The sequence below is a fragment of the Streptomyces sp. CRCS-T-1 genome (assembly GCF_024442335.1).
Lineage (GTDB): Bacteria > Actinomycetota > Actinomycetes > Streptomycetales > Streptomycetaceae > Streptomyces > Streptomyces koelreuteriae.
The window spans coordinates 7,607,001-7,662,976 of sequence record NZ_CP101651.1 but is presented as its reverse complement, the minus strand read 5'-3'; the positions used below and the strand labels follow the sequence as shown (position 1 = coordinate 7,662,976).

At 71.7% G+C, this 55,976-nt stretch carries 53 protein-coding genes and 1 pseudogene (2 of these 54 cut by a window edge); 35 read left to right on the top strand and 19 right to left on the bottom strand.

What is annotated here, in order from left to right; genetic code table 11:
* From NNW99_RS34725 to NNW99_RS34715, 3 genes are all read left to right on the top strand, one after another.
* A protein-coding gene (locus NNW99_RS34725; RefSeq protein WP_215123126.1) for a zinc-binding dehydrogenase crosses the window boundary here: on the top strand, positions 1-807 show its 3' portion. The gene continues 174 nt to the left of window position 1, outside the view; only the last 807 of its 981 coding nucleotides appear in the window; its start codon lies off the left edge, out of view; the stop codon is at positions 805-807.
* Between the two features lie 58 nt (positions 808-865).
* Positions 866-1,831: an alpha/beta hydrolase gene (locus tag NNW99_RS34720; protein ID WP_215123125.1), complete on the top strand. Its 966-nt coding sequence runs from the start codon at positions 866-868 to the stop codon at positions 1,829-1,831.
* A 162-nt stretch (positions 1,832-1,993) separates the two neighbouring features.
* On the top strand, positions 1,994-3,652 hold the full coding sequence (locus tag NNW99_RS34715) for an alpha/beta hydrolase (protein WP_215123124.1): 1,659 nt from the start codon (positions 1,994-1,996) through the stop codon (positions 3,650-3,652).
* Between the two features lie 73 nt (positions 3,653-3,725).
* On the opposite strand, the gene NNW99_RS34710 is transcribed toward NNW99_RS34715, so the two are convergent.
* Positions 3,726-4,136, bottom strand: coding sequence for an MmpS family transport accessory protein (locus tag NNW99_RS34710; RefSeq protein ID WP_215123123.1), 411 nt, complete (start codon positions 4,134-4,136; stop codon positions 3,726-3,728).
* A 214-nt stretch (positions 4,137-4,350) separates the two neighbouring features.
* Here NNW99_RS34710 and NNW99_RS34705 point away from each other — a divergent pair, with 214 nt between their 5' ends.
* Positions 4,351-5,538 carry a spermidine/putrescine ABC transporter substrate-binding protein gene (locus tag NNW99_RS34705; protein ID WP_215123122.1) on the top strand — a complete coding sequence of 396 codons (1,188 nt, stop codon included), beginning with the start codon at positions 4,351-4,353 and terminating at the stop codon, positions 5,536-5,538.
* On the opposite strand, the gene NNW99_RS34700 is transcribed toward NNW99_RS34705, so the two are convergent.
* Together NNW99_RS34700 and NNW99_RS34695 are read right to left on the bottom strand one after the other, a co-directional pair.
* Complete coding sequence (locus NNW99_RS34700; RefSeq protein ID WP_215123121.1) at positions 5,480-6,505, bottom strand: 5'-nucleotidase; 1,026 nt, start codon at positions 6,503-6,505, stop codon at positions 5,480-5,482. The two genes, NNW99_RS34705 and NNW99_RS34700, sit on opposite strands and share 59 nt — an antisense overlap.
* An 83-nt stretch (positions 6,506-6,588) precedes the next feature.
* Positions 6,589-9,042 (bottom strand): SpoIIE family protein phosphatase, encoded by a 2,454-nt coding sequence (locus NNW99_RS34695; RefSeq protein WP_215123120.1) that lies wholly within the window; start codon positions 9,040-9,042, stop codon positions 6,589-6,591.
* 205 nt (positions 9,043-9,247) lie between these two features.
* Here NNW99_RS34695 and NNW99_RS34690 point away from each other — a divergent pair, with 205 nt between their 5' ends.
* The 6 genes from NNW99_RS34690 (at position 9,248) to NNW99_RS34665 (ending at position 16,055) form a co-directional block, all read left to right on the top strand.
* On the top strand, positions 9,248-10,597 hold the full coding sequence (locus tag NNW99_RS34690) for an MFS transporter (RefSeq protein ID WP_215123119.1): 1,350 nt from the start codon (positions 9,248-9,250) through the stop codon (positions 10,595-10,597).
* A gap of 22 nt (positions 10,598-10,619) precedes the next feature.
* Positions 10,620-11,276, top strand: coding sequence for a response regulator transcription factor (locus tag NNW99_RS34685; protein ID WP_215123118.1), 657 nt, complete (start codon positions 10,620-10,622; stop codon positions 11,274-11,276).
* A gap of 26 nt (positions 11,277-11,302) precedes the next feature.
* Complete coding sequence (locus NNW99_RS34680; RefSeq protein ID WP_215123117.1) at positions 11,303-12,694, top strand: HAMP domain-containing sensor histidine kinase; 1,392 nt, start codon at positions 11,303-11,305, stop codon at positions 12,692-12,694.
* Positions 12,691-13,695, top strand: coding sequence for a TAXI family TRAP transporter solute-binding subunit (locus NNW99_RS34675; protein WP_215123116.1), 1,005 nt, complete (start codon positions 12,691-12,693; stop codon positions 13,693-13,695). The genes NNW99_RS34680 and NNW99_RS34675 overlap by 4 nt, the downstream gene beginning before the upstream one ends.
* Positions 13,696-13,750: 55 nt before the next feature.
* On the top strand, positions 13,751-14,695 hold the full coding sequence (locus NNW99_RS34670) for an RNA polymerase sigma-70 factor (RefSeq protein WP_215123115.1): 945 nt from the start codon (positions 13,751-13,753) through the stop codon (positions 14,693-14,695).
* Between the two features lie 124 nt (positions 14,696-14,819).
* Positions 14,820-16,055: an NAD(P)/FAD-dependent oxidoreductase gene (locus tag NNW99_RS34665; RefSeq protein WP_215123114.1), complete on the top strand. Its 1,236-nt coding sequence runs from the start codon at positions 14,820-14,822 to the stop codon at positions 16,053-16,055.
* Positions 16,056-16,077: 22 nt separating this feature from the next.
* On the opposite strand, the gene NNW99_RS34660 is transcribed toward NNW99_RS34665, so the two are convergent.
* The gene (locus tag NNW99_RS34660) at positions 16,078-16,692 is read right to left on the bottom strand and encodes a TetR/AcrR family transcriptional regulator (RefSeq protein WP_215123113.1); all 615 of its coding nucleotides are present in this window, start codon (positions 16,690-16,692) and stop codon (positions 16,078-16,080) included.
* A 70-nt stretch (positions 16,693-16,762) separates the two neighbouring features.
* Between NNW99_RS34660 and NNW99_RS34655 the strand changes: the two genes are divergently transcribed.
* Positions 16,763-17,365, top strand: coding sequence for a peroxiredoxin-like family protein (locus NNW99_RS34655; protein WP_215123112.1), 603 nt, complete (start codon positions 16,763-16,765; stop codon positions 17,363-17,365).
* A 33-nt stretch (positions 17,366-17,398) separates the two neighbouring features.
* Here the strand turns inward: NNW99_RS34655 and NNW99_RS34650 are convergent, their stop codons facing one another.
* Positions 17,399-18,025, bottom strand: a complete 627-nt coding sequence (locus NNW99_RS34650; RefSeq protein ID WP_215123111.1) for a VOC family protein — start codon at positions 18,023-18,025, stop codon at positions 17,399-17,401.
* 144 nt (positions 18,026-18,169) lie between these two features.
* Here NNW99_RS34650 and NNW99_RS34645 point away from each other — a divergent pair, with 144 nt between their 5' ends.
* From NNW99_RS34645 to NNW99_RS34630, 4 genes are all read left to right on the top strand, one after another.
* Positions 18,170-19,081, top strand: a complete 912-nt coding sequence (locus NNW99_RS34645) for an SDR family oxidoreductase (RefSeq protein ID WP_215123110.1) — start codon at positions 18,170-18,172, stop codon at positions 19,079-19,081.
* 225 nt (positions 19,082-19,306) lie between these two features.
* Complete coding sequence (locus NNW99_RS34640; RefSeq protein ID WP_215124555.1) at positions 19,307-20,878, top strand: SDR family oxidoreductase; 1,572 nt, start codon at positions 19,307-19,309, stop codon at positions 20,876-20,878.
* A gap of 48 nt (positions 20,879-20,926) precedes the next feature.
* A complete protein-coding gene (locus tag NNW99_RS34635) occupies positions 20,927-22,300 on the top strand; it encodes a deoxyribodipyrimidine photo-lyase (RefSeq protein WP_215123109.1) in 1,374 nt (457 codons plus the stop codon).
* A gap of 15 nt (positions 22,301-22,315) precedes the next feature.
* Entirely contained in the window at positions 22,316-23,815 is a 1,500-nt protein-coding gene (locus NNW99_RS34630) for a cryptochrome/photolyase family protein (protein ID WP_215123108.1), read from the top strand.
* On the opposite strand, the gene NNW99_RS34625 is transcribed toward NNW99_RS34630, so the two are convergent.
* The gene (locus NNW99_RS34625; RefSeq protein ID WP_215123107.1) at positions 23,804-24,805 is read right to left on the bottom strand and encodes a MerR family transcriptional regulator; all 1,002 of its coding nucleotides are present in this window, start codon (positions 24,803-24,805) and stop codon (positions 23,804-23,806) included. The genes NNW99_RS34630 and NNW99_RS34625 overlap by 12 nt on opposite strands.
* A 113-nt stretch (positions 24,806-24,918) precedes the next feature.
* Between NNW99_RS34625 and NNW99_RS34620 the strand changes: the two genes are divergently transcribed.
* Positions 24,919-25,500, top strand: a complete 582-nt coding sequence (locus NNW99_RS34620; protein WP_215123106.1) for an RNA polymerase sigma factor — start codon at positions 24,919-24,921, stop codon at positions 25,498-25,500.
* A 117-nt stretch (positions 25,501-25,617) separates the two neighbouring features.
* Positions 25,618-26,304, top strand: coding sequence for a DUF4397 domain-containing protein (locus tag NNW99_RS34615; RefSeq protein ID WP_215123105.1), 687 nt, complete (start codon positions 25,618-25,620; stop codon positions 26,302-26,304).
* Here NNW99_RS34615 and NNW99_RS34610 read toward each other — a convergent pair.
* From NNW99_RS34610 to NNW99_RS34590, 5 genes are all read right to left on the bottom strand, one after another.
* Positions 26,288-27,250 carry a DUF6207 family protein gene (locus NNW99_RS34610; RefSeq protein ID WP_215123104.1) on the bottom strand — a complete coding sequence of 321 codons (963 nt, stop codon included), beginning with the start codon at positions 27,248-27,250 and terminating at the stop codon, positions 26,288-26,290. The two genes, NNW99_RS34615 and NNW99_RS34610, sit on opposite strands and share 17 nt — an antisense overlap.
* Positions 27,251-27,260: 10 nt before the next feature.
* On the bottom strand, positions 27,261-28,154 hold the full coding sequence (locus tag NNW99_RS34605) for a helix-turn-helix domain-containing protein (protein WP_215123103.1): 894 nt from the start codon (positions 28,152-28,154) through the stop codon (positions 27,261-27,263).
* Complete coding sequence (locus NNW99_RS34600) at positions 28,151-28,381, bottom strand: hypothetical protein (RefSeq protein ID WP_215123102.1); 231 nt, start codon at positions 28,379-28,381, stop codon at positions 28,151-28,153. The genes NNW99_RS34605 and NNW99_RS34600 overlap by 4 nt, the downstream gene beginning before the upstream one ends.
* A gap of 405 nt (positions 28,382-28,786) precedes the next feature.
* A complete protein-coding gene (locus tag NNW99_RS34595) occupies positions 28,787-29,428 on the bottom strand; it encodes a DNA alkylation repair protein (protein WP_215124554.1) in 642 nt (213 codons plus the stop codon).
* Between the two features lie 110 nt (positions 29,429-29,538).
* Positions 29,539-30,330, bottom strand: a complete 792-nt coding sequence (locus tag NNW99_RS34590) for an MBL fold metallo-hydrolase (protein WP_215123101.1) — start codon at positions 30,328-30,330, stop codon at positions 29,539-29,541.
* Positions 30,331-30,476: 146 nt separating this feature from the next.
* Between NNW99_RS34590 and NNW99_RS34585 the strand changes: the two genes are divergently transcribed.
* The 10 genes from NNW99_RS34585 to NNW99_RS34540 all read left to right on the top strand — a co-directional run bounded on the left by NNW99_RS34585 (position 30,477) and on the right by NNW99_RS34540 (position 40,964).
* Positions 30,477-31,097: an ABATE domain-containing protein gene (locus NNW99_RS34585; RefSeq protein ID WP_370869216.1), complete on the top strand. Its 621-nt coding sequence runs from the start codon at positions 30,477-30,479 to the stop codon at positions 31,095-31,097.
* 40 nt (positions 31,098-31,137) lie between these two features.
* Positions 31,138-32,049 carry a LysR family transcriptional regulator gene (locus NNW99_RS34580; protein ID WP_215123099.1) on the top strand — a complete coding sequence of 304 codons (912 nt, stop codon included), beginning with the start codon at positions 31,138-31,140 and terminating at the stop codon, positions 32,047-32,049.
* Between the two features lie 142 nt (positions 32,050-32,191).
* Positions 32,192-33,358 (top strand): CaiB/BaiF CoA-transferase family protein, encoded by a 1,167-nt coding sequence (locus NNW99_RS34575; protein ID WP_215123098.1) that lies wholly within the window; start codon positions 32,192-32,194, stop codon positions 33,356-33,358.
* An 84-nt stretch (positions 33,359-33,442) separates the two neighbouring features.
* Positions 33,443-34,219: a crotonase/enoyl-CoA hydratase family protein gene (locus NNW99_RS34570; protein WP_215123097.1), complete on the top strand. Its 777-nt coding sequence runs from the start codon at positions 33,443-33,445 to the stop codon at positions 34,217-34,219.
* 6 nt (positions 34,220-34,225) lie between these two features.
* Positions 34,226-34,972 carry an acetoacetate decarboxylase gene (locus NNW99_RS34565; protein WP_215123096.1) on the top strand — a complete coding sequence of 249 codons (747 nt, stop codon included), beginning with the start codon at positions 34,226-34,228 and terminating at the stop codon, positions 34,970-34,972.
* Positions 34,969-35,922 (top strand): 3-hydroxyacyl-CoA dehydrogenase NAD-binding domain-containing protein, encoded by a 954-nt coding sequence (locus NNW99_RS34560; protein WP_215123095.1) that lies wholly within the window; start codon positions 34,969-34,971, stop codon positions 35,920-35,922. The genes NNW99_RS34565 and NNW99_RS34560 overlap by 4 nt, the downstream gene beginning before the upstream one ends.
* Position 35,923: 1 nt before the next feature.
* Positions 35,924-37,126, top strand: coding sequence for an acyl-CoA dehydrogenase family protein (locus NNW99_RS34555; protein WP_215123094.1), 1,203 nt, complete (start codon positions 35,924-35,926; stop codon positions 37,124-37,126).
* A 78-nt stretch (positions 37,127-37,204) separates the two neighbouring features.
* A complete protein-coding gene (locus NNW99_RS34550) occupies positions 37,205-37,735 on the top strand; it encodes a toxin-antitoxin system HicB family antitoxin (protein WP_215123093.1) in 531 nt (176 codons plus the stop codon).
* Positions 37,736-37,918: 183 nt separating this feature from the next.
* Positions 37,919-38,581, top strand: coding sequence for a hydrolase (locus NNW99_RS34545; protein ID WP_215123092.1), 663 nt, complete (start codon positions 37,919-37,921; stop codon positions 38,579-38,581).
* 40 nt (positions 38,582-38,621) lie between these two features.
* Positions 38,622-40,964: a helix-turn-helix domain-containing protein gene (locus NNW99_RS34540; RefSeq protein WP_215123091.1), complete on the top strand. Its 2,343-nt coding sequence runs from the start codon at positions 38,622-38,624 to the stop codon at positions 40,962-40,964.
* 23 nt (positions 40,965-40,987) lie between these two features.
* On the opposite strand, the gene NNW99_RS34535 is transcribed toward NNW99_RS34540, so the two are convergent.
* From NNW99_RS34535 to NNW99_RS34525, 3 genes are all read right to left on the bottom strand, one after another.
* Positions 40,988-41,656, bottom strand: coding sequence for a DUF5701 family protein (locus NNW99_RS34535; RefSeq protein WP_215123090.1), 669 nt, complete (start codon positions 41,654-41,656; stop codon positions 40,988-40,990).
* A 66-nt stretch (positions 41,657-41,722) separates the two neighbouring features.
* Positions 41,723-42,691, bottom strand: coding sequence for a helix-turn-helix domain-containing protein (locus NNW99_RS34530; RefSeq protein WP_215123089.1), 969 nt, complete (start codon positions 42,689-42,691; stop codon positions 41,723-41,725).
* Between the two features lie 155 nt (positions 42,692-42,846).
* Positions 42,847-43,683, bottom strand: a complete 837-nt coding sequence (locus NNW99_RS34525) for an alpha/beta fold hydrolase (protein WP_215123088.1) — start codon at positions 43,681-43,683, stop codon at positions 42,847-42,849.
* A gap of 222 nt (positions 43,684-43,905) precedes the next feature.
* On the opposite strand from NNW99_RS34525, the gene NNW99_RS34520 reads away from it, so the two are divergent.
* Positions 43,906-44,910, top strand: a complete 1,005-nt coding sequence (locus tag NNW99_RS34520; protein WP_215123087.1) for a LacI family DNA-binding transcriptional regulator — start codon at positions 43,906-43,908, stop codon at positions 44,908-44,910.
* A gap of 45 nt (positions 44,911-44,955) precedes the next feature.
* On the opposite strand, the gene NNW99_RS34515 is transcribed toward NNW99_RS34520, so the two are convergent.
* Positions 44,956-46,287, bottom strand: a complete 1,332-nt coding sequence (locus tag NNW99_RS34515) for an ABC transporter substrate-binding protein (RefSeq protein ID WP_215123086.1) — start codon at positions 46,285-46,287, stop codon at positions 44,956-44,958.
* A gap of 229 nt (positions 46,288-46,516) precedes the next feature.
* Here NNW99_RS34515 and NNW99_RS34510 point away from each other — a divergent pair, with 229 nt between their 5' ends.
* The 5 genes from NNW99_RS34510 (at position 46,517) to NNW99_RS34490 (ending at position 51,323) form a co-directional block, all read left to right on the top strand.
* The gene (locus tag NNW99_RS34510) at positions 46,517-47,482 is read left to right on the top strand and encodes a carbohydrate ABC transporter permease (protein WP_215123085.1); all 966 of its coding nucleotides are present in this window, start codon (positions 46,517-46,519) and stop codon (positions 47,480-47,482) included.
* On the top strand, positions 47,479-48,348 hold the full coding sequence (locus NNW99_RS34505) for a carbohydrate ABC transporter permease (protein ID WP_251058006.1): 870 nt from the start codon (positions 47,479-47,481) through the stop codon (positions 48,346-48,348). Before NNW99_RS34510 ends, NNW99_RS34505 begins: the two co-directional genes overlap by 4 nt.
* Positions 48,349-48,362: 14 nt before the next feature.
* Positions 48,363-48,914 carry a hypothetical protein gene (locus NNW99_RS34500; protein ID WP_215123083.1) on the top strand — a complete coding sequence of 184 codons (552 nt, stop codon included), beginning with the start codon at positions 48,363-48,365 and terminating at the stop codon, positions 48,912-48,914.
* A 72-nt stretch (positions 48,915-48,986) separates the two neighbouring features.
* Entirely contained in the window at positions 48,987-50,321 is a 1,335-nt protein-coding gene (locus NNW99_RS34495; RefSeq protein ID WP_215123082.1) for a Gfo/Idh/MocA family protein, read from the top strand.
* A gap of 48 nt (positions 50,322-50,369) precedes the next feature.
* Positions 50,370-51,323 carry a phosphotransferase gene (locus NNW99_RS34490; RefSeq protein ID WP_215123081.1) on the top strand — a complete coding sequence of 318 codons (954 nt, stop codon included), beginning with the start codon at positions 50,370-50,372 and terminating at the stop codon, positions 51,321-51,323.
* Positions 51,324-51,335: 12 nt separating this feature from the next.
* On the opposite strand, the gene NNW99_RS34485 is transcribed toward NNW99_RS34490, so the two are convergent.
* Positions 51,336-51,788, bottom strand: a complete 453-nt coding sequence (locus NNW99_RS34485) for an Lrp/AsnC family transcriptional regulator (RefSeq protein WP_184599130.1) — start codon at positions 51,786-51,788, stop codon at positions 51,336-51,338.
* A gap of 111 nt (positions 51,789-51,899) precedes the next feature.
* Between NNW99_RS34485 and NNW99_RS34480 the strand changes: the two genes are divergently transcribed.
* Both NNW99_RS34480 and NNW99_RS39230 read left to right on the top strand, forming a co-directional pair.
* Positions 51,900-52,535, top strand: coding sequence for a LysE family translocator (locus tag NNW99_RS34480; RefSeq protein WP_215123080.1), 636 nt, complete (start codon positions 51,900-51,902; stop codon positions 52,533-52,535).
* A 166-nt stretch (positions 52,536-52,701) separates the two neighbouring features.
* Positions 52,702-52,956: pseudogene (locus tag NNW99_RS39230) on the top strand (PaaI family thioesterase); the annotation flags it as partial.
* Positions 52,957-52,972: 16 nt separating this feature from the next.
* Here NNW99_RS39230 and purU read toward each other — a convergent pair.
* The 3 genes in view from purU to NNW99_RS34460 are tightly spaced (each overlapping or abutting the next) and all read right to left on the bottom strand, a layout consistent with a single transcriptional unit that may run on beyond the window.
* Complete coding sequence (gene purU, locus NNW99_RS34470; RefSeq protein ID WP_215123079.1) at positions 52,973-53,854, bottom strand: formyltetrahydrofolate deformylase; 882 nt, start codon at positions 53,852-53,854, stop codon at positions 52,973-52,975.
* Positions 53,854-54,477: a sarcosine oxidase subunit gamma gene (locus NNW99_RS34465; RefSeq protein WP_215123078.1), complete on the bottom strand. Its 624-nt coding sequence runs from the start codon at positions 54,475-54,477 to the stop codon at positions 53,854-53,856. The genes purU and NNW99_RS34465 overlap by 1 nt, the downstream gene beginning before the upstream one ends.
* Positions 54,470-55,976: the 3' portion of a sarcosine oxidase subunit alpha family protein gene (locus NNW99_RS34460; RefSeq protein WP_215123077.1), read on the bottom strand. 1,304 nt of this gene lie beyond the right edge of the window; the window shows 1,507 of its 2,811 coding nt (coding positions 1,305-2,811); its start codon lies off the right edge, out of view; the stop codon is at positions 54,470-54,472. The genes NNW99_RS34465 and NNW99_RS34460 overlap by 8 nt, the downstream gene beginning before the upstream one ends.

Here is a 55,976-nt window from a genome sequence, read left to right as displayed (position 1 = left end):
GTCCTGGGCCTGGACGTCGTGGGCGTCGTGGACGCCGTCGGCGAGCACGTGACACACGTCCGGCCGGGGCAACGCGTCGCGTACCACGGCGACATCCGCGAACGCGGCGGCTTCGCCGAGTACAGCCTGGCCGACGCCACGGTCCTCGCCCCCGTCCCCGACGGTCTGGCCCCCGCGGCGGCGGCCGCCCTGCCCTCGGCCGGGCCGACCGCCTACCAGGCGGTGATCCGCCGTCTGGGCGTCGGCAAGGGCGACACCGTGCTGATCACCGGCGGCGCGGGCGGGGTGGGCGGCTTCGCCGTACAGCTCGCCGCCCTGGCCGGCGCCCGCGTGTTCGCCACCGAGGCCGCGCACAACGCCGAGCATGTCGAGGCCTTGGGTGCGGAAGCGGTCATCGACTTCCGCACCGAGGACATCCCCACGCGCGTACGCGAGTTGACGGACGGCCGGGGTCTGGACGCCGTGGTCGACACCATCGGCACCGACTCCGCCACCGCCAACCTCCGCCTTCTGGCGCACGGAGGCGGATTGGCAGCCATCGCGGGCCGCCCGGACCTGAGCGCCGTACCGCCGTTCGGCATGGCGCCCTCCGTGCACGAGATCGCCCTCGGCGCGGCGTACACGGTCGGAGACGAACGGTCCCGCGCGCAGCTCTCCGGCATGCTGACGGACCTCCTCGCGCTCACCGCCGAGGGCCGCCTCGACCCGATGCTGGCGCGCCGCGTCCGCCTGGACGAGGTGCCGGCGGCACTCGTCGAGCTGTCGGGCCGCGGCGTGCGCGGCAAGCTCGTCTACGTCCGCGACTGAGCGCGGCGCTGCCCCGACCGACCCGTAGACCCGCCCCGCCCCACCCCGAGGAGTCGGCGTGGCCCTGCGCCCACCTCCGTTCGATCCGGAACTCGCCGACGTGCTGATCGCCGCCGGTGAGGCCGGTTCCTTCGCGCTCACCCCCGAGGTGCTCGCCGAACAGCGCGCGTTGCTGCGTGCGACCGCGCCCACCCTCGAACAGCTCGGCCACGACGGCTTCTTCACGGTGGAGGAGCGCAGCGTGCCGGGGCCGCCGAACGCCCCCGACATCTCCCTGCTCATCTGCCGGCCCGTCGCCCGCGCGGGCCGTCGCCCCGTCCTCTACCACGTGCACGGCGGTGGCATGGTCGTCGGCACCAACCGGTCAGGGATCGACGCCTTCCTGGCCTGGGCTCGCGAACTGGACCTGGTCGTGGTGTCGGTGGAGTACCGGCTCGCGCCGGAGCACCCGCATCCGGCCCCCGTCGAGGACGTCTACGCCGGCCTGACGTGGATCGCGGAGCATGCCGAGGACATCGGAGGTGATCCCGAGCGGATCGTCGTCGCCGGACACAGCGCGGGCGGCGGACTGGCCGCGGCTCTCTCCCTGCTGTCCCGAGACCGTGAAGGGCCGCGCCCCCTGGGGCAGATGCTGTTCGCCCCGATGCTCGACGACCGCAACGACACCCCGTCCGCCCACCAGATGGAGGGCCTCGGCGTCTGGGACCGCAAGGCCAACGAGCTGGGCTGGACAGCGCTGCTGGGCGACAGGCGGGCCACCCCCGGGGTGTCGCCGTACGCCGCCCCGGCGCGGGCACAGGACCTGTCGGGCCTGCCCCCGGTCTACCTGGACGTCGGATCCGCGGAAACCTTCCGCGACGAGGTCGTCACCTACGCCTCCCGCCTCTGGCAGTCAGGGGCGGCGGCCGAACTCCACGTCTGGCCCGGCGGCTACCACACCTTCGACGGATACGCCCCCGAGGCGGCCCTCACCCGGGCCGCGACGGCAGCGCGAACCGACTGGCTGCGCAGGCTCCTGGACTGAGGGCGTCGCGGGGCCTCCGCCCCCTACAACTCCGGTATCACTAAGGCATGTTGTGTCATCCCCAGGGTGGAGGGGTGTGCAGCCCCAGCGAGTGATCCGTACGCGTCGCCGGTTCCGGAAGGATCTTTCCCGTCCGAACATGCGACCGGAAGGATCGATATCGTGCGCAGACGACGTCTCGCGCCCCTGTTGGCCGTGGGTGTCACGGCAACGCTGGCTCCCGCGCTCGCCACCCCGACGGCCACCGCCGCCCCGGCCGCCGCCACCCCGTCGACCGCCTCTTCCTCAGCCGCGTCCAAGGTCGCACTGGACCGGTATGTGAAACAGAAGCCGCGGTGGAAGCGCTGCGAAGCCGACGCTCCGGCGGAGTTCGAGTGCGCCACGATCAAAGTCCCGCTGGACTACCGGGCTCCCGGGGGCAAGCGGATCGACTTGGCGATATCCCGGATCAAGAGCACCGCGCCCGACCAACGACGCGGTGTCCTGCTTTCCAACCCCGGCGGCCCCGGGGGCCCGGGGCTCTACATGCCGCTGGGGATGCAGGAGAGACTCCCCGCGTCCGCACTGGCGAAGTACGACCTCATCGGCTTCGACCCGCGCGGAGTGGGACGGAGCAGCCCGGTCTCCTGCGGTCTGGAGCCGGAAGAGGAGAACTGGCTGCGGCCGTACAAGGCGGAGACGTTCGACAAGGACGTCGCCTGGGCACGCGATGTCGCGACCAAGTGCGAGGAGAAGGCGGGCGACACGCTCGCGCACATCACCACCCGCAACACCGCGCGCGACATGGATCTGCTCCGGGCGATCCTCGGCGAGAAGAAGATCTCGTACGTGGGTTACTCGTACGGCACCTATCTGGGCGCCGTCTACACCCAGCTCTTCCCGGGCCGGACGGACCGGTTCGTGCTGGACAGCGCGGTGGATCCGGCGCGCGCCTGGCGGGGGATGATCCAATGGTGGGCGGAGGGCGCCGAGCCCGCGTTCGACCGGTGGACCGGGTGGGCCGCCGAGCGTTCGGAGACGTACGGCCTCGGTGACACCCCGAAGAAGGTCGACCGCACCTTCTGGGACCTGGTCGCGCAGGCCGACGAGAAGCCCATCGAACTGGAGGGGCAGCCGGTCACCGGAGATGACATCCGCAGCGGTATGCGCGGGGCGGTCTTCAGCCCGCGCGAAGCCACCGAGGCGATCGTGGAGCTGAGGAAGGCCGCGTCCGGCGAACCGGCCTCCGCGAAGAAGCTCGCGGCGTTCGCCGGATCGGAGAGGCCCGGCACGGCAGGCGCCGGCGCCGCTGCCGATGCCGTCGAGACGCCGTCCGACAACATGACGGCGAGCTTCTGGGCCGTGGCGTGCGGCGACAACTCGGCCGCGTGGTCCCGCGATCCGGAGAGCTACCGGCGGGACGCCATCGAGGACAAGGGCCGTTACCCGCTCTACGGTGACTTCGCGTCCAGCATCAAGCCCTGTGCCTTCTGGGACAAGTCCGTGGAACCGGCGACCAAGGTGAACAACAAGGTGCGCTCCCTGGTCGTCCAGAACGAGTGGGACTCGCAGACCCCGCTGCCCAGCGGCCAGGCCCTGCACGCCGCCCTGAAGGGCTCGAAGATGCTCACCGTCCTCGGCGGCGAGGGCCATGGTGTCTACCCGAACGGCAACGCGTGCACGGACGGCACGGTCACCGGCTATCTGCTCACCGGCAAGCTCCCGGCGAAGGACGTGACCTGCGAGGCGACGGCCGAGTCGAACGCGGAGGCACGGAAGAACCAGCAGCGCGACGCGCTCCCCGGCTCTCCGCTCCCGGATCGCGCCCCGGACCGCTTCTGACCCCGTTCACGGAAGGCGGGACCCCTTTTCCGGGGCCCCGCTTTTCCGGGGCCCCGCCCACGGCCTCCTAGGGTCACCCGGTGACCGGGGACTCCGCGATGCAACCGCCTGCGGTCACCATGCCCTTGGCGCTCTGCTCCTCGAGCACCTTGCCCTTGTAGGTGATCTTGCAGGCGACCTGGGCGCCTTCGGGATCCGCCGCGACCGGCATGACCGCCGCCGGCATGATGCCCCGCAGCTTGACCGTCTTCTTCCAGGGCAGTTCGGGCTTCGACACCGACTCGATCTTCGGGTCCGTAGCCTTGCCGCCACCACCGTGGAACTCGATCGAGTCGACGTTCTTCCCCGTCACCTCGTAGGTGACTTCGTACGTCTCGTCCACGGCCTTGTCGACCTGGTCCACCGCCTCGGAACAGGAGCTGAGACCGAACGCGAGGCCGAGGACGGCGACAGAGCAGACGGCGGCACGGATGGTGCGGTGCATTGTGGGATCCCCCCGGATCGTGATGGTCGAGCCCGCAGCCAATCCAAAAGAGATAGTAAAGTCAAACTGTTATGTGACCCGATGGATTCGCAGGTCAGAAGGACTGCCACACCCTCCGGCGGCGCCCACCGCTCGACAGGGTGTCGGGACACCGGCCCGGCTTCCGGACGCGATGTCAATTGTTCGGCCCCGCAAGGCGCGGCATGCTGCCCGAATGCCCCTGAAGACGATCCCTCCGCTCTCCCGCCGCAGCCTGCTGCGTGCGGTCGGTTCCGGTGCGGTGCTCGGCGGACTGGCCGGGTGTGGCGTACCGGCCGCTTATGTGCGGCCCGGCGACCGTGCCGCGGCCGATCTGTCCGCCACTGATCGGCGGCTGATCTGGGCGAACTGGCCGCTGTACATCGACACCGACGACGAGAACCAGGCGAGCCGGCCGACGCTGGAGGGCTTCGAGAAGCGGACGGGCGTATCGGTGGACTACGTCGAGGAGATCAATGACAACGACGAGTTCTTCGGCAAGATCAGTCCCGCGCTGATGAACCATCAGCCCACCGGCCGCGATCTGATCGTCATCAGTGACTGGATGTGCGCGCGGTTCGTGCGGCTCGGCTGGGTGCAGGAGATGGACCGGGCGCGGCAGCCCAACGTGACCCGCTATCTGGACCCGCAGTTGCGTTCGCCGGCCTTCGACCCCGGCCGTAAGTGCACGGTGCCGTGGCAGTCCGGGATCACCGGGATCGCGTACAACCGGCGCAGGACCGGCCGGGAGATACGGCAGGTCTCCGATCTGTGGGCGAGTGACCTGAAGGGACGGGTCACGCTGCTGTCCGGTGTGGACGAGGCGTTCGCGCTGCTGATGCAGGGCAACGGCGTCGACATCACCCGGTGGACGGCCGACGACTTCCACACGGTCTGCGACCAGGTGGAGGAGCAGGTGCGGCGGGGACAGATCCGGCGCTTCACCGGCAACGACTACATCAAGGATCTGTCGAGCGGGGACGTCCTGGCCTGTCAGGCGTACTCGGGCGATGTCATCCAGCTTCAGGCGGACGACCCGGACATCGAGTTCGTCGTCCCCGACGGGGGCGCCGAGCTGTGGGCCGAGTCCCTGATGATTCCCAACCTCGCCCGCCACAAGGCGAATGCCGAGCGGCTGATCGACCACTACTACGACCCCGAGGTCGCCGCCGAACTCGCCGCCTGGGTCAACTACGTCTGCCCGGTCCCGGCCGCCCAGGAGATCCTCGCCTCCGCCAAGGACGAGGAGACGGCCACCCTCGCCGAGAACCCGCTGATCTTCCCTGACGCGGAGATGCGCAGCCGGCTCGCCGTCGCGCGTGACATCACGTCGACGGAGCGGGTGGAATTCGGGAAGCGGTGGAACGGGATCGTGGGATTGTAGGGCTCTCCCCTTGGCCGCTCACCTCTTGACCGCTCTCCCCTTGATTGACCACCCCGAAGGGAATGTGGACGCTCGGGGTTGTCCGGGAAGTCCCCTCGAGGTGCAACTTCTGGTCGTCGAAGAAGATATGAGGGCGCAGCACATCCATGATCGAGCTCTTGTCGATGCCGCCGAGGAAGAACGCGTCATTGACGGTCACTCCCCAGTTTTCCAAACTCAGTATGGCGCGCTCATGCGCCGGTGCGCTGCGGGCCGTGATGATGGATACATGGACGCGGATCTCGTAATCCTCGTCCTCCCTGCGACGTTCTTCCTCCCTTCGCTGCAGCGTGTTGATTTCACGCAGGAAGTCACGGAGCGGGCCCGCGTCGTGAGGGGTGGCGACGTTCATGGTCTCGTGAGCCCGGAACCCTTCCATACCGCCCTGCTGGAAGACCCGCTCCGATTCATCACCGGCGAGAACGCCGTCGAAGTCGAAGGCGATCCGCAGATCCCTGTCCTCCGGGTCATCGGCGACGGCGGACCCGAGAACCCGCCCGGCAGGCAGCCCGGCGGCCACCGCTTCCCGTACGTCGCCCTCGTCCGCGGACAGGAAGAGGGACATGTGCAGAGCACGCATGAACTTGTACGGCGCCCGGCCTTGCATGAATACGGCCCGGCTGATGGGCAGGCCGTGCGATTCTATGGACCGCATGACTCGAAGCCCTGTGTCAGGGTCGTTGCGGGAAAGAATGATCACCTCGACCAGGGGATCACCTTCCGGGTTCAAGTCGTTCAGCGACAGAATGCGGCGAATGAAGGGGAAGGCGACACCCGGCTGGAGCGTGTTGCCAAGATTGGCTCGCTGATATACGCGATATCCCTCCTCACCTTCCTCCCGGAACACACCATCGGACTCCGCGAGGTCGAAGAGGGCGCTTGACGCTATCCCGATGACCAACCGATTCTCGAGGCTGTAGGGCGGCATGATGGGTTCCCCCTGGTGGACATCACGGTGGTACTGGAACTGAGGCCGGCGCGCTGCACACAGTAGGAGATGGGTGGGAGGCCTCACATCGCGGCCGGGCCGGATTCGCCTGTCGACAGGGCCTGTTCCGCCCAGATCGTTTTGCCGCGGCGGGCGTGGCGGGTGCCCCATCTGCGGCTGAGTTGGGCGACCAGGAGCAGGCCGCGGCCGCCTTCGTCGTAGGTGAGGGCGCGGCGCAGGTGCGGTGCGGTGCTGCTGGTGTCGGAGACCTCGCAGATGAGGTTGCGGTCCAGGATCAGGCGCAGTTCGATGGGCGGCTCGGCGTAGCGGATGGCGTTGGTGATCAGTTCGCTGACGACGAGTTCAGTGACGAACGCGTCCTCTTCCAGGTTCCACTCCTGCAACTGCCGCGTGACGCCGCGCCGGATGCGGGCGACCTCGGACGGTTCCGGGGGGACGTCCCAGGCGGCCACATGGCGTGAGTCCAGGGCCTTGGTGCGGGCCAGCAGCAGCGCCACGTCGTCGGCCGCCCGGTCCGGGAGGAGGGCCTGCAGCACGTCGTCGCAGGTGCTCTCCAGCGAGGATCCCGCTCGGGCCAGCGTCTTGAGCAGGTCGTCGACCCCCTGGTCGATGTCGCGCCCGCGCGCCTCGACGAGACCGTCGGTGTAGAGGGCGAGCAGGCTGCCTTCGGGCAGTTCGATCTCGGTCGACTCGAAGGGCAGGCCGCCCAGCCCCAGGGGCGGTCCGGCGGGAAGGTCGAGCAGGAAGGGTTCGCTGCCGGGGATGAGCAGGGCCGGCGCCGGGTGGCCCGCGCGTGCCACGCAGCAGCGTCGGCTGACCGGGTCGTAGACGGCGTAGAGACAGGTGGCGCCTATGTCGGGGGCGCTGTCGGGTGCGTCGTCGCCCTCGGCCGACAGGCGGTCCACCAGATCGTCCAGGTGTGTCATGAGCTCGTCGGGCGGGAGGTCGACGTCCGCCAGGGTGCGCACGGTCGCGCGCAGGCGTCCCATGGCGGCCGAGGCCTGGATCCCGTGCCCCACGACGTCGCCGACGACGAGGCCCACCCGGGCGCCGGAGAGCGGGATGACGTCGAACCAGTCGCCGCCCACACCGGCCTGCGCGCTGGCGGGAAGGTAACGCGAGGCGGTCTCGACCGCGGGCTGGCGGGGATGGCCCTGCGGCAGCAGGCTGCTCTGCAGGGTCAGCGCGGTGGTGCGCTCCCGGGTGTAGCGGCGGGCGTTGTCGATGCTCAGAGCCGCCCGGGCGGTGATCTCCTGCCCCAGGAGCAGGTCGTCCTCGGTGAAGGGTTCCGGGTTCCGGTGCCGGGTGAAGGTGGCCACGCCGAGTGTGATGCCGCGGGCCCGCATCGGCACCGCCAGGACCGAGTGGAAGCCGAAGCGGCGTACCCGTTCCGCGCGCTCGGGGGCCTGGTTCTCCCACTTGGCCACCCCGGCCGGGGTCACCTCGTGGATCAGGGGCTGTCCCGAGGCGAGGACCTCGGCGGCCGGGGAGACGTTCGGGTAGACGGCGACCGTGCCCAGATCCACCACGGCCTCGGGGCAGCCCGGCAGCACCGACTGGTTGGCCACCCGGCGCAGCATGACCGGGCTGGGCAGGGTCATGGCGCGCAGCTCCTGGTCGTCCTCGATGTCGGGGAGCAGGTCCACGGTGACGAAGTCCGCGAGCTGCCCGACGGCGACGTCGGCCATTTCCTGAGCGGTCTGGGTCAGGTCGAGGGTGGTGCCGATACGGACCCCGGCCTCGGCGACCAGGGCGAGGCGCTGCCGGGCCAGGTGCTCCTCGGTCATGTTGTGGGCGGACAGCAGGACGCCCCGGACCGTGCCGTCGGGGTCGTGCACCGGCGCCAGGGTGACCGACCACAGGCTCTCCCGCGGATCGCCGGACAGGTGCAGGGCGGCTCGCATGTGCTGCCGTTCGCCGGTCGCCAGGACCCGCCGCATCAGGTCCTCGGTGCGGTCGCTCTCGGCGTCGAGGACGATCTCCGACACCCGCAGCCCGCGCATCTCGGCCTCGGTCAGGCCCATCACGCGTTCCATGTCCGCGTTGGCCCGCAGCAGCCGCAGCTCCGTGTCGTAGAGCGCGGTGGTGCACGGGGACTGGGTGAGGGACCACCCGTGCGGGCTGTCCTCGTCGAGTTCGCTGCGGGTGCCGGCGACCGGGGAGACGAGGAGCCACTCGGGGCCGCTGCCGTCGCCGGAGGGCCGCTCACGGCGGTGTGCCAGGAGGCTCACCCGGACGAGGTGGCCGTCCCGATGGCGGAGGTTCACCGAGCCGTTCCACCGGCGCAGCCCCGCGAGGGACCGCAGTGTGTCGGCGAGCGGCTCGTCGGCGAGCAGCAGGGTCGCGGAGCGGCCCGTGACCTCCGCCTCCTGGTACCCCAGCAGCCGTCGTGCACCTTCGCTCCACCCGGTCAGCCCTCCGTGTGCGTCCACGACCGCTCTGGCCGTTGCCGCCTCGCCGTCGGCCTGCACCGGCTCCGCCACCGGCTCGTCCCCGGTGGTTCCCGGTTGCGTCATCGCGCCATCCTGCCCAAAGAAGCACCGGACCCTGATCGCTATACACGGTATTGAGTGCAAACCAGGATAATTGAGTATTCATCCGTGGTCACCATGTGGCGAGGGACCTCCCTAAGGGACTGTAAGGACTTGGCTCCCGGCGTTGAGCTGCCCTGTTCGGGCCGTCGACTCTGTGTGCTTCCGGGCCGCAGACAAGGGAGTTCCGATGGCCACACAGACCACCGCCGAGCGGGCGCGCAAGCCGCGTCGCGACGAACGCAGGGTCGTCAGCAATATCGTCCGTGGATCGATCGGCAATCTGATCGAGTGGTACGACTGGTACGCGTACACCGCGTTCAGCGTCTATTTCGCGTCCGTCTTCTTCCCCTCGGGCGACCAGACCGCGCAGCTTCTGAACACCGCCGCGGTGTTCGCCGTCGGCTTCCTGATGCGGCCGATCGGCGGCTGGGTGCTGGGCCGCTACGCCGACCGCCGTGGCCGCCGAGCGGCGCTGACGCTGTCGGTGACGCTGATGGCGGCCGGATCGCTGATCGTCGCGCTGACGCCGTCGTACGGCTCGATCGGAGTGGCCGCGCCGATCCTCCTGGTCACCGCGCGGCTGCTGCAAGGGCTCTCGGTAGGAGGCGAGTACTCGACCTCCGCCACCTATATGTCCGAGGTGGCCACGCCCGGCCGCCGGGGCTATTACTCGAGTTTCCAGTACGTCACCCTCATCGCCGGCCAGCTCACGGCGCTCGGCCTGCAGATCGTGCTGCAGCAGGTGCTCAGCCCCGCGCAGATGGACTCCTGGGGCTGGAGGATCGCATTCGTCGTCGGCGCCGCGGGGGCGGTGATCGTGCTGTGGCTGCGGCGCGGCATGGACGAGTCCGAGAGCTTCGAGCGCGCCGCGTCGGAGGGCGAGAAGGAGCAGGACGGCCCGGCCCGCGGCAGCCTGCGGCTGCTGCTGTCGTACCCGCGCCAGTGCCTGGTCGTGGTGGGCCTGACCATGGGCGGCACGCTGTTCTTCTACACGTACACGACCTATCTGCAGAAGTTCATGGTCAACACCAGCGGCATCGAGAAGCCGACGGCCGCCTGGATCAACTTCTTCGCGCTGCTCGTGTTCGTCCTGCTCCAGCCGGTGATGGGGCTGCTCTCCGACCGGGTGGGGCGGCGTCCCCTGCTGATCGCGTTCGGGGTGCTGGGCACCGTGGTGGTGGTGCCCTCGCTCACGCTGCTGTCGCACACCAGCGATCCCGTGTACGCGTTCCTGCTCATGGTCGGGCCGCTGGCCGTCAGCTCCCTGTACACCTCGATCAGCGCGGTGGTGAAGGCGGAGCTGTTCCCGACCTCGATCCGGGCGCTCGGCGTCGGCCTGCCGTACGCGCTGACCGTGGCCGTGTTCGGCGGTACCGCCGAGTACATCGCCCTGTGGTTCAAGAAGGCGGGGCACGAGAACTGGTACTTCTACTACGTGACCGCCTGTGTCCTGATCTCGCTGCTCGTCTACATTCGGATGCGCGAGACCTCCGACGCGTCCCCGCTGGACGAGGACGATTCCCGGTCTCGCGACTGACGAGGCGGGAAGGGAGGCAGCCGTGCGGGTGCTGCTGGCCGAGGACGACGACGGTGTGGCGGGCGCGCTGACCGAGGCCCTGTACGACAACGGCCACGCGCCGGCCAGGGTCAAGCGCGGCGAGGACGTCCTCGCCCGCCACCGGCAGGCGGACCTGCTGCTGCTCGACCTCGGCCTGCCCGACCTGGACGGTCTTGAGGTGCTGCGCAAGCTGCGCGCGGTCAGCCCCCTGCCGGTGGTGGTGCTGACCGCGCGGGGCGACGAACGGTCGGTGGTGCGCGGCCTGCGGCTGGGCGCCGACGACTACCTGGTCAAACCGGTCCGGCTGGCCGAGCTGCTGGCCCGTATCGAGGCCGTCACCCGCCGTGCCACGCCCGCAGCCCCGGCGGCGCGCACGGTGCGCGTCGCCGATGTCGAGGTCGACCTCGACGCGCGCCGGGTGACGGTCGGCGGCGCGGAGGTGCGGCTGACCACCAAGGAGTTCGAGGTCCTCGCCGCGCTGGCGGCGCGGGCCGGCACGGCGGTCAGCCGCCAGCAGCTCATGGACGAGGTGTGGGGCGACGCGTTCCTCGCCGTGTCCCGCTCGCTCGACGTGCATCTCACCCAGGTGCGGGCCAAGCTCGGCCGCCCCGAGGTGCTGACCACCATCCGCGGCTTCGGCTACCGCTTCGGCGACTGAGCCGGTTCTCACGGCAGGCCCTGTTCATGCGCACCCGCGTCCTCACCGTGGTCCTGGCCTTCGTGGTCCTCGCCGTGGCCGGCTTCGCCGTCCCGCTGCTGGCCGTCACCGCCGCGCAGCGCACCCAGCAGCTCGTCTCGGCACGCACCGCCGACCTCGACCGGTTCGCCGGGCTGGCCGAGCAGGCCGCCGAGAGCGACGACACCGGCGCGCTCACCGCCGATGTGCGGCGCTACACCGAGCTGTACGGCGAGGCCGTCGTGGTCGTCGACGCCCGCCGCGCCCCGGTGGTACAGACGGGCGGCCTGCGCGCCGCCGACCCGGCCGTCGCCCGGCTCGTCGACGCGGCGCTGCGCAACCAGCCCGTCTCCCCCGGCGGGACGCTGCGGCCCTGGTCGCGGGCCGACCGGCTGCTCGCCCGTCCCGTGGGCACCGGCACCAGGGTGTCCGGCGCGGTGGTGCTGCGGGCCTCGGTACGGACGGCAGCGGACGACATCGCCCTGCGCTGGGCGCTCGTCCTGGCCGGTGCCGGGCTGTTCGCGGTGGCCTGTGTGCTGCTCGCCCGCCGGGCCACGCAGTGGGTCGTACGGCCGCTGCACCGTCTCGATCGCGCGGTCGGCACCCTGGCCGCCGGGCTGCCGCCCGAGCACGCGCGGGCCGGCGGGCCGCCGGAGCTGCGGCAGCTCGCCACCGGCTTCAACCGTATGGCCGACGGGGTCACCACCGCGCTGGAGCAGCAGCGACGGCTCGTCGCCGACACCTCGCACCAGCTGCGCAACCCCCTGGCCGCCCTGCGGCTGCGCATCGACTCGCTCCAGCCGCATCTGCGCACCTCCGCCACCCGCACCTACACCGGGGTGACGTCCGAACTCGAACGCATGGAGCATCTCCTCGACGATCTGCTCACCCTGGCGAACGCCGAGCACCGCGCGGGCGAACTGGCCGTCACGGACGCACGCGAGTCGTGCTGCGACGCGACGGCGGTCGCCGCGGCCCAGGCCCGGCTGTGGCAGCCGGTGGCCGAACAGGCCGGAGTCCACCTGGAGTTCGTCCCCGGCCCCGTCGTCCTCATGGCGTGTCCGGAGGGCGAGCTGGCCCAGGTGGCCGACATCCTCCTCGACAACGCGATCAAGTACGCGGGGAGCGGCGCCCGCGTGGAGGCGCGCTGCCTCACCGAGGGCCCGGACGCGGTGCTCGAGGTACGGGACGACGGCCCGGGCCTCGCGAGGGGGGAGCTTCCCCGGGCGGGCACCCGCTTCTGGCGTTCGGAACGGCACCGTGAGGTGCGCGGCAGCGGCCTCGGTCTGGCGATCGCCGAGCGACTGGTCGCCGGACACGCCGGGCACGTCGAGTTCACGGCGGCCGACCCGCACGGCCTGCGCGTGCGGATCGTGCTCCCGAAGGGCCGCATCGCATGACCGGCCCCGACGGCGCCACGACCCGCCGCACCGCGCTGCGCGCCGCACTGGGCGTTGCGGGCACCGGCCTGCTCGCGGGCTCGGTGGCCGCCGACACACGCCGCGCGGACAACGGCCCGCAGGGAAAGCTGCGGATCGCGACCGGCGAGACCGACGGCTTCTACGCCGCCTTCGGCCGACTGCTCGCCGCCCAGGTCACGGCCGTCTACCCGCGGCTGTCCTGCGAGGTGGTCAACAGCGAGGGCAGCGTCGACAACGTACGGCTGCTCCGGGCCCGCCGGGCCGACGTGGCACCGGCCCTGTCGGACATCGCGTGGGCGGCGTACGGCGGCACCGCGCCCTTCGACCGCCGCGTCCCGCTGCGCGCGATCGGCCGGGTCTACGAGAACTATGTCCAGCTCGCCGTGCGCTCCGACGCCCCGATCCACCGGGTGACCGACCTGGCGGGCCGCACGCTCTCGCTGGGCGCGGCGGCGTCGGGCGGTGCGGTGCTCGGCGACCGGCTGCTGCGTGTCGCGGGCCTGACCCCCGGCACCGACGTACGGGTCCGGCATCTGCTGATGCCGGAGGCGGCGCGTGCGATGCGGGCCGGAACGATCGACGCCCTGCTGGTCGCCGGGGGCGTACCGCTCCCGGTGCTCTCCTGGCTCGACACGGACCCCGGTATCCGCCTGCTGCCCCTGTCCGGTCTGCTGCCCCGGCTGCGGGCCGGCCTCGGCCCGGCGGGGTCGGGTCTGGAGGCGGTGTCGGTGCCGGCCGGGGCGTACCGGAAGACCCCCGAGGTCCCCACCATCGGCGTCGCCAACCTCCTGCTCTGCCGCCCCGGCCTCCCGGCCCCGGTCGCCGCCGCCCTCACCCACGTCCTGGTCCGCCGCGCCACCCGCCTCGTCCCGGCCCCGGCCCTCGGCACGCAGTTCCTCGACGCCCGCAGCCTGATCTCCACGGGGGCCGTCCCCCTGCATCCCGGGGCGGTCGCCGCGTATCGCGAACTGCACGGGTAGCGGCGGCTCTCCGCTCCTGTCCCTCAGCGGGCACACCCGGGCTAAGATCCCGGTCATGGCCCTGACCATGAGCGACGTGGACCGGTTCGAGGCGGCGAGGCCCCGTCTGGAGGCCATCGCCTACCGGCTCCTCGGTTCCGCGAGCGAGGCCGAGGACGCCGTACAGGAGACGTTCCTGCGCTGGCAGGCCGCCGACATCGACCGCGTCGAGGTCCCCGAGGCCTGGCTGACGAAGGTGCTCACCAACCTGTGCCTCAACCAGCTCGCCTCGGCCCGGGCACGGCGCGAGACCTACGTCGGCCAGTGGCTCCCCGAGCCGGTGCTCGCCGGGGACCCCATGCTCGGCCCGGCCGACACCGCCGAACAGCGCGAATCGGTCTCGTACGCGGTCCTCGCCCTGCTGGAGCGCCTCTCCCCCAACGAGCGGGCGGTGTATGTCCTGCGCGAGGCGTTCGGCCACCCGCACCGGGAGATCGCCGAGATCCTCGACATCACCGAGGCCGCCTGCCAGCAGATCTTCCACCGCGCCAAGAAGCATGTCGCGGACGGCAGGGCCCGAACCGAGGTCGACGAGGCCGCCGCCCGGCGGGTCGTCGAGGAGTTCCTGGCGGCCGCAACCAGCGGCCGGACCGAGCCGCTGGTGCGGCTGCTCACCCAGGACGCCGTCTCGGTCGGCGACGGTGGCGGGAAGGTCCCGGCCCGTGCCAAGGCGTTCGAGGGGGCCCTCGCGGTCGCGAAGTTCATGCGGGGCCTGTTCAAGCCAGGCAAGGCCAAGCGCGACCTGGTCGGCGGATCGCCCGACGTCTACGCCTCGACCGCCAACGGCGGCCCCGCCCTCGTGGTGGTCCTCGACGGCCGGGTCATCGGCGTGATGTGCCTGGAGATCACCGCCGAGGGCATCGCCGGGTTCCGCAACCAGGTCAACCCCGACAAGCTCGAACGCGCGACCAGGCAGTGGGCGGCCACCGACCACGGCGCTCCCCTGCTCACGGTCTTCTGAAGATCTTCCGAAGGTCTTCTGACACCATCGACGACGATGTGACGTGCTTCACACCACGGTCCTGTCAGGAAACGGCGGGCTGCCCGGTTCAAGGGGCGAGTCCCGCTCGAGACAGGAGCCCGAAATGCAGCACCGCATCGTCGTCCTCGGAGCCGGCTACACCGGAGCCATCGCCGCCGGCCGCCTCGCCAAGAGGCTGCACCGTGAAGACGTCGCCCTCACCCTCGTCAACGCCGAGCCCGACTTCGTCGAGCGGGTCCGGATGCACCAGCTCGCGGCGGGGCAGGACCTCAGGCCCCGGCCCTTCCGCGACATGTTCGCGGGCACCGGCGTCGCGCTGAAGCTCGCGACGGTCACCGGCGTCGATGTCGACCGCAAGACCGTCACCGTCAACGCCGTCGATCCCGTCAACCCCGTCGACACGCAGGGCCCCGGGCAGCCGGAGACCGAGGAGCTGGAGTACGACACCCTCGTGTACGCCCTCGGCAGCGGCTGGAACGACCAGGGCGTCCCCGGCGTCGCCGAGCACGCCCATCAGCTCGCCGGCCGACCCGGCGCACTGCGGTTGCGCGAGCGCCTGGCCCGTATGGACGCCGGAGAGTCCGTGGTCGTGGTCGGCGGCGGACTCACCGGCCTGGAGGCCGCGACCGAGATCGCCGAGGCCCGCCCGGACCTCGACATCGCCCTGGCCGCCCGCGGCGAACTCGGCGACTGGCTCTCCCCCAAGGGCCGCCGGCACCTGCGGAAGGTCTTCGGCAAGCTCGGCATCACCGTCCACGAGCACACCTCGGTCACCGGCGTCGAGGCCGACCGTGTCACCACCGCCGACGGCGGGACGATCCCCTCCGCGGCCACCGTGTGGACCACCGGCTTCGCCGTCCACCCGATCGCGCGGGCCACCACCCTGGAGGTCACCGACACCGGCCGGATCGTGGTCGACGGGACCATGCGCTCGGTCTCGCACCCGGACGTGTACGCCATCGGCGACGCGGCCCTCGCCATGGGCCCCGGCGACAAGCCGCTGCGGATGTCGTGCGCCTCCGGCACCCCCATGGCCTGGCAGGCCGCCGACGCCATCGCGGCCCGCCTGACCGGCGGGAAGCTCCCGAACGCCCCGCTGCGCTACTTCAACCAGTGCATCTCGCTGGGCCGCGAGGAAGGCCTGATCCAGTACGTCACCGCCGACGACCGCGCCGTCCGCGCGGCCCTGACGGGCCGGTTCGCCGCCGTCTACAAGGAACTGATCTGCAAGGGCGCGGCCTGGGGCGTCGCCAACCCGACCCTCGGCCTGCCGACCCGCCGCCGCCGCGTCGTACCGCAGCCGGCCCTGGCCGATGCGTCGGTCGGGACAGCGGCCTGACGCGCACGGCAGCCCGACGGCCTCATGCCCCGAGGCCGTCGAGCAGCAGGGCGAGCCCTCCCAGGAACTCCTGGTCCGCGCTGATGTTCCGGGCGTCCCGCGCCGTTTCGGTCATGTGGGGGAACTCGGCGGGCGGCAGCTCGGTGATGGCTGTCGTCCCCGGGCCGGACAGGGGCCCTAGGTGTTCCAGCTGGATCGCGCCGATGATGTAGCCGAGCAGGCCGCGCAGGGCGATGACCCGGCGGTCGCCCTCGATGCCCGCCTCGGTGAGGACGGCGGTCACGGTCTCCGACCAGCGCAGTACTCCGAGGGAGTGGTGCCGGTGGGTGATGGTCAGGGGAACGACCGCCGGATGAGCGCCCACGGTGTCGCGCAGACGCCGCGCCATGACCTCGATCCGCTCACGCCATGACGCGTCGGGATCCGGGGGCCCGGAGTCCACGGCGTTCAGTACCAGCTCGACGACGAGCCGTTCGAGCTCATCGCGGTCGTGCACATAGCGGTAGAGACCCATGGTGCTCATGCCGAGCTCCTGGGCGACGGCGCGCATCGACAGCCCGGGGAGCCCGTCGCGGTCGATGACGGCGAGGGCGGCCGAGGCGAGCTGATCGGGGGTGAGGGAACGGGGACGCGGCATGACGGTTGACAGCGTACGGCATACGCCTACGCTGGTAGGCGTATGCCGTACGCCAACGGAGGGAATGTCGATGCGCCTGTCCCGCAGTCCGGTGGAGCCCGGGTCCACCGTCAACGCACGCACGCTCAGCGCTGTCTCCGGCGACGAGGTCGCCGTTCCCGACCCCGGCCGGCTGGTTCACCTTCAGTTCCGGCGGTTCGCCGGCTGCCCGGTCTGCAACCTGCATCTGCGGTCGGTGATACGGCGGCACGGGGAGATCGAGGCCGCCGGGGTACGCGAGGTCGTGGTCTTCCACTCCCCCGCCGGGGAACTGTCGCCCCACACGACCGATCTGCCGTTCGCCGTCGTCGCCGACCCCACCAGGAGGCTGTACACGGAGTTCGGCGTGGAGCGGTCGCCCCGCGCCCTGCTCAGCCCCCGAGCCTGGGGACCGATCGTCCGCGCGGTCCTCAGCGGCGTACGGGAGGTTGCCCGCGGACGGGAGCGCCTGCCCTCGACCAGCCCGCACGGCGGCCGGCTCGGCCTGCCCGCCGACTTCCTCATCGCACCCGGCGGGCGCGTCCTCGCGGCCAAGTACGGCGAGCACGTCTACGACCAGTGGTCGGTCGACGAACTGCTGGAACTGGCGGCCACCACCCCGCGCACGCCCCGTACGAATCCCGCGGCCCGGTGACCGGGGGCCGCGGGTACCCGGACAACTCCAGGTTCACAGCGAGGCGTTCTCCGAGGCCGTCGCCCAGGCGAATCCGTCCGGGTCGGTGAAGGTCCCGGCGTCGCTGTCGATCGTGAGGCGGTGCGAGCCGGTGCCGTCGGGGGAGACGCCGACGAGTTTGGCCAGGCCCCGGCGCTTGTAGAGCGCCAGTTTGACCGGATCCGACCCGGTGGCGAACTCGACGTACTTGCCGCCGAAGCTCTTCGCCACGGCGAGGCCGTGATCGACATAGAACTGCTTGCTGGCCTTCACGTCCTCGACGCCGAGCAGGAGCACGATCTCGTCGATCTGCCGGGAGGTGGGGCCGGTGTTCTTCTTCGACGACGAGACCACCTGCCAGAGCGTGCCGTCGGGGGCCCGCACGACGCCCCCGTAGCCCCAGAGCGACTTGGCGGGAGGCTTCAGGGTCTCGGCACCGGCCTCCACGGCGGCGTCGACGAGGGCGTCGACGTCGGCCGGCTGGGACATCACGAGCGACAGCGTGAAGCCGCGGAAGCCGGAGGTCGGTGCCTCCGAGGCCCGCAGACGTACCTGTCCGCCCAGGCCGAGGGCGGTGGTGCAGAAGCGTTCGGCGGCGGCCCGGTCGGACACCTCGAGGGTGACGGATGCGATGGAAGTCATGACGTCGACGCTAGAGCGGCCGGGGCACCCACGCTTCTCGAATCCTGACCGGAACGGCGACGGGGCCCGGATGCCCGGCGTGCCGACGGCCCGGTCCGCGCCTAACGTGGGCCTGGCCAGCGCCGCCGCGGAGAGGAACCTGCCATGCCGGTCGCTCAGAGCCCTCTGCACGGTCGGACCGCCGTGGTGACCGGCGCGGCGCGCGGCCTCGGCGAGGCGATGGCCCGGGAGCTGTGCCGCCGGGGCGCGCGGGTGGCGCTGCTCGGCCGTGAGGAGCGGACGTTGGCCCGGGTGCGGGACAGCCTTCGGGGCGTGTCCGAGTGCTGGGAGGTCGATGTCACGGACGAGCGCGGGATGGCTCGCGCCGCCGACGGGATCCGTGAGACGTTCGGGCCGCCCTCGGTGGTGATCGCCAACGCGGGGGTCGCCGAGGGCGGGCCGTTCGCCGAGGCCGATCTCGACGTCTGGCGCCGGGTGGTCGAGGTGAACCTCGTCGGCAGTGCCGTCACCGCGCGGACGTTCCTGGCGGACCTCCTGGACACACGGGGCTACTTCCTCCAGGTCGCGTCGCTCGCGTCCATCGGCGCCGCGCCCATGATGAGCGCGTACTGCGCTTCGAAGGCCGGGGTCGAGTCGTTCGCCCACGCGCTGCAGGCGGAGGTCGCCCATCAGCATGTGGGCGTGGGCATCGCGTACATCAACTGGACGGACACGGACATGGTCCGCGACGCCGACGCGCACCCCGTGCTGCGGGAACTGCGCGGCCACATGCCGCCGCCGGCGCGCAAGGTGTATCCCGTCTCGTATGTCGCCGGCCGGCTGGTCACGGCGGTCGAACGGCGCCGGCCGTCGGTCTACATGCCCCGCTGGCTGCGATACACCCAGCTCGTGCGGGCGGCGATGCCGCCGGTCGTCACGCGGCTGTCGCGCCGTGAACTGCCCCGTCTCGCCGCCCGCGAGCCCTTCACGGCCACGGGGCTCCTCGGCGCCGGAGGCCGGGCCGCCCAGGCGACCCGGGCCACCCGGGCCACCGGTGTCGACACCCCGCCCGGCTGAACACCGGCTCGGCGGCGGCCCGCATCCATCCGCGGCGTCACCCATCCGTCGGCGACATCACGCATCCGTCCCCGGCAGCCCGCATCCATCCACCGCCTCCCGTCCGAAGTGGTCCGTGTGGGAGCGAATGCCGCCCGTCGCACCGCCGCGACAGGCGCGGTCCCGCCGGTGCGGCCATGATCGAGGGGGCCGCAACACCGGAGCGCACGCGTGGAGGAGCCGATCGTGGAGACGGACGGACAACGGGACGCACAGCCGCCGCACTGTCTGGTGACCGGGGCGTCCGGGTACATCGGCGGGCGTCTGGTGCCGGAACTGCTCCAGGAGGGCCACCGGGTCCGGTGCCTGGCCCGCTCCCCCGGCAAGCTGCGCGATCACCCCTGGGCGGGGCACGCCGAGACGGTCCGGGGCGATGTCACGGACGCCGATTCGGTCGCCGCCGCGATGCGGGGTGTCGATGTCGCGTACTACCTGGTGCACGCCCTGGGGACCGGTCCGGGCTTCGAGGAGACCGACCGCAGGGCGGCCCGGGTCTTCGCCGAGCAGGCGCGCGCCGCCGGTGTGCGGCGGATCGTCTACCTCGGCGGGCTCACACCCCAGGGCGTTCCCGAGGAGTCCCTCTCCCCGCATCTGCGCTCCAGGGCCGAGGTGGGACGCGTCTTCCTCGACGCGCCGGTCCCGGCCACGGTGTTGCGGGCGGCGGTCGTCATCGGCTCGGGCTCGGCGTCCTTCGAGATGCTGCGCTATCTGACCGAGCGGCTGCCGGTGATGGTGACGCCCAGTTGGGTGCACACCCGGACGCAGCCGATCGGCGTACGGGACGTGCTGCGGTACCTCGTCGGTTCGGCCACGATGCCGGATGACGTCGACCGCGCGTTCGACATCGGCGGGCCGGACGTCCTCACGTACCGGGAGATGATGGACCAGTACGCCAAGGTGGCCGGACTGCGGCGCAGGCTCATCGTTCCGGTGCCGGTGCTCACCCCGAGGCTGTCCAGCCACTGGGTCGGCCTGGTCACCCCGGTGCCCGCCGCCCTCGCCCGGCCGCTGACCGAGTCGCTGCGCCACGAGGTCGTGTGCCGCGAGCACGACATCGCCCGCTACGTGCCCGACCGTCCGGGCCGGCCGCTGCCCTTCGACACGGCGCTGGCACTGGCGCTGCGCAAGGTGCGCGACGCACAGGTCGTCACCCGCTGGTCGTCCGCCGCCGTGCCCGGGGCGCCCAGCGATCCCCTGCCCACCGACCCGGACTGGGCGGGCGGCAGCCTCTACGAGGACGAGCGGCACCTCCCGGTGGACGCGTCCCGGGAGTCGCTGTGGAAGGTGATCGAGGGCATCGGCGGCGACAACGGCTGGTACTCCTTCCCGCTCGCCTGGACGGTCCGGGGCTGGCTGGACCGTTTCGTCGGCGGTGTCGGTCTGCGCCGCGGACGGCGCGACGCCGAGCGTCTGCGGGCCGGCGACTCCCTGGACTTCTGGCGGGTCGAGGAGATCGAGCCGAGCCGTCTGCTGCGGCTGCGGGCGGAGATGCGGCTGCCCGGTCTGGCGTGGCTGGAGATGTACGCGGAGACGGACGACGCGGGCCGTACGCGCTACCGGCAGCGCGCCCTCTTCCATCCCCGGGGCCTGCTGGGGCACGCCTACTGGTGGTCGCTCTCCCCGTTCCACGCCGTCGTCTTCGGCGGCATGGCCCGCAACATCACCCAGGCGGCCGTCAAGGGGATGAGCGCGCGCCGGGCCGGGCCGCGTCCCGGCCGCATCCGGACCGCGCGTCGCGACCGAAGAGTCAGGCAGTAGAGATCCACATCGCGATCCCCATCGCACAGCACCTTCAGGAGAATCGCCATGACCGTCGCGGTCGTCTTGTTCACCTCGGATCTGCGGGTGCACGACCATCCGCCGCTGCGCGCCGCACTGGCGTGGGCGGACGAGGTGGTGCCGCTCTTCGTCCGCGATCCCGGTGTCCACGCGGCGGGCTTCGACGTGCCCAACCGCAGTGCCTTCCTCGCCGACTGCCTGACCGACCTCGACGCCTCGCTGCGCCGGTGCGGCGGCCGGCTCGTCGTCCGCAAGGGACCGGTCGTCCAGGAGGTCTGCGCGGTGGCCGCCGAGTGCGGGGCGACAGAGGTGCACCTCGCGGCGGGCGTCACCGGCTACGCCCACCGGCGGGAGGAGCAGTTGCGGGACGCGCTGCGCGGACAGGGCGTGGCGCTGCACGTGCACGACAGCGTGATCACGGCCCTGGCGCCCGGCGCGGTGACGCCCGCGGGCAACGACCACTTCGCCGTGTTCACCCCCTACTTCCGCCGGTGGTCGCAGGAGCGGCTGAGGGACGTCTGTCCCGCGCCGCGCGTCGTGCGCGTCCCCGACGCCGTGCAGGGCGAGCCGCTGCCCTCCCGGGACGAGCTGTCGGACATCTCGCCGGGCCTGCCCACCGGGGGCGAGGGACCCGGGCGCGACCGGTTCAACCGGTGGTCGCGCGGCGGGCTTTCGGCGTACGAGGACCGGCACGACGATCTGGCGGGCGACGCGACGTCCAGGCTCTCGCCGTATCTGCACTTCGGTGCGCTGTCGCCGGTGGAGCTGGTCCAGCGGGCCCGGGAGCGTGGCGGGCCGGGGGCGGAGGCGTTCGTACGGCAGCTGTGCTGGCGCGACTTCCACCACCAGGTGCTGGCGGCGCGGCCCGACGCCTCCGGCCAGGACTACCGGACGCGGCACGACCGGTGGCGGACCGAGGACGAGGCCGCCGAGGACATCGCCGCGTGGCGGGAGGGCCGCACCGGCTACCCGGTCGTCGACGCGGCCATGCGCCAGCTGCTCCACGAGGGCTGGATGCACAACCGGGCGCGGCTGCTGGTGGCGAGCTTCCTGGCCAAGACCCTGTACGTGGACTGGCGGATCGGCGCCCGGCACTTCCTGGACCTGCTGGTGGACGGCGACATCGTCAACAACCAGCTCAACTGGCAGTGGGTCGCCGGGACCGGCACCGACACCCGCCCCCACCGCGTCCTCAACCCGGTCGTCCAGGGCAAGCGCTTCGACCCGGCGGGAGGTTATGTACGGCGGTGGGTGCCGGAGCTGTCGGACGTGCCCGATGCCCGCATCCATGAGCCCTGGCGGCTGCCCGAGGAGGAACGGGCGCGGCTGGACTACCCGCAGCCGCTGATCGACCTCGGTGAGGGCCTGGCCCGGTTCAAGCACGCGCGCGGCCGGGACTGACGGCGGGAGCGGCTCGTGCACTGGCTGTTCGGTGATCAGCTCGGTCCGCTTTTCCTGCGGCCGTCCGAGGACAGCGGCCTCGCCCGGGACACGCCGCTGCTGATGATCGAGGCCCGGTCGGTGTTCCGGCGCCGGCGCTTCCACCGGGCCAAGGCGCACCTGGTGCTGTCCGCCATGCGTCACCGCGCGGCCGAACTCGGCGACCGCGTCAGCTACGTGCGCGCCGACACCTACCGCGAGGGGCTCGACCGGGCGGCGCGCGGCCGGGCCCTGACCGTTCATCACCCGACCTCGTACGCCGCGCTGCGGCTGGTGCGCTCGCTGCCGCGGGTCACGACGGGCCCGGCGCGCGGATTCCTGGTGCCCCTGGACGCCTTCGCCGCGTGGGCCGGCGATCAGGGCGGCAGGAGCCTGCGTCAGGAGGACTTCTACCGCTGGGTCCGGCGCGGACACGACCTGCTGATGGACGGCGACCGGCCCGTGGGAGGCCGGTGGAACCTCGATCACGACAACCGGCGGCCGCCGCCCCGTGACACGGCCACCCTGCCGGTCGACCGTCCCTACCGGCCGCGCGAGGACGACATCGACGCGGAGGTCCGCCATGACCTCGACCGCTGGGAGAAGGACGGCGACGTGTCCTTCGTCGGGCGGGACGGGCCACGCCTGTTCCCCGCGACCAGGGCCGAGGCCCGGGCGGCGCTGCGTCGTTTCGTGGAGCGCCGGCTCACCGATTTCGGCCCGTACGAGGACGCGATGCTCGCCGCCGACCCCGTCATGAGCCACAGCCTGCTGTCGTCCTCGCTCAATCTGGGGCTGCTCGATCCCGCCGAGTGCGTCGAGCGGGCCGAGACGGCGTGGCGCGAGGGGCGGGCGCCGCTGAACAGCGTGGAGGGCTTCGTCCGGCAGATCGCCGGCTGGCGCGAGTACGTGTGGCAGCTCTACTGGTACTTCGGCGAGGACTACCGCAACTCCAACGCGCTGCGCCACACCGCACCGTTGCCGGACTGGTGGAACGACCTGGACGCCGACGACGTGGAGGCGCGCTGTCTGCGCACGGTGCTGTCCCAGGTACGCGACACGGGATGGACCCACCACATCCCCCGGCTGATGCTGCTCGGCAGCTACGCGCTCCAGCGGGGCTGGGATCCGGCGGCGGTCACGGACTGGTTCCACCGCTGCTTCGTCGACGGCTACGACTGGGTGATGGTGCCCAATGTCGTCGGCATGTCCCAGTACGCCGACGGCGGCCGGATGACCACCAAGCCGTACACCTCCGGCGGTGCCTATGTGAACCGGATGAGCGATCTGTGCGGCGCGTGCGTCTACCGGCCCTCGCAGCGGACCGGCGCGCACGCCTGCCCCTACACCGCGGGCTACTGGGCGTTCCTCGACCGGCACCGCGCCGGACTGGAGCGCAACCATCGCATGGCACAGGCGGTGCGCGGCCTGGACCGGCTCGGCGACCTCGCCGACGTACGACGCCAGGAGCGGGCGCGCGGGGACTCACCGCCCTGACACGACCGACTCCACCACCGCCAAGGCCTCGGCCAGGCCGGGGGGATGGGGCAGCCCGGCAAGGGTCTGACCGGCCCAGCCCGGCCCCAGGGTCAGGACGACGGGCTTCCTGCGGGCACCGCGCACGCCCCATTCCATCGCCGCCACATGCTGCGCCAGCGGCCGGCTGGCCGTGGTGCGGGACTGCGCCCACAGACCCACGGCGGCGGGTCCGGTGCGGCGCACCGCCGCGACGACCGATTCGACGGGCAGCGCGGCACCGAACATGCGTACCGGCAGGCCGCGTTCGGCCAGCGCGGCGGCCAGCACCTCCAGCGGCAGGGTGTGGTTCTCCCCCGGCACGCAGGCGAGGACCGTGGTGATGCCGGGGCCGTCGGCGACCACGGGCGGTGCGCTGCGCCGCAGCGCTCCGGAGACGTGCCAGGACAGGAAGTGCTCCACCTCCACATACTTCTCCCCCGAGGTCTCCCACTTGCGGCCGGTCGCCTGCAGGGTCGGCATGATCACCTCGGTCCAGGCCGTGACCAGTCCGTGGTCGGCGATCGCGGCCAGGAGCAGTTCGTCCAGGGCGGCGGCGTCGAGACGCAGGGCGGCACGGGCGATCCCCCTGGACTCCTGGCGCACGTCGCCGAGGCGCATCCCGCTCCCGGCCCGGCTGCGGCCGCGCGGCGGCGGGGGCGGTTGCGGGAGGGGCACCCGCGCGGAGGGGGCCGGGTCCGGCGGTGTGTCGCCGAGCGCCACGCGCGCGGCTTCGGCAGGGGGCAGACCGGTCGCCGTCAGGGCGCACATCCGCTCCAGGCGGGCCACGTCCCCGGCGGTCCAGCGCCGGTGCCTGCCGCCGGTGTGCGCGTCGGGGCCGATGCCGTAGCGGCGGTCCCAGGAGCGGACCGTGGTGGGCGCCACCCCCAGGCGTCTGGCCACTTCACCGGTGGTGAGCCCGCCGCGCAGCGGGTCCTCCTCGTGCCGGCCGTCGCCGTCACCTCTGGTCACGGAGCCCACTGTACGACGCACAAACGACGCATGTTGCCTGCGTCGTTTGTGCGTCACAAGACTGGGACGCGTGCGGACGGCCGCACCTCGCGCATGGCAGGAGGAACCAGGCCATGATCACCGACACCCGAGAAGAGACCAGGTACGAGGACGAGCTGGCCCTTGGATTCCGTGCCGCCGACGAGGACGCCTTCGCCGCGGTCTACCGGCGCTGGGCGCCCCTGGTCCACACCATGGCCACCCGGTCGCTCGGCGACACGTACGAGGCCGACGACGTCACCCAGCAGGTGTTTCTCGGCGCCTGGCGCGGTCAGGCCGGCTTCCGCCCGGAGCGGGGCCCGCTGGGCGCCTGGCTCGTGGGCATCACCCGGCGCAAGATCGTCGACGCGCTGGCCGCCCGGACCAGACGGCTGGCCCTCGCCGATTCCCTCGCCCACACGGACGACACGCTCGGCCGGGACGAGTCGGCGGCGGAGGACGTCCTGGACCGGGTCCTGCTGGTGCAGGAGTTGTCCTGTCTGCCGTCGCACCAGCGGCATGTGCTGTGCCTGGCCTTCTACGAGGACCTGACCCAGGCCCAGATCGCGGAACGGACCGGAATGCCGCTCGGCACGGTGAAGAGTCACGCCCGCCGTGGCCTGCAGCGGCTGCGCCGGGCGATCGAGCCGGGCCAGGTCCGCTGGACGGGCGTCTAGCCGCGCGGCCGAACCGGCCGACGAAAGGTGCCGTCCGCGCATCCGCGACGGTCGCCGTGCGCGAAACGACATCGAGACCCCGCAACGTGCGGAGGCGCATTCGAAGGGATGACCCCCATGACTTCCCGGACCTCTCTCGCTGTCGCCGCATCGGCCGCCGCCTGCGCCCTGGCCCTGGGCGCCGCCGCGCCCGCCATGGCGGGTGCCGCCTCGCAGAACGAGGCGATGGTGTCCGTCTTCCACGGCATCCCCGGGATGACCGTCGATGTGTACGCCAACGGTGACGAGCTGATCGGCGACTTCAAGCCCGGCACGGTGACCGACCCGCAGGCCCTCAAAGCCGGGACCTATGACATAGAGATCTTCGAGGCGGGCCAGAACCCGGACGGCACACCCGCCCTCCAGAAGGAGGTCAAGGTGGCCGAGGGCGGCAACGCCACGATCGCCGCCCACCTCACCGCCGACGGCAAACCCCAGCTGACCGCCTACACCAACGATGTCGCGAAGGTCGACGACGGCAAGGCCCGCCTCACGGTGCGCCACGTCGCAGCCGCCCCCGCGGTCGACGTCCGCGCGAACGGGCAGCCGCTCTTCACCGGCCTGGAGAACCCCAAGGAGGACACCACCGAGGTCGACGCGGGCACCGTGAAGGCCGATGTCGTGCTCGCCGGCACGGACACCGTGGCCATCGGCCCGGCCGACCTCTCCCTCAAGGCGGGCACGGCCAATGTCGTCTACGCCTGGGGCAGCGCCGATGACAAGAACCTGGCGCTGGCGACGCAGACGCTCAACGCCACGAAGTAGGTTCGGCGGGCCGGCGGTCCAGGAGGTAACGCAGCCGCGCATCGCGACGGTCCGCTCCCCTGGCCGTACGGTCCGCGACGGCCGATTCCCAGCAGGCCGCGAGGGCTTCCCGGAAGAAGCTGGAGGCGGACTCGTCGCGTGCGGCGGTCTCCACCAGGACCCGTTCCGGCTCGTGCGCGCACTCGCCGGAACGGTCCCCGGCGTCGGCGCGCGGCCTGGTGCGGTTGGGCAGGCCCGTGGCCGGCGGCCGGGCCTGCCGTACGGTCCGGGAGACCGCCGAGGTGGCGGCCAGGATGATCTCGAGTTGCTCGGCGAAGTGAGGGCCGGGGAGCGGGATCTCGTAGTCGGGGTTGCGGGCGTATCCGGCGGCGACGGCGTTGGTGACATAGGCCTTGACCGCGGTGTACGTCTCGGTGTGGTCGCGGGGGGCGGTCGGGGCCAGTCGGCTGAGGATGCGCAGGACCGTGGGGATGCTGGTGTCGACGCCGAGTCCGCTGTCGGCCGGCGCGTCGTCGCCGGCCTGCTGGTGCCACAGGGCGGCCGCCTGCCGGTCGCCGAGCGCGAGGTGATGCAGGTGGAGGCAGTAGGAGGCGGCGGGTTCGCCGGCCCCGGCGGCGTACTGCCACCAGAAGCGCGCGCCGTCCCGCGCGTCGGCGAGTTGCAGGACGCAGCCGAGGATCCAGGCGCCGCGCGGGGAGGGGAGCTGTTCGGTGACGAAGTCGGCGAGCTGGCGCGGCGTGGCGTGGACGACGGCCGCCTCGCACAGGGCCCGCAGGCTCCGGGCGGCGTTGTCGTCGGCCAGGTCGCCGCCGCCGACGGCCCACAGCGGGGTGCCGTCCGGGGCGAAGGCGGGGTAGGCGGTGTCCTCGTACGGGACGGTGTCCGACGGCACGTGGGGATCGTGCAGCAGGAGCGAGCGGGAGAGGAGTTCGTCGATGGCGGTCATGGCGGGGTGCTCACTCCCGGTTGTCATGGCGGAGGTAGGTGCCTTCCAGGGCGCCTCGGGCGTGGTGGTCGATGGACTGGGTGATGGCCGTGGACAGGCCGACGACGCCGGGGATGGCGTCGGGGTGGATGCCGCACAGATAGCGCAGGACGGTGACGTCGAGCTGGTTCTGGGGCAGCCGGGCGACGGCGTCGAAGAAGTCGGCGAGCCGGCCGATGCGGGCGAAGCGGGCGGTCAGGTCGTCGATCCGGCTCTGGTCGACGGTCTGGAACGCCGCCGGGCGCAGATCGGGATGTCCGGCCGGGTGCAGGTGCGTGCGTAACAGGACGCGCGAGCGCAGCAGCCGCCAGGCGTGGCGGGGGACGTTGGGGCCGGCGACGGCGTCGTCCCAGCCGAGCCAGAGGATGTCGCAGGCTTCCGAGACGACCCAGTGGGCGCGCCGGTCGCTCTGCAGGAAGGCGCGGGCGTAGGCGGTGTAGGGGTGGCGCATGGCCTCGGTGAATCCCTGGTGGGCGAGCGGGGGCCGTTCCGGCGGCAGCGGCTGGACGGCGTGTATGCGGCTCTCGATCCAGGCGTGGTCCTTGGCCGCCTCTCGGGCCGCCGCGGTCCACAGCCGGCGCAGCGGCCAGACGGGGATGTCCAGGGCCCGGACCACGCTGTAGGTGATCTCCCAGCCGGGGTAGTAGCCCTTGCCGCGCAGGAGTTCGCTGATGCGGGCCTTGGAGTAGCCGGAGCGGCCGACGAGGTCGTCGAGGGTGAGCCCGCTGGCGAAGAGCCGGCCCCGCACCGGCTCCAGCCAGGCCCGGTGGGAGGGACCCACCTGCTCGCCGATCGACTCCGGTTTGCGGCCGCGCCTGCTCGGCGGCTCGCCGTCGGGCTGCTCGTACGCGGAGAACGGGGTCATCGCACCGACTCCTCGGGTCCGGCCGCTATGGCCGTCGGGGCGGTGTCCGCCGGGGTGGGGCGCGGGGACTGCGTGGTGTGGAGGGCGGCGACGATCTGCTGTACGAGCAGTCCGAGCGACGGCAGCAGCGCGGCCACGGCCGCGAGGTGCCCCAGCACGGTCATCACCGTGCTCCATGCGAAGACCGCCACCATCACGACGACGGTCAACACCTGCTTACTGGACATCGCACCTTGTCTCTCAACTCGAGGCGTCTGGAAGGCTCTTCCGCGGCGGTGCTGAGGCGCTGCGGAGGAGTTGGAGGTCAGCATGGTGCGTCGACGGCCGGACACTCAACGTGATCATGGAGTTACGGAACAATGCCGCCGGGTGCCCCGGTGTCCACAGCGGGCCTCACTGGGCCATGTCGGTCACTCACGCGTGCAAAACATGGCGGATTGAACGCTTTTGAAGGCGGAAACGTACTTCTCGTCGCGATACCGGGGGCAGGGCGCACCATGGATCGCGGACGCCTCCCCGGGCGTCGGACCTTCCAGTCTGGAAGGACGAGCGGTCCCTTCGTGCTGAAGAACGACCGGAGGGGACCGCACCGCTCCCGCCCAGACCCCGTGCTGGGCGGGAGCGCCTGCTCGCTAGCCGTGCCGCCTGCGCACCATCTCGGTGATCCAGACGGGCGCGAACGGGGATGTGCAGCCGGGGGACGTCGGATAGTCCTTGAGCACCTCCAGGCGCTCGCCGATGCCGAGGGCACGGGTGCGGTACTCCGCGTGCTCGATCCCGATCTGGGCCAGGCAGTGGTTCATCGCCCACTGCAAGCGGTCCGGGGCGTCCTTCATCTCCGCCTCGATGACGTCGAGCAGTTCCGCGAGGTCGAGGCCCTCGGGTTTCTTCGCCACGCGTTCGGTGGTCAGCGCCCAGCCGGCGCTCGCGACCACGGGATCCGGGTCGGCGAACCAGGCCGAGCGCAGTTCCTCGGCGTGCGGGCTCTTCTTCACCACGTAGTTCACGAGCCAGTCGTGCACCTTGGGGGTGCGTGCCTCGCGCAGCATGACGTCCAGGGCGTCACGCTCGAACGCCTTCGGGCGGCAGATCAGGAGGGCGAGCAGTCTCGCCGCGGTGTCGCCCGTCTCCCAGAGCCGGACCGCGAGTTCCTGCTGCGTCTTCAGGCGCTTCGCGAGCGCGCGCAGTTTGCCGAGGTTCACACCGTGATCGTCACCGTGCCTCTCGTTCACCTCGCGCGCCTTCGGGTCCTCGAGCGCGGCCAGCTCGGCCATCACCTCGGCGACCGTCGTCCCGGGCTGCGTCGTCTCGGCCACCTCGGCCTCCTGTCCCTCGCGATCGGCATTCACCGTACGACGGAAACCGGCTGCCGCGATGCCCGGGATCAGCCCGAGTGTCCCCAGTCCAGGCGGTCGGCCAGCCCCGCCTCGGTGAAGGCGGCCTGGAGTTCGTCGCGGCCTTCGGTGAAGTGGGTCCAGCTGTCGTAGTGGACGGGGACGACCCGGCGGGCGCCGAGGATCCGGGTGGCTTCGGCGGCCTGGGCGCTGTCCAGCACGAGGGTGCCTCCGTCGAAGAGGCCGGCGAAGCGGGGTGCGCCCGCGAAGAGGACGGCGGTGTGCACCGGGCCGAGGCGGTCGGCGGTCTCCCTGACCGCGTCGAGGGAGGCGTTGTCACCGCTGACGTAGACGGTGGGCAGTCCGTCTCCGGTCAGGACGAATCCGACGACCTGTCCGGTGACGGCCTCGGTCTCCTCGCGCGGACCCGGGCCGTGGACGGCGGGGACGCCGGTCACGGTGACCGTGCCGCCGTCGGGGCGGTCCAGCTCGACCGACTCCCAGTCGGCCAGTCCCCTGGCCCGGTCGCCGAGGCGCTTGCCGCCACCGGGGGTGGTGAGGGTCAGCGGCACATCGGCGAGGAGGGCCCGGCCGGCTCGGTCGAGGTTGTCGGCGTGCTCGTCGTGGGAGAGCAGGACCACGTCGACGGAGCCGAGCTCGGCGGGGCTGCCGGAGGCGGGGGCGGTCTTGGTCAGGACCGGGCCGGCCGACTCCGGGTAGTCGCCGGGAGCGTCGAAGGTGGGGTCGGTCAGGAACCGCAGGCCGCCGTACTCGAAGAGAGCGGTCGGGCCGCCGAAGACGCGGACGGGGAACTGCTCACGGGTCGTCACCGAAGAAGCCACAGCAGAAACACCTCACGGATAGGATTGGTTTATCCGTGAGAGACCGTAGCCGCTTCTCACGGATGAAGGCAAGCCGTACCATGAGAACCATGAACGCGAACGCCGCCGCCGAGCCCGCCGAGCCCACTGGTTCCGCCGAACCCGCCGTGCCTCCCGCGCCCGGTGAGGAGCAGTACGCGGCCCTCGCCTTCGCCAACAGCGTCATCGCGTCGCCCGGCGGCAGGTTCACCGACTTCCTCGGCACACCGGAGCAGGCGAATCAGTGGCTGGCGGACCACGGCCTCGCCCCCGTGGACGCGGGCCTCCGGGAGATGTGCACGGCACAACTGCGTTCCCTGCGCGAACAGATCAGGTCGTTGCTCGCCTCCCGCGTCGAGGCGCTGCCGGCCCTGCCCGCCGCCCTCTCCGCGGTCAACGACGCCATGACCAAGGTGCCCACCGCCTCGCTGCTCCAGTGGGACGAGAAGAACGGCCCCTACCGCGCACCCCCGCACCCCACCACCGAGATCGTCGACCACGCACTCGCGGCCCTGGCCGCCGACGCGGCCGACCTGCTCACCGGGCCCGACGCCGAGCGCCTCACCGCCTGCGGCTCCCCGCCCTGCGGCCGCTATCTGCTGCGCCACGGCCGACGCCACTGGTGCTCGACACGCTGCGGCGACCGCGCACGCGCGGCCCGCGCCTACGCACGCCGGACCCGGACCGAGGGCGGGGGCGGGGTCGAGGCCGGGGCTTCCGCGCTCGGGACGCACCCGGAGGGCGGGTGAGGCCCGGTCATCCGGACAGACGGTCGCTAGGGTTGGGCGCGTGGAGCTCCTACACCTGCGCTATTTCGTCGCCGTCGCCCAAGAACTGAACTTCTCCACCGCGGCCCGCAAACTGCACATGGCGGCCTCCCCGCTGAGCCGACGGATCAAGGATCTCGAAGGCGAACTCGGGCACCGGCTGTTCGACCGCGACACGCACAAGGTGAGGCTCACCGCCGCCGGTACCGCGCTGCTGCCGATCGCGCGCGGTGTCCTGGAGCAGGTCGACTCGATCCAGTGGCGACTGGACGAGACGGCCCGGCCGCAGCGGACCACGCTGCTGCTCGGCGTCCCGAGCGGCATCCACCCGGATCTGCGGATGCGGATGGACACCCTCGCCGAGCGGGTCGGCGACCGGTTCGAGATCAAACGCTGGCCGGGGGGCACCGACCGGCTGGTGGACGCGGTGTGCGACGGACGGCTCGCGCTGACCCTGGCCCGGCTGCCGGTCGGCGGCGACCCCGCCCTGGAACAGTTGCCGGTGATGTCGGAGCGGCTGGGCGCGGTCGTCCCCAGAGACCGCTTTCCGGGGCGGGAGTCGGTCGCGCTGGCGGAGCTGGCCGACCTCGCCTACGCGGGCTCCCCCACGGCCGTGACCAACGCGTATTTCCGCGGACTCGACCGGCGACTGTCCGATCTCGGCCTCAAGAAGCGGATCGAACTGAGCAGTGTCACTTTCGACGGAGTGTCCGAGATAGTGGCCAGCGGACTGGCTTTCTCCATTTCCATGCTGGATTCCAGAAGCCCCGTACAGAATTACCGTCTGGACAATGTGACGGTTCTCCCCTTCTCCGATTTCCATCCGACACTGGAGACCGGCCTTTTCTGGCGCAAGGACCGGGCCGACGGCGGTGACCTGGAAGAAGTGGTCGCCGCGGCGCGCGAAGTGTTCGCCGACCGGCTTCTCGCCTGAATTCCAAGAAACCTTCACACAAAGCGGTATGACCACTGCGGTCATACCGCTCTGCGCTATTTGGTCATTCCGTTCGCAACCCGCCCTTGCTAACTTAGTTGGCAGATACACACATGCGGCGAAGCTAGGAGTGAAGGTAACGATGACGGAAATCACGGACACCACCGCCGGTCCTCTGGACGGCGTGCGCGTGATCGACCTCTCGACCGTGGTGATGGGCCCGTACGCCGCCCAGATCCTCGGTGACCTGGGCGCCGACGTGATCAAGATCGAGTCGCCCGCCGACACCGTGCGCGTGGGCCACTACCGCACCACGCCGGGCATGACCCCGCTGAACCTCAACGTCAACCGCAACAAGCGGAGCGTGGCCCTCAACCTCAAGGAAGAGACCGACCGGGAGCGCGCGCTCGCACTGGTCGACACCGCGGACGTGCTCATCACGAACATGCGGCCCGGCGCGCTGCACCGTCTGGGCCTGTCCTACGACGACATCGCCGCCCGCAACCCGCGGCTCGTCTACGCACACGCCCAGGGCTTCCGCGGCGACTCGGACCGCGCGGGCAACGCCGCCTACGACGAGACCGTGCAGGCCGCCTCCGGCCTGGTCGACATCGCCGACCGCGCGCTGGGCGAGCCCGTCTACCTGCCGACCATCATCGGCGACAAGGTCTCCTCGCTGACCATCGCCTACAGCGTGCTCGCGGCCCTGCTGCACCGGGACCGGACCGGCCGGGGCCAGCAGGTCGAGATCCCGATGACGGACACGCTGATCGCCTTCAACCTCGTCGAGCACCTGGCGGGCCACACCCACGTGCCCGAGAGCAGCCCCACCGGCTTCCCGCTGTCGATGCTCAAGGGCCACAAGGCGGTGCGCACCAAGGACGGCCTCGCCTGTGTCATCCCCTACAACCCGCGGAACTACCGTGACTTCTTCTCGGCCGCCGGGCGCCCGGACCTCGCCGAGGACCCGCGGGTCGGAGGGGAGGCCATCGACAGCGCCGACCACGAGGACCTGGCCGAGCTGATCGGCGTGTGCGCCCCGGCGCTGACCACCGAGGAGTGGGCCGAGGTGTGCGCCAAGCACAGCATCCCGATGGCGCCGGTGCTGGAGCTGGAGAACGCCCACGAGGACCCCTATGTCCGTGACGGTCACCTGCTCGACACCGTCGAGCACCCGACCGAGGGCACTGTCCGCACCATCGGCATCCCGGTGCGCTTCTCCGCGACCCCCGGCTCGATCCGCCGGCTGGCACCGGTCGCGGGCCAGGACACCGCGGACGTCCTCGCCGAACTCGACGCCGCCCGCTGAGCGACGGCCCTCCCTCCCCCAACTCGCCGTCGGGGAGCGGCCCGCGCTCCCCGACGGCCGTCACACCAGGACAGAAGGACCACCATGAGCACCCCCGAAACCCCTGTCGTACGGACCGAACGCATCGGCTCCGCCCTGCTGATCACCCTCGACCGGCCCGAGGCCCGCAACGCCGTGAACGCGGCGGTGGCCGCCCAACTGGCCGCTGCACTGGACGAGTTGGAGGCCGATCCGGCGCTGCGGGCCGGTGTGCTGACCGGTGAGGGCGGCGCCTTCAGCGCCGGTATGGACCTCAAGGCGGCGCTGCGCGGCGAGTCGCCCGAGGTCGAGGGCCGCGGGTTCGGCGGCCTCACCGAGTCCGAGCCGGCCAAGCCGCTGATCGCCGCCGTGGAGGGCTTCGCCATGGGCGGCGGCTTCGAACTGGCCCTGGCCTGCGACCTGATCGTCGCGGCCGAGGACGCCCGGTTCGGTCTGCCCGAGGTCAAGCGCGGGCTGATCGCGGCGGGCGGCGGCGTGATCCGGCTGCCCAAGCGCGTCCCGCACCACCTCGCCATGGAACTGCTGCTGACCGGCGAGCCCGTCGACGGCCGCCGTGCGGGCGAACTCGGCCTGGCCAACCGGGTCACCGGCAGCGGCCAGGCCGTCGCCGAGGCGCTGCGGCTGGCCGAACGGCTCGCGGAGAACGCCCCGCTCGCGCTCGCCACCGTCAAGCGCGTCGTCCGCGCCGCCGACGGGGCGCCCGACGCCGAGGCCTTCGCCTTCCAGCGCGAGCAGATGAAGACCCTGATGGCCTCGGCCGACGTCCGCGAGGGCATGACGGCCTTCGCCGAGCGCCGCCCCGCGCGGTGGACGGGACGGTGAGGCGCCATGCGCGCCGAGGACGTCACACAGCACGTCACCACCCCCCTCACCAGCCCGGCGTACGCGCCGATGGTGCCGCGGTTCACCGACCGTGAGTACCTCAACGTCGTCTACCGCACCGACCCCGAAGCGCTGCGGGCGGTCGTCCCTCAGCCGCTGCGGATCGACGAGCCGCTGGTCCGGTTCGAGGTCATGAAGATGGGTGACGTCAGCGGCTACGGCCCCTACACCGAGGCCGGCCAGGCGATCCCCGTCGGCTTCGAGGGCGAGCGGGGCGAGTACCTGCACGCCATGTACCTCGACAACTTCCCGGCGACCGCCTCCGGCCGCGAGGTCTCCGCCTACCCGAAGGTCATGGGCTCCCCGGCGCTCCAGGTCGACACCGGCGCGCTCGTCGGCACCCTCGACCACGGCGCGCAGCGGGTCGCCACCGCGACCATGGGCTACAAGCACCACGAGCTGGACCGGGACGAGGCGGCGGCGCAGATCACCGTGCCGACCTTCATGCTCAAGGTCATTCCCGGCTACGACGGTCTGCCGCGTGTGCAGGAACTCGTCCGCACCCGCATCACCGACCTCACCGTCAAGGAGGCCTGGACCGGCCCCGCCCGGCTGCAGCTCTTCCAGCACGTGCTGGCCCCGCTGGCCGACCTGCCGGTGCTGGAGGTCGTCTCCGCCAGCCACATCCTCACCGACCTGACGCTCGCGGGCGTCGAGCCGGTCCACGACTACCTGAAGGGAGCCCTGTCATGACCCGCGCCTTCCGTACAGCGGCCGTGATCGGCGCCGGGACCATCGGACTGTCCTGGGCGACGCTGTTCGCCGCACACGGCCTGACCGTCAAGGTGAGCGACCCGCGGCCGGACCTCGCCGAGGCCGTCGCCGACGCGCTGGAGCGCAACGCCCCGCAGCTGGCCGCCCGTGGCCTGGACGTGACGGGCCTGGCCGACCGGGTGCACATCGCGGCCGATGTCGCCGACGCGGTCCGGGACGCGGACGTCGTCCAGGAGAACGGCCCCGAGCGGGTCGAGTTCAAGCAGGACCTGTTCGCCACGCTGGTCCGCGAGGCACCCGAGCACGCGCTGCTGCTCAGCTCCTCGTCGGCGATCCCGTCCAGCGCCTTCACCGGCGAACTGCCGGACGAGGCCGCCGCCCGGGTCCTGATCGGCCACCCCTTCAACCCGCCGCACATCGTCCCGCTCGTCGAGGTCGTGCCCGGGGAGCGCACCGGCGAGGACGCCGTGCAGGACGCGGTGGACTTCTACACCTCGGTCGGCCGCACCCCGGTCGTCGAGCGCAAGGAGATCCCCGGCTTCGTCGGGAACCGGCTGCAGAACGCGCTCAGCCGCGAGGCGGTGTACCTCGTCCAGCAGGGCGTGGTGACCCCCGAGGACCTCGACAAGGTCGTGATGAACTCGCTGGGCCTGCGCTGGTCCACGGTCGGGCCGTTCCTCGGCTCGCACCTGGGCGGCGGCCCCGGCGGCTACCGGCACCTCGTCGAGCACATCGGCGCCTCGATGCGGCAGCGGCTCGACACGGGCCTCGGCAGCCCGTCGCAGAGCGAGGAAGACCAGGAACGGCTCATCGAAGCCGTGGAAAAGGCCTACGGCTCCTCCACGTACCCGGAACTCACCGAGACGCGCGACCGCAGGCAACTCGCGGTGCTGTCCGCCCTGGACAGCGCCGACAAGGAGGAGAACTGAGATGACCACCTTCACGGAACCGCTCGAGGACCAGCTCACCGCGGACTTCTACAGCTACGAGGCCCTGCTGCCGGACGAGGAGCGCAAGATCCTCCTCAAGGCCCGTGCCTTCATGCGGGACGAGGTCAAGCCGCTGGTGAACGCGAACTGGGCCGCGGACCGCTTCCCCACGGAGCTCATCTCCCTGTTCCGCGACAGCGGCCTCGCAGGCCTCCCCTACGAGGGCTACGGCGAGCACCGCCCCGCCGTCAGCAACCTCCTCAGCGGCATGCTCGCCCTGGAGATGACCCGCACCGACGCCTCGGTGTCCACCTTCTTCGGCGTCCACAACGGCCTGGCGATGTACTCCATCCACTCGGGCGGCGACCAGGAGCAGCGGGACCGCTGGCTCCCCGAGATGGCCGCGATGGACAAGATCGGCGCGTTCGCCATGACCGAGCCGCTCGGCGGCTCCGATGTCGCGGGCGGTATGCGCACCACCGCCCGGCGCGAGGGCGACAGCTGGGTCCTGAACGGCGCCAAGAAGTGGATCGGCAACGCTACCTTCGCCGACTACGTCGTGGTCTGGGCCCGGGACGTCGACGACAACCACGTCAAGGGCTTCGTCGTCGAGAAGGGCACGCCCGGCTTCGAGCCGGTGAAGATCGAGGGCAAGATCGCCTTCCGGATCGTGGAGAACGCCGAGATCACCCTGACCGACGTCCGGGTGCCGGAGGCGAACCGCCTGCAGAACATCAACTCCTTCCGGGACGTCGCCGAGATCCTGCGCGCCACCCGCAGCGGAGTCGCCTGGCAGGCGCTGGGCGTGATGGTCGGCGCCTACGAACTCGCCCTGGACTACGCCCGGGAGCGCCGCCAGTTCGGCCGCCCGATCGGCGGCTTCCAGCTGGTGCAGGACCTGCTGGTGAAGAGCCTGGGCAACATCACCGCGTCCTGGGGCATGCTGACGCAGCTCGCCCGGCTGCAGGACGCGGGGATCTTCCGCGACGAACACTCCGCGCTGGCCAAGGCGTTCGTCACCTCCCGGATGCGGGAGGTCGTCGCCTGGAGCCGGGAGATCTTCGGCGGCAACGGCATCCTCCTGGAGCACGACATCGCCCGGTTCTTCGCCGACGCCGAGGCCATCTACTCCTTCGAGGGCACCCGCGAGATGAACACCCTGATCGTCGGCAAGTCGATCACGGGCCAGAGCGCCTTCGTCTGAGGCACATCCGATGAGGAAACCCCAGGTCCTTCGACCTGGGGTTTCCTCATGGCGCCACCTTGATGCCATCATGCCGCCATGGACCTCACGCCCTATGTCGACACACTCCGCCGGGAACTCGCGGTGGCTGCCGAAGCCGGTGGCGAGGACGCCCGCGAGCTGGCCGAGCGGCTGACCGCTCCACTGGAGTCGGCGACCCGCCTGACCCTGCTGAACGTGCTGTCCGCCGCCATGGACGAGGTCACCCGCGAACTCGCCCCCGGCTCGGTCGACGTACGGCTGCGCGGGCTCGACCCCGCCTTCGTCGTGACACCGCCACCGGCCCGCGCCGGCTTCGAGGAACCGGACCCGCGCCCGGAGCCGCCGAGGGCCCCGGCACCGGCCCCCGCGCCCGCCGACGCCGACGACGGCACCACCGCGCGGATCAATCTGCGCCTGCCCGCCCACCTCAAGGGACGCGCCGAGGAGGCCGCCGCACGCGAGGGGCTGTCGGTCAACGCCTGGCTGGTGCGCGCGGTGAACGCGGCCGTGGACGGCGGCGACCTCCGGGCCCGACCCGCCGAGCCGACCCGCAGCGGCGGCAACCGCTACACCGGCTGGGTGCGCTGACACCCCTCCCGGGAACGCCCGGCACGGCACCGCGGCCCGGAAGTTGTCCCCGGGCGCACCCCTGCTGTCCCCTCCGCGCACACGCGGCCCGGAACCCCTCCGGCGCCGCTGCGGCGTGCCTAGCGTGACGAGCGAACCGGCCGAGATCCGAGCCGGAGTATCGCTCCCCGGAGGACAACACCCATGGTCAGCATCGCCGATGTCACCGCCGCCCCCAGCCCCGACCTGCTCACCCCGGACAACTGCGCGGTGCTGTTCGTCGACCACCAGCCGCAGATGTTCTTCGGCACCGGCAGCGGCGACCGCACCGCCATCATCAACGCCACCGTCGGTCTGGCCAGAGCCGCCCGGACCTTCGACGTGCCGGTCGTACTGAGCACCGTGGCCGCCGAGTCCTTCTCCGGCCCGCTCCTGCCGCGGCTCGCGGAGGTCTTCCCCGGGCAGAAGCCCGTCGACCGCACCTCCATGAACGCCTGGGAGGACGTGGCCTTCGTCGAGGCGGTCAAGGCCACCGGGCGACGCAAGCTCGTCATCGCCGGTCTGTGGACCGAGGTCTGCGTCGTCCTGCCCGCGCTCTCCGCGCTCGCCCAGGGCTACGAGGTCTACGTCGTCACCGACGCGTCCGGCGGCGTCAGCCCGCAGGCCCACGAGCACGCGGTCCAGCGGATGATCCAGGCCGGGGCGGTCCCGGTCACCTGGGTGCAGGTGCTCCTGGAGTTGCAGCGCGACTGGGCCCGTACCGAGACGTACGGCGCGGTCACGGACGTGGTGAAGGAGCACGGCGGCGCCTACGGCCTCGGCATCGTCTACGCGCAGGCCGTCATCGGCGCCCACGCCGCCGGCTGATGCCCGCCGGGCCGGTGGCCGCCGCACGTATCATCGCGCGGTGGACACCGGGGTGGGGATCGCGGCGCCGTTCGGCCGGCTGCTGCGCGCGTTACGGCAGAGCCGTCGGCTGACGATCGAGGAGCTGGCCGAGGCCTCCGGGGTGTCGGGGCGTGCCATCGGTGACATGGAGCGGGGCAAGAGCCGCCGTCCGCACCGGGGCACGGTGACCGCGCTCGCCCAGGGCCTGGAACTGGACGAGGCGGCGCACGCGGACCTTCTGGCCGCCGCCCGCGCCGCCCGTCCCGGGGCACGGGCCGCCGGGTCCCTCAAGGCCTCGCCGCACACACTGCCGAGGGGCGTGCGCGACTTCGTCGGACGGCATGAGGAACTGGCGGTGCTGCGCGCCCTGGCGCAGGAGGCCGCCGACAGCGGGCCGACGCCGGCCGGGGGGCCGAGGGTGCCGCCGGCGGCCGTGGTGTGCGGCCCGCCCGGCAGCGGCAAGACGACGCTGGCGGTCCGGCTGGCCGAGGAGCTGGCGTCGTCCTGCCCCGACGGGGCGTTCCTGGTGGACATGCGGGGGCTGGACGAGCGGCCGCTCACCGCGGAGCAGGCCGTGTCGGGGCTGCTGGGCTCGTGGGGCGTGGGGGACGCCGAACTGGCCCGGCTCGGCACCGAGGAGCGGCTCGCCCGCTACCAGGAGATCGCGGCCGGGCTCCGCGCGGTCCTGGTGCTGGACAACGCGGGCGGCGAGGCCCAGGTCAGACCGCTGCTGCCCCGCGAGGGGCGGCTGCTCGTGGTGGTGACGAGCCGCCGTGCCCTCGCCGGTCTGGAAGGGATGCGGCGCGTCGAACTCGGCGGGCTGAGCCGGCAGGAGTCCGCCGCCCTGCTGCGGGCCGTCGTGGGCGGCGGGCGTGTGGACGCCGAGCCGTCGGCGGCGGACGTGGTGACCGAGCTGTGCGGTCGTCTGCCCCTGGCCCTCAGGGTGGCGGCCAACTGGGCTGCCACCCGCACCAACTGGAGCCTGCGGCGCCTGGCCGACCGGCTCGCCGACGAGGACCGCAGGCTGGACGCGCTCAGCGCGGGCGATCTGCGGATCAACTCCGCCTTCGCGCTGTCCTACTCCCGGCTCGCCCCCGAGGCCGCCCGGATGTTCCGGCTGCTGTCGCTCGTCCCGGGTGGGGACTTCAGTGTGGCACCGGCCGCCGTGCTCGCCGGTGTGCCGCTGCCCGACGCCGAGGATCTCCTGGAGGAACTGCTGGAGGCGGGGCTGCTGATGACGTCCCGTCAGGACCGCTATCGGCTGCACGACCTGCTCCGGCTGTACGCGGCCTCCCGTCACCGCACGGAGGACGGTGAGGAGAGGTCGCTCGCCGCGCGGTCCCGGCTGCGGCACTGGCTGCTGGAGACCGCCGTCCTCGCGGGCCGCTGGTACGAGCCGGACTACGGCAGGCCCGCGCCGGACCCCGGCCGGCTGGTCGCCCTGGACGACCGTGAACAGGCGGCGCGCTGGATCAAGGCGGAGGGCGACGCGTGGCTCGCCGCGTTCCGGGAGGCCGCGGCGCGGGGCGAGCACGCGCGGGTCGTCGAGGTCGCTGAGGCCATGCACTGGTTCTCCGACCACTGGGTGTCCTGGGGTCATTGGACCGAGGTCTACGAGCGTGCCGCGACGGCCGGGGCGGCGCTGGACGACGCCGGTCTGGAGGCGACCCACCGCAACTACCTCGCCTGGGCGTACTGGGCCTGCGCCCGCCGGCACGACGAGGCGGTGGAGGCGGCCGAGGACGCGCTGCGGCTCGCGGGGGCGGCCGGGAACGTCCTTCAGCAGGCGTGGGCCCACGCCTATCTCGGCTGGCTGCGGGACGCCGTCGGCGACATGCCGCCCGCCGCCGACCACTACCACCGGGCCCTGGAGCTGTTCACCGAGGCGGACGACGTCACCGGGTATCTGCAGGTGTCCTGCGGGGTGATCAGGGTGCTGCGCGGGGCGGGCCGGGCCCGGGCGGCGGTCGAGACCTACCAGGGCATCCTGGACGCCCTCGCGGATCCCCGTCATCACGACCGGATCCCGCCCAACGTACGGGACTTCACCCTGCTGTCCGCCGTCTACTCGGTGTCGTTCGTTCATCTCGGCCAGGGGCAGTGGCAGGAGGCGGCGGACGCGCTTCGCTCCGTACGCGGGCAGTTCGACGCCCGCGGCTGGTACAGGCAGGCGGGCAAGGTCCATCTCCATCTGGGCCAGGCCCTCGCCCATCTCGGCGAGAGGGCCGGGGCCGCCGCCGAGTACCGCGCCGTCCTCGCCCTCGGCGACCGCGTCCCCGCGGACGTACGCGACGAGGCCCACGCGGGTCTCGCCGCCCTGGCCGCGGGCCGCCCGGCACCGGCCGGCCCGCTCGTGCAGTGAGGGCCGGCCGGTGCGCCCGGAGGCTAGGGCTTGCGGCCCGTGGTGGAGCCGAAGCCGAGCCAGGTGTGGCGGTTGTTCCACCAGCACCAGCCGACCTTCGGGGCCTCGCGGCGCTCGCGGCCGTCACGGCCGGTGCCGTTGCTGATCCAGATCGCCGGGGTGCGCGCGTCGAACGTGCCGTTCGGCTTGCGCAGCCGGGAGCCGATGGTCATGAAGCACAGATTGCGGTCCAGGGCAGCCGGTTGCTGGAGCACCCAGTGGATGCCCTCGGCGAGCAGCAGCGGGGTGCGGTCCTGCTCGGTGAGGGCGGGCAGTGCCTCGTCCGGGCTCCAGTTGCTCATGTGGTCACCGCGGTCTAGGCCGGTGAGGACGTAGAGCGGGGCGTCGGGCAGTTCGACGCCGGTGGGGGCGAACTCGTCGACGTCGGACATGTCGACGACGACGAAGCCCGGCTTGCCCTCGCGGCGGAGCAGCGGGGCGAGGGCGGAGGCGGGCGCCCGGTCGGGGTGAACGGCGAGCAGGGCGCCCTCGCTGCCCACAGAGGCCTCGGCGTCGGCCGCGTATGTACGGATCTCGGCGGCCGACAGGCCCGCGATCTCGTGCACCCCCGTCTCGATCAGTCGCTCCGCCTGTGCGCTCAGGGCCGGGAGTACGGGCAGAACGGCGGTGGTTCCGGGCGTGGTCTCGGGCACGATGCTCCCTGGGTCGGCGGCGTGAACAGTGAGGCAACGCGGCGAGCTGCCGGGACGTTCCCGGAATCAGGCATCACATCGGCCGGAAAGACCGTTCCGCTGCCACTCACGGGGCGTCACCCCGTAGGCCGCCCGGAAGGCACGGCTGAAATGGCTGGGGCTCACGAAGCCCCAGCGGCGGGCGACGGTCGCGACCCCGTGGCCCAGGGCCGGGGACCGCAGCAGATCCCTGCGGCACCGTTCGAGGCGCTGCGTCCGGATCCACTCCCCCACCGTGACGCCCTCCAGCTGGAACAGCTTGTGCAGGTAGCGGACCGACATGAAGTGCGCGGCGGCGATCCCCGGCGGGGCGAGGCCGGGGTCGGACAGGTGGCGCAGGATGTGGTCCTGCACGCGTACGAGGGTGGCCGCGGCGGTCTCCGGGGCCCGGGTGGTGAAGCGGCCGCTGCGCTCGTTGATCAGCAGTGCCAGCAGGTCGAGCGCGGTGGCGGCGAACTGGCGGCCCGCGACGGGGTCGAAACCGGCCGCTTCCCGGGCCAGACGCGCGAAGTAGGTCGCCACCAGTGCGGCACCGCCCTCCCGGCCGGAGAACGCCGTCGCGGTCACCGCCCGCAGATCGTCGTCCCGCACGCGGAGGTCCTCGCGGGGGAAGTGGAAGGAGGTGAAGGAGAAGCTGTCCTGCACCTTCTTGCGGAACAGCCGGGAGGAGTCCGAGAGGGAGAAGTCACCCGGGCCCATCCGGGCCTCCCTGCCGTCCTGTTCCTTGAGGGAGCTGCCCCGCTGCTGAAGGGTGAGGATGAGGAACTCCTTCCCGTCCCGGGCGATCAGCCGTTTGCTGCGTGTCACGACCTGCGGGCCCGCCTGGACGTGCGCGATCCGTAAGGAGCCCAGCTCGTTGCTGACGATCCTGCCGGGCGACGGGTCCTTCTCGAGGAGGTGCACATCGAGCGGGACGAAGGTGTGTGACACGGCGTGGTGCCAGCGCTCCGTCCGGTCGGCCGCCGGCAGTGACGCGGTGCAAAGGACGACGGCCACCTGATTCCCCTCCGGGCACGGTCAAGGGCCGGCAGCTCGGTTCCGCTGCCGGCCCTGACGATGTCACCACCCCGGCCGAGGACCGTCCAGGAAGAATCGGAGGAAGAATTCGCTCACTTCTGTTCGGTCACTTCTGATCGGTCACTTCTGATCGGTCACTTCTTCAGGAAGGCGAGCAGCGCCGAGTTGACCTCCTCCGCGTGGGTCCAGAGCAGACCGTGCGGGGCGCCCTCGATCTCCACGTAGTCGGCGGCCGGAAGGGCCTTGTGGAACCGCCGCGCCGTCCCGTCCACCGGCAGGATGCGGTCGCCGGTGCCGTGCAGGATCAGGGCCGGCACGTCGATCGCCGGGATGTCGGCCCGGAAGTCGGTGTACCAGGTGGAGGGCGCGGCGGACGCGGCGAAGAAACCACCGCCCGCCGCGACGTTCCAGCTGTTGCGGACGGCCTCCTCGCTGATCCTGGTGCCGAGGTTCTCGTCGAGGTTGTAGAAGTCGTTGTAGAAGTTCGTGTAGTACGCGTACCGGTCCGCCTTCACGGCCGCGACGATCTCGTCGAAGAACTCCTTCGGGGCGACCCCGCCCGGGTTGTCGTCCGACTTGAGCAGGCAGGGCTCCAGCGAGGCGAGGAAGGCGACCTTGGCGACCCGGCCGGAGCCGTACGTCGACACATAGCGGGCGACCTCGCCGGTGCCCATCGAGAAGCCGACGAGGACGGCGTCGCGCAGGTCGAGGGTCTCCATCACGGTGTTCAGGTCGGCCGCGAAAGTGTCGTAGTCGTAGCCGGTCGTCGGCTGGGAGGACTGCCCGAAGCCGCGCCGGTCGTACGTGATCACGCGGTACCCGGCGTCGAGCAGGACGGCGCTCTGCCGCTCCCAGGAGTGCCCGTCGAGCGGGAAGCCGTGGATGAGGACGACCGGCTGCCCGGATCCGTGGTCCTCGTAGTACAGGTCGATGGCGGTGGAGTTCTCCTGGCCCACGGTGATGTACGGCATGCGCTGCTTCCTCGTTTCGGGAGGGCGGTTGGAAGGAATGCGGCCACGCTAGGCCGGAGGCCGGGCGGGCGGTTGCCGTGCAGCGCACGACTCCTTGACCGGGCGCGCACTCCCGTCAGTCTGCAACAGGAGCGGAAAGGTTTGCCGTCACGACTCCGCAGGAAATGGGCCTGGCCCGCCCTTCTCATTGACGGGAATGGCACGGGGTGAAAATCTCAGGGCGTGCAGGTGACAATTCGAGAGGTCGCGCAGGCGGCCGGCGTGTCCCCCTCCACCGTGTCCCGGGCGCTGTCCCCGGACGGGACCGTGAGCGCGGCCACCCGGGACCGGGTGCAGGCGGCGGCCGACCGCCTCGGCTACCAGCCCAACCGAGCGGCCCGGGGCCTGATCACCGGGCGCACCGGGGCCGTGGGTCTGATCGTGCCTGATCTGCTGAACCCGTTCTACGCGGAGGCCTGCAAGGGGGCACAGGCCCGGGCCCGGGGGCTCGGTCACTCGCTGATCGTGAGTGACGCCGAGCGCGACGAGGGCCTCGAGATGGACGCGATCCGCACGCTGGCCCCGCAGGTGGACGGCATCGTGCTGACCGCGTCCCAGCTGAGCGACGAGGAACTGGGGTCGCTGAGCCGGCTCACCGCCAAGCCGGTGGTGCTGCTGCACCGTCGGGAGCCCGGGTTCCCGAGTGTCACGGCCGATCTGGCCGAGGGGATGACGGACGCCCTGACCCATCTGCACGCGCTCGGCCACCGCCGGATCGCCTATGTGGGCGGCCCCCGCAGCACATGGGAGGCGCGGGAGCGGGCGGCCGGGGTGGATGCGATGGCGCGGGGCGGCACGATCGACCTGGTTCAGGTGGGCAGTGTGGCCCCGCACTTCGACGGGGGCATCACGGGCGCGGCGGACGTGGTGCTGGCCGGCGGGGCGACCGCGGTGGTCGCGTTCAACGACATCGTCGCCTTCGGGCTGATCAGCCGCTTCACCGCGCGCGGGGTCCGGGTGCCGGACGACATGAGCGTGGTGGGCTGCGACGACATCGCCCTGTCCGGCATGGCCGCGCCCCCGCTGACCACGGTCTCGGTACCCAAGGCGCACGCCGCGCGGGCCGCCGTGGACCTGCTGTTCCGCACGCTCAGGACCCCCGAGGTCGAGGGCGAGGAGCCGATCCAGCGCGTGCTGCCGACCCACCTCGTCGTACGCGGTTCGACGGCGGCGCTGACAAAGCGCTGAGCGGAGCCGACGCGGGGCGACCCGCCGTTCCGACGGCGGGCACGGTCAGCCCTGCGGCACGCTCGTGTGGAACTTGTCCCACATCTCGCTCGCCGCGGCCCGTACGCCGGACTTGCCGAAGATGATGTCCTGGTAGACGCGCCGGAACTCGTTCTTGTCCTCGTCCGCGCCGGACGGGGCCGGGGGCAGGGGCGGTGCGAGGTCGCCCCGGACGTCGTCGACGTAGCGGGCGATGACCCGGTCGCCGCCGGTGAGCTTCGGTGCCAGCCGGTCGAGGTTGCGCTGGTTGGGCGGCAGTCCGCGGACCACTCCGAGCGCCTCGGCCGCCCCGGGGTCGTTGACCAGGAAGTCGATCAGCAGCGCGGCCTCGCGGCTGTGCGGGGAGGTGCGCCGGACGCACAGTGAGGACGAGGCGGCGACGGCCATCCCCGGCGGCGCCGACGCCGACACCGTAGGGAAGGGGATGGGGGTGACCGCGCCGTAGGTCTCCCAGTACGACGTGCCCGAGGAGGTGATCTGGAACTCGGCGGTGGACAGCTTCCGCACGAGCGCCCGGTCGCCGGCCCCACCGCTGAGCGAGGACGCGGTGACGGGCGGCGGAGTGAAGACGCCCTTGTCCAGCAGGCGCTGCATGAGCTCCCAGTAGCCGCGCAGATCGGCCTCGGAGAAGCCGGTGGAGCCGTCGCCGGTGTAGAGCGACTTGCCGCGCTGCACCAGCCAGACGTGGAAGCACTCGACGTAGGCGCCGAAGTCGGTCAGCGGTGAGCGGCCGGGCACGGCCCGCTTCAGCTTCGGGCCGACATCGGTGAGCAGGTCGTCCCAGGTCCAGCCCGCTTTCGGGATGCCGACCCCGGCCTTGCGCCACAGGGCGGGGTCGATGAACAGGGCGGTGGTGGCGACGCCCGTCGGGATGCCGACCAGCTTCCCGTCGACCTGGCCGGTCTGCTGGAAGAGGCGGGGTATGCGGCTGCGGGAGATCGCCGAGAACCGCGGCTCGGCGAGGTCCGCGAGCACGTCACGGTCCGCGTAGGTGCGCAGGTAGGCGACGTCCATCTGCATGACGTCGGGTCCGCCGCCGGCCGCGACCTGGGTGGCGAGCCGCTGGAGGTAGGCGTCATACCCGGCGTACGAGGTGGCCACCTTGATCTTCGGATGGCGCAGTTCGAAGAGCCGCACGGCCTTCTCGGTGGCCAGGTTGCGGTCCTCGGAACCCCACCACTGGAAGTCGAGCGTCACCGTGCCGTCGGCGGAGACATCGCGCGCGCCGCAGCCGGTGGCGGCCGAGGCCACCGGGAGGGCCGCGAGCGAGGCCAGCAACCGCCGGCGCGACAGCCCGGTGGTCGGGAGCGGGGACGGGGAACGGCGTACTGGAGACATCGCGGCCCTTCGGTCGGCTGGAGTGCAAACGTTGCCACTCTGTTTCCGGTTGGCCGGGAAGCTACGCCCCCTGCGCGGGCTCCGTCAATCGTGCCGACCGAATTTGACCTGCGGAGTGAAGGCTCGACGGAGGGAGGCAGACAGGTGCGCCCGACCTCTTGCCGACTGAAAACAACGCATGCAATCGTTGCCACCCGTTGTCCAGCCCCCGCCGTGTAGGAGGGCTCCGATGAGCCAGGCGACCGCTCCGCCCCGTCCCATGCCGCCGCCGAGCGGTGCCCTCCCCGCCGCGCGGCATCCGAGTCGGCGCCGTCGTTCCCAAGCCGTGTCGGGTCATGTGTTCCTGGCGCCCTGGCTGATCGGCACGCTGGTGCTGACGCTGGGTCCGATGGTGATCTCGCTGTATCTGTCGTTCACCGACTACGACTTGTTCTCCCGGCCGCGCTGGGTGGGACTGGCGAACTACCGCTACATGCTGGAGGACGACCGGTTCCTGACCTCGGCCGGTGTCACCCTCGAGTACGCCCTGATCGGTACCCCGTTGAAGCTGGCCGCCGCGCTCGCCGTGGCGCTGCTCCTGAACCGGGCGAGCCGCGGGGTGGGCCTGTACCGGGCGGCGTTCTACGCGCCCTCACTGCTCGGCGCGAGCGTCAGTGTCGCCCTGGTGTGGCGGGCGCTGTTCGCCACGGACGGTGCGACCGACCGCTCGCTGGCGTTCTTCGGTGTGCACGTCGGCGGTTTCACCGACAACCCGGACTACGCCCTGTATCCGCTGGTCCTGCTGACGGTCTGGCAGTTCGGCGCGCCGATGGTGGTGTTCCTCGCGGGGCTGAAGCAGATCCCGAAGGAGCTGTACGAGTCGGCGTCGCTGGACGGCGCGGGCCGGATGCGGACGTTCTTCTCGATCACGCTGCCGATGCTGTCCCCGGTGCTGTTCTTCAACCTGGTGCTGGAGATCATCCACTCCTTCCAGGCGTTCACCCCGGCGTTCGTGATCAGCGGCGGCACCGGAGGCCCCTCGGACTCCACGCTGCTGTACTCGCTCTACCTCTACCAACAGGCCTTCGCGAGCTTCCACATGGGCTACGCCTCGGCGATGGCGTGGGTCCTGCTGGCCGTCATCGCGCTGATCACGTACGCCGTCTTCCGCAGCGCCCGGCTGTGGGTCTTCTACGCACAGGAGGACGCGTCGTGACGACGACCGCGGCATCCCCCGCCCCCGCTGAGCGCACTTCGTTGCGGACCTGGGCCTGGCACGCCGTCTGCGTGGTGATCGGGCTCGTCCTGCTCTACCCGGTGCTGTGGCTGCTCACCGCGTCGTTCAAATCCGGGGAGGAGGTCATCTCCAACCTGAGCCCGATTCCGAAGGTGTTCACGCCGGGCAACTACACCGAGGCGGTCGACGGTGTCAGCGGCCTGACCCTGTGGCGGCTGTTCGGCAATTCGCTGCTCGTCTCCGTCGGCACGGTGGTCGGCAACGTCCTGTCCTGCTCGCTCGCCGCCTACGCTTTCGCCCGGCTCCGCTTCCGCGGCCGGGGCCTGTACTTCGCGCTGATGATCGGCACCCTGATGCTGCCGGCGCATCTGATGCTGATCCCGCAGTACGTGATCTTCCAGGAGCTCGGCATGGTGGGTACGTATCTGCCGCTGATCCTGCCGAAGTTCCTCGCCACGGAGGCGTTCTTCGTCTTCCTCGTCGTGCAGTTCATCCGCTCGCTGCCGGCCGAGCTCGACCAGGCGGCGGCGATCGACGGCTGCGGCCCGTACCGCACCTTCTGGCATGTGATCATGCCGCTGCTCAAGCCGGCGATCGTCACGACGACGATCTTCTCCTTCATCTGGAGCTGGAACGACTTCTTCTCCCAGGTGATCTACCTGGTGGAGCCGGAAACCTACACGCTCCAGCTCGGGCTGCGGATGTTCGTCGACATGGACGGCAGCGCCATGTTCGGCCCGATGTTCGCGATGTCGGTCCTCACCCTGGTTCCCGTGCTGCTGTTCTTCCTCGCCTTCCAGCGGCTGCTGGTGGAGGGCGTGCAGACGACCGGTCTGAAGGGCTGAGAGGACAACGCGCCATGACCCGTACGTGGTTCGCCCGCTTCGCCGACTGCCTGCTCCTCGGCGTCCTGCTGCTGCTCGCCTCGCTGCCGGTGGTCACCGCGTTCCCGGCGCTGGTCGCGGGATGCGCGGTGCTGCGCGAACAGGCCGGTGACGGCGAGGGGGTGACGGTCGGGCACTTCCTGAGGCGGTTGTGTGCGGTGCTGAGGTCGGGGCCCGCCGTGTGGGCCGTGCCCACCGCCGTACTGGCGCTGCTGTGGCTGGACGCGCTGGCCCTGGACGCCCGGGGCCCCGGCCCCGGTGCCGCCTTCGCCGCCGCCACGGCGGTCCTCGCGGCGCTGGGGCTGCGCTGCGCCGCCGCCTGGCGGGAGGGAACGCCCTGGCGTACGACGCTCGCCGTCGTGTTCCGGTCGGTGCCGCGGCATCCGCTCGCGCCCGTCCTGCTCGCCGGGGCCGTCGCCGCCGCGGTCGTGCTGCTCGCCCTGACCCCGGTCGTGCTGCTGGTCGTCCTCGGCCCGCTGGCCTTCGCGGCGACGGCGGCGGACGCCTGGCGGCCCGTGACACCCTGAACCACCCCCGCACCTTCCCTCCCTCCCCTCCCGTCCTCTCCCGTCCTCCCCCGTCAACCGAAGGAGACCTGCATGTCGTCCGACACCGCACGCCGCCGAGCCGCCGTGGTCGGCCTGGGTGCCCGTGCCCGGCTGTTCGCCCAGGCGCTGGCCGGTCCCTACGCGGACCGGTTCGAACTGGCCGGCTTCTGCGATGTCAACTCCCACCGCATGGCGGTCCACAACGCGTGGCTCGCGGACGCCCACCCGGAGCGCTCCCCCGTACCGGCGTACGCGGCCGAGGACTTCGAGGAGATGCTGCGCCGCGAGCGCATCGACCTGGTCGTGGTGTGCACGGTGGACCACACCCACGACCACTACATCGTGGCCGCCCTGGAAGCGGGCTGCGACGTGGTCACCGAGAAACCCATGACCACCGACTCCGACAAGGCCCGCCGCATCCTGGAAGCACAGCGGCGCACCGGACGCGAGGTCCGGGTCGCCTTCAACTACCGCTACAACCCGGCGCATTCGGCCGTACGGGAACTGATCTCCGCGGGTGAGATCGGCGAGGTCGGCTCGGTGCACTTCGAGTGGCTGCTCGACCTGCGGCACGGCGCCGACTACTTCCGCCGCTGGCACCGCGACAAGGCCAACTCCGGCGGCCTGATGGTGCACAAGTCCACCCACCACTTCGACCTGGTCAACTGGTGGCTGGGCACCCGCCCGGAGACGGTCTTCGCGCAAGGAGGCCTGTTCTTCTACGGCGACGAGGCCGGCCGGCGCCGGAACCTCGCCCAGGAGTACGACCGCGCCCATGGCTCCCCGGCCGCCGAGGCCGATCCGTTCGCCGTGCACCTGTCCGACTCGTCCGTGCTCAGCGCGCTGTACCTGGACGCGGAGGCGGAGGACGGCTACCACCGCGACCAGAACGTGTTCGGCCCCGGGGTGACGATCGAGGACGACATGGCGGTGCTGGTCCGCTACGCCACCGGCGCGACCCTGACGTACCACCTGACCGCGTACTCCCCGTGGGAGGGCTACCGGGTCGCCTTCAACGGCAGCAAGGGCCGTCTGGAGCTGCTGGTGGAGGAGTCGACATGGACCCCGCCCCGGGTGCGGACGAACAGCCCCGAGCCCGTCCTGCACGGTGCCGAGGCCGAGGACACCGCCGGACGTACCGAGCTGCTGCTGCGCCCCTTCTGGGAAGAGCCGCGCGAGATCAAGGTGGCAAGTGGTGAGGGCGGGCACGGCGGCGGTGACGTACGCATGCTGGAGGATCTGTTCGGCACCCGGGCCCCGGACCCCCTGCACCGCGCGGCGGACGCGGCCGACGGCGCCCAGTCCCTGGTCACGGGTCTGGCCGCGAACCGCTCCTTCGAGACGGGACTCCCGGTGCGGACAAGGGACTTGCTCCCGCCGGACTGATCGTGAAGGCGTCGCACCACACGTCCCCGGCGTGGCACCATCGGCGGCATGGAAGGATTTGTGACACCCGATCAGATCGACGCCCGTAAGTCCCGGGCCTTCGCCGCCGCCGTCGCCGCGGGGCGTGACCTGGGGCTCACGGTGTCCGACGCGAGGGTGATCTACGACGTGTTCTCCGTCGTGGTGCACCTCGCTCCGTCGCCGGTGGTGGTGCGGGTGCCGACCGTCCTGCCGTCGTACGCCGATCCCGCGTTCCAGGCGGCTCGGCAGCGGCAGGAGCTCGATGTCGTGGCGTGGCTCGCGGAGCAGGGCCACCCGGTGATTCCGCCGAGCCCGCTCGTGCCGCGCGAGCCGGTGCCGCGCGACGGCTTCTCCATGACCTTCTGGCAGTTCGTCGAGCTGGACCAGAGCGCCGAGCCGGACTACGCACACCACTCCGCACTGGTCGCCGACCTGCACGCCGCGCTGCGCGCGTACCCCGGTGAGCTGCCGTTCCTGTCCTCGGCCGAACCGCGTTTCGTCTCCGAGGGGCTCGCCCTGCTCGAAGGACGGCCCGACCTGCTGGAGCCGGCCGACCTCGACCGCGCCCGGCGCGAGTGGGAGATCCTGGAGCCCGTCGTCAGCTCACGCGCGGCATTCGAGGCGGCGTTCCCCGGCATCGACTTCCAGCCGATCCACGGGGACTCCCCCGCCGCCAACATCGTCTCCGCCACGGACGGCGAGCTGTACTCCGACTTCGAGCTGACCACCCTCGGCCCGGTCGAATGGGACCTGGCGGCCCTCGGCCCCGAGTGCGAGGCCGCGTACAACACGGCCGCCGAACGCCGGGGCCTGCGGCAACTCGACGAGGGCGTGCTGCGCTTCGTCAACGCCGTGGGCATGTCCCGCGCGGTGGCCTGTCTGGCGCTCTCCCCGCGACTGCCCCTGCTCGTGGAGGCGCTGAAGCCGGCGGTGGAGCAGTGGCGGGCGATGCCGTTCGCGGGTGGTATGGGCGCTGAGTGACCCGGCCTCCGCTCACTCCGGCAACGGCCGGTCGTCCACCACGTGCTTCATGACGAGGGTGGACGTCAGCCGCTGGATGCCGGGGAGGCGGGCGAGCTGCTGATCGTAGAGCTGCTGGAAGGCGGCGAGGTCGGTGGTGGCGACACGCAGGAGGTAGTCGGGGTCGCCGAACAGGCGCTGGGCCTGGAGCACATGGGGGACGGCGGCCACCCCCTCCTCGAAGGCCGTGACGGTGTCGGCGTCCTCCCAGCGCAGGGTGACGAAGACGAGGGCCTCGAAATTGAGGCCCACGGCGACCGGGTCGACGACCGCGCGGTACCCGCGGATCGCGCCCTCGCGTTCGAGATCGCGCAGGCGGCGGTGGCAGGGGGAGACGCTCAGCTTCACGCGCGCGGCGAGCTCGGTGACCGTGAGACGGCCGTCCAACTGCAGCTCGGTAAGAATTTTCCGGTCCAGGGCATCCATGAAGAAGATTCTGCCCCAGATCCCGCGATCAAGGAGTAAAGAAGGGAACACCTTCGGGCAAATCCGGCCTAGCCTTCCTCACGCAAGACAGCATGTGAGAAAGGCAGACCGATGGACACGACGACGCTGGCGGCTTTCCTGGCAGTGGATCTGCTGCTGGTGTTCACACCCGGCGCCGACTGGGCCTATGCGATCGCCGCGGGACTCAGGGACCGGTCGGTCGTGCCGGCCGTCGCCGGGCTGATAGCCGGGTACGCGGGATACACGCTGCTCGCGGTCGCGGGTCTGGTGGTGATCGTGGCGAGTTCGACGACCCTGCTCACCGCGCTGACCGTGGCCGGGGCCGGCTATCTGGTGTGGCTCGGCTGGGGTGTGCTGCGGCAGCCGGCCACGCTGACGGCGACCGAGGCAGTGGCGGGTTCCGGCCCGGGGGCGGGCGCCTCCCGGGTGCGGGTCATGCTCAAGGGAGCCGGGATCAGCGGCCTCAACCCGAAGGCGCTGCTGCTCTACTTCTCGCTCTTCCCGCAGTTCATCGACCCCACGGGCGGCTGGCCGGTCGCCACGCAGACCGGCCTGTTCGGCACGCTGCACATGACCGTCTGCGCCGTCGTCTACCTCGCGGTGGGCGTCCTGGCCCGTACGGTCCTGAGCACCAGGCCGTCCGCGGCCCGGGCGGTCACCCGCACGTCCGGTGCGCTGATGATCGCCATCGGCGGGTTCCTGCTGCTGGAACAGCTCGCCGGCTGACACACCCGTCGCCCCCCTGGTACGTACCCCCGCGATGTCCGTCGAAGGAGAGCACGTGGAAAAGCCGGCACAGCAGGAACAGGCACAAGAGGAACAGGCACAGCAGGAGCAGGCGAGCCCCGAGACGGAGGCCCGGGTCCGGGAGAGCTTCGGACGGCAGGGGCTGATGGCACACCTGGGCGCCCGGATCACCCGGGTCGCGCCCGGCCGTGTCGACATCGAGCTTCCGGGGCGTCCGGAAGTCACGCAGCAGCACGGCTACTTCCACGCGGGCGCCACCAGCGCGATCGCGGACAGCGCGGGCGGCTACGCGGCGCTCACCCTCTTCCCCGAGGGCACGGACGTGCTCACCGTCGAGTACAAGATCAACCTCCTCGCCCCGGCCGCCGGCGACCGCCTCGAAGCGGTCGGCACGGTTCTGGGTCGGTCCGCGGGCGTCAGCGGAGGATCACCGTGCGTCTGCCCTGGACGAAGACCCGGCCCTCGCAGTGCCAGCGGACCGCCCGGGCCAGGGCCGCCGACTCCGCGTCCCGGCCGATGGCGACGAGGTCCTCGGGGGTGTGGCTGTGGTCGACGTCCCTGACCTCCTGGGCGATGATCGGGCCCTCGTCGAGGTCGGCGGTGACGTAGTGGGCGGTCGCTCCGACGAGTTTGACGCCGCGTTCGTGGGCCTGGTGGTAGGGCTTGGCGCCCTTGAAGCTCGGCAGGAACGAGTGGTGGATGTTGATCGCCCGGCCGGCCAGCCGGGAGCACAGCCCGTCCGAGAGGACCTGCATATAGCGCGCCAGCACGACCAGGTCGACGTCGAAGGAGTCGACGAGTTCGAGGAGCCGGGCCTCGGCCTCGGGTTTGGTCGCGGCGGTGACCGGGACGTGGAAGAACGGGATGCCGTGCCAGGTGACGAGGGCCTCGTGGTCGCGGTGGTTGGAGACCACGGCGACGACATCGACGGGCAGGTCACCGCTGCGGGCGCGGAAGAGCAGGTCGTTGAGGCAGTGGCCGTAGCGGGACACCATGACCAGTACGCGGCGCCGTGTGCTGACGGGTTCGAGGAGCCACCGCATGGCGAAGGGGGCGGCCACGGCGGCGAAGTCGCGGCGCAGGGTCTCCGTCCCGGTCTCGCCGTCGGCGGTGGCGAAGCGCACCCGCATGAAGAAGTGGCCGTCGCGGCGGTCGCCGAACTGCTGGTTGTCGATGATGTCGCTGCCGTGTTCCAGCAGGAACCGCGAGACGGCGTGGACGATGCCGGGAGCCTCGGGGCAGTCGAGGGTCAGCACATGCTCTGTCTGGGGTGACGCCGTCTGGGGCGAGGTGCTCATCAGGGCACCTCCGGGCCACGGAACTCGCTCATGGCGTCGATGAGCCAGCGCGCCAGATGGTCGGCGAACGAGGAGCGCGGGAGCAGCTGGTAGGCCGGCGCGTCGTCGAGCTGCCGGAGCAGTACCGCGACCGGGCCCACCGTGGTCGACACCGCCCGGCCCGGTCCGAAGGCGCGGGGATGCAGGTCCAGGGGACAGCCCTTCTCCAGCACCTGCCGGGCGGACGGGCCGCGCAGCTCCAGGGTGGTGCGGTTGGCGGAGACGTCCACGATCGAGCCCGGGTCCGCCCCGAGCGCCTCGCGCAACTCGGCGGTCAGGGCGGCTCCGTCGATCCGGGAGATCACGAGCCACTCGTCGGGCCCGAGCCATACGGCCGTGTGCGGGCCGGACGCGGTGGTGTGCCCACACTCGCCCGGGAGCCGTGTCCCCAGGGTCTTCTCGATACGTACGGCCGTCTCGGAACCGGGGTCGACGCGCACGTTCACCATGGTGAGGAACGGCCGCTCCATGAGGGTGACGCCCCGGGCTCCGGTGACGGCGGCGGCGCGCATCCGGTCCTCCAGGTGCGCCAGGGGACTACTGCGCAGGGCCACCGGGCCCGCGTCGATCGTCTGCTCAGCCATCTCGTTTGGTCCCTTCGGGGTCGTAGAGGACGCATTCGGCCACCTCGACGGGCACCAGGTCCTCGCCCACCGGAGCGAGCAGGGTCTGGCCGATCCTGGCTCGTCCGTCGGCGACGAGGGCCAGGGCGAAGGGGCGGCCGAGGGCCGGGCTGTGGTAGCTGGAGGTGACATGGCCGAGCATCGGCACGGGCACCGTCTCCAAGGAGACATCCGACGCGACGAGTTGGGTGCCCTCGGGCAGCCGGGTCGTACGGTCGCTGGGCAGCAGGCCGACCAGGTGCTTGCGGTCGCTGCGGGAGGTGTCCGCGCGGGCGAAGGACCGCTTGCCGATGAAGTCCTTCTGCTTGGAGACCACCCAGGACATGCCCGCGTCCTGCGGGGTGACCGTGCCGTCGGTGTCCTGCCCGACGATGATGTAGCCCTTCTCGGCCCGCAGGACGTGCATGGTCTCGGTGCCGTAGGGGGTGATGCCGTACGGCCGGCCGATCGCGTCCACCTCCTCCCACACCGCGAGGCCGTACCACGCGGAGACGTTGATCTCGTAGGCGAGTTCGCCGGAGAAGGAGATCCGGCAGATGCGGGCGGGGACGCCGGAGGCCAGGGTGGTCTCGCGGAAGGCCATGAAGGGGAAGGCCTCGTTCGACAGGTCGACGTCGGGGGCGAGATGGGCGACGACCTCGCGGGACCGCGGACCGACCACGGCGATCGTCGACCACTGCTCGGTCACCGAGGTGCAGTACACGTCCAGTTCGGGCCACTCGGTCTGCAGCCACTCCTCCAGCCAGTCCAGGACTCCGGCGGCTCCGCCGGTCGTGGTGGTCATGAAGTAGCGGTCGTCGTCGAGGCGCAGGGTCACACCGTCGTCGAAGATCATGCCGTCGGGCTTGCACATCACGCCGTAGCGGGCCGTGCCGGGCTTCAGCTTCTTGAAGGCGTTGGTGTAGACGCGGTTGAGGAACTCGCCCGCGTCCGCGCCCCGGATCTCGATCTTGCCGAGGGTGGAGGCGTCCATGAACGCCACTCCCTCGCGGGCGGCGCGGCATTCACGGGCCACCGCCGTGTCCATGTCCTCACCGCACTGCGGGTAGTACCGGGGGCGCTTCCACTGCCCGACGTCCTCGAACTCCGCGCCGTGCGCGACATGCCAGCCGTGGATGGACGTGGTGCGTTCGGGGTCGAACAGCTCACCGCGGTCCCGGCCGGCCAGCGCGGCGAAGGCGATCGGTGTGTAGGGCGCCCGGTAGGCCGTGGTGCCGATCTCGCCCGGCGAGCCGCCGAGGATCTCGGCGATCACCCCGATCGCGTTGACACCGGAGGTCTTGCCCTGGTCGTTCGCCGTGCCGAGCGAGGTGTAGCGCTTGACGTGCTCGACGCCCCGCATCCCGGCCCCGGTGGAGCGCAGGACGTCGGCGACGGTGACATCGCGTTGCAGGTCGACGAAGTGGGTGTCCCCACCGTCGTCGAGGCCCGGCACCAGCCACAGGGCGCGCATGTGAGGA

What these genes read in the sequence shown, in the direction of transcription:
- NNW99_RS34510 (WP_215123085.1), top strand. Translation starts at nt 46,517, where the DNA reads ATGAGCCAGGCGACCGCTCCGCCCCGTCCCATGCCGCCGCCGAGCGGT.
- NNW99_RS34595 (WP_215124554.1), bottom strand. Translation starts at nt 29,428, where the DNA reads ATGGCCGAGCTGGCCGCGCTCGAGGACCCGAAGGCGCGCGAGGTGAAC.
- NNW99_RS34650 (WP_215123111.1), bottom strand. Translation starts at nt 18,025, where the DNA reads ATGACTTCCATCGCATCCGTCACCCTCGAGGTGTCCGACCGGGCCGCC.
- NNW99_RS34690 (WP_215123119.1), top strand. Translation starts at nt 9,248, where the DNA reads ATGGCCACACAGACCACCGCCGAGCGGGCGCGCAAGCCGCGTCGCGAC.
- NNW99_RS34575 (WP_215123098.1), top strand. Translation starts at nt 32,192, where the DNA reads ATGACGGAAATCACGGACACCACCGCCGGTCCTCTGGACGGCGTGCGC.
- NNW99_RS34635 (WP_215123109.1), top strand. Translation starts at nt 20,927, where the DNA reads ATGACCGTCGCGGTCGTCTTGTTCACCTCGGATCTGCGGGTGCACGAC.
- NNW99_RS34615 (WP_215123105.1), top strand. Translation starts at nt 25,618, where the DNA reads ATGACTTCCCGGACCTCTCTCGCTGTCGCCGCATCGGCCGCCGCCTGC.
- NNW99_RS34480 (WP_215123080.1), top strand. Translation starts at nt 51,900, where the DNA reads ATGGACACGACGACGCTGGCGGCTTTCCTGGCAGTGGATCTGCTGCTG.
- NNW99_RS34465 (WP_215123078.1), bottom strand. Translation starts at nt 54,477, where the DNA reads ATGGCTGAGCAGACGATCGACGCGGGCCCGGTGGCCCTGCGCAGTAGT.
- NNW99_RS34670 (WP_215123115.1), top strand. Translation starts at nt 13,751, where the DNA reads ATGGCCCTGACCATGAGCGACGTGGACCGGTTCGAGGCGGCGAGGCCC.
- NNW99_RS34620 (WP_215123106.1), top strand. Translation starts at nt 24,919, where the DNA reads ATGATCACCGACACCCGAGAAGAGACCAGGTACGAGGACGAGCTGGCC.
- NNW99_RS34660 (WP_215123113.1), bottom strand. Translation starts at nt 16,692, where the DNA reads ATGCCGCGTCCCCGTTCCCTCACCCCCGATCAGCTCGCCTCGGCCGCC.
- NNW99_RS34565 (WP_215123096.1), top strand. Translation starts at nt 34,226, where the DNA reads ATGCGCGCCGAGGACGTCACACAGCACGTCACCACCCCCCTCACCAGC.
- NNW99_RS34555 (WP_215123094.1), top strand. Translation starts at nt 35,924, where the DNA reads ATGACCACCTTCACGGAACCGCTCGAGGACCAGCTCACCGCGGACTTC.
- NNW99_RS34600 (WP_215123102.1), bottom strand. Translation starts at nt 28,381, where the DNA reads ATGTCCAGTAAGCAGGTGTTGACCGTCGTCGTGATGGTGGCGGTCTTC.
- NNW99_RS34500 (WP_215123083.1), top strand. Translation starts at nt 48,363, where the DNA reads ATGACCCGTACGTGGTTCGCCCGCTTCGCCGACTGCCTGCTCCTCGGC.
- NNW99_RS34710 (WP_215123123.1), bottom strand. Translation starts at nt 4,136, where the DNA reads ATGCACCGCACCATCCGTGCCGCCGTCTGCTCTGTCGCCGTCCTCGGC.
- NNW99_RS34700 (WP_215123121.1), bottom strand. Translation starts at nt 6,505, where the DNA reads ATGCCGCCCTACAGCCTCGAGAATCGGTTGGTCATCGGGATAGCGTCA.
- NNW99_RS34525 (WP_215123088.1), bottom strand. Translation starts at nt 43,683, where the DNA reads ATGCCGTACATCACCGTGGGCCAGGAGAACTCCACCGCCATCGACCTG.
- NNW99_RS34675 (WP_215123116.1), top strand. Translation starts at nt 12,691, where the DNA reads ATGACCGGCCCCGACGGCGCCACGACCCGCCGCACCGCGCTGCGCGCC.
- NNW99_RS34570 (WP_215123097.1), top strand. Translation starts at nt 33,443, where the DNA reads ATGAGCACCCCCGAAACCCCTGTCGTACGGACCGAACGCATCGGCTCC.
- NNW99_RS34545 (WP_215123092.1), top strand. Translation starts at nt 37,919, where the DNA reads ATGGTCAGCATCGCCGATGTCACCGCCGCCCCCAGCCCCGACCTGCTC.
- NNW99_RS34665 (WP_215123114.1), top strand. Translation starts at nt 14,820, where the DNA reads ATGCAGCACCGCATCGTCGTCCTCGGAGCCGGCTACACCGGAGCCATC.
- NNW99_RS34560 (WP_215123095.1), top strand. Translation starts at nt 34,969, where the DNA reads ATGACCCGCGCCTTCCGTACAGCGGCCGTGATCGGCGCCGGGACCATC.
- NNW99_RS34550 (WP_215123093.1), top strand. Translation starts at nt 37,205, where the DNA reads ATGGACCTCACGCCCTATGTCGACACACTCCGCCGGGAACTCGCGGTG.
- NNW99_RS34495 (WP_215123082.1), top strand. Translation starts at nt 48,987, where the DNA reads ATGTCGTCCGACACCGCACGCCGCCGAGCCGCCGTGGTCGGCCTGGGT.
- purU (WP_215123079.1), bottom strand. Translation starts at nt 53,854, where the DNA reads ATGAGCACCTCGCCCCAGACGGCGTCACCCCAGACAGAGCATGTGCTG.
- NNW99_RS34655 (WP_215123112.1), top strand. Translation starts at nt 16,763, where the DNA reads ATGCGCCTGTCCCGCAGTCCGGTGGAGCCCGGGTCCACCGTCAACGCA.
- NNW99_RS34515 (WP_215123086.1), bottom strand. Translation starts at nt 46,287, where the DNA reads ATGTCTCCAGTACGCCGTTCCCCGTCCCCGCTCCCGACCACCGGGCTG.
- NNW99_RS34695 (WP_215123120.1), bottom strand. Translation starts at nt 9,042, where the DNA reads ATGACGCAACCGGGAACCACCGGGGACGAGCCGGTGGCGGAGCCGGTG.
- NNW99_RS34680 (WP_215123117.1), top strand. Translation starts at nt 11,303, where the DNA reads ATGCGCACCCGCGTCCTCACCGTGGTCCTGGCCTTCGTGGTCCTCGCC.
- NNW99_RS34485 (WP_184599130.1), bottom strand. Translation starts at nt 51,788, where the DNA reads ATGGATGCCCTGGACCGGAAAATTCTTACCGAGCTGCAGTTGGACGGC.
- NNW99_RS34490 (WP_215123081.1), top strand. Translation starts at nt 50,370, where the DNA reads ATGGAAGGATTTGTGACACCCGATCAGATCGACGCCCGTAAGTCCCGG.
- NNW99_RS34705 (WP_215123122.1), top strand. Translation starts at nt 4,351, where the DNA reads ATGCCCCTGAAGACGATCCCTCCGCTCTCCCGCCGCAGCCTGCTGCGT.
- NNW99_RS34610 (WP_215123104.1), bottom strand. Translation starts at nt 27,250, where the DNA reads ATGACCGCCATCGACGAACTCCTCTCCCGCTCGCTCCTGCTGCACGAT.
- NNW99_RS34645 (WP_215123110.1), top strand. Translation starts at nt 18,170, where the DNA reads ATGCCGGTCGCTCAGAGCCCTCTGCACGGTCGGACCGCCGTGGTGACC.
- NNW99_RS34605 (WP_215123103.1), bottom strand. Translation starts at nt 28,154, where the DNA reads ATGACCCCGTTCTCCGCGTACGAGCAGCCCGACGGCGAGCCGCCGAGC.